The following is a 57671-nucleotide window of genomic DNA, read 5'->3' on the forward strand; positions in this document are numbered from 1 at the left end:
CAGACGTCAACAGCCACGTTCAAAAAAACTTCAAAAATCGACAACTCACTGAATTTAAACAATAATTCCAGCTGTTGATAAACTAGGTCGATTTAATGCACCGGAAAACAAGCGAATCCGCGGCGCGAATCTTTGACCAGGCGGTCAAAAACCTGATGGCCATTTCACGTGGCCCAAAACGCCCCTCTGAGCGAGCTCATCTACATGTAGACAGCATGGATCTCTCAGCCGTCAGATGTAGATATCTCCAGCAACGAAGCGCCACACGAAGCACGCTCACGGACGCGTCACGCTTGCCCTTGGGCGGGCGATTGCCGTACTTGCGAATTGTCCGCCCTGCCCGACATGACGATCCATGCGGTGGCGGACCGACAACATGGTGATGCATGAGCCGACGGATGCACCGACCGCACGCAGCGCCATCATCTCTATAGGGGGCGGAGAACCAGACGTGACGACACAGCTTCCTGCGCTTCCGGTTCGCGAGGTGCTGCCCGCACTGGCACATGCGCTCACCGCAGGCCCCTCCGTGGTGCTTTCCGCCCCACCCGGCGCCGGCAAGACGACGCTTGTTCCGCTCTTCCTGCTCGATCAGGACTGGGCAAAGGGCGGAAAGATCATTCTGCTCGAGCCGCGGCGGCTGGCAGCGCGCGCCGCAGCTGGCCGCATGGCCGAACTCCTGGGAGAGAAGGTCGGCGAAACCGTCGGCTATCGCATGCGTCTCGACAACCGCGTCTCCGGCAAGACACGCATCGAAGTGGTGACCGAGGGTGTGTTTGCCCGCATGATCCTCGACGACCCGGAACTCAAGGGCGTCGCAGCCGTGCTGTTCGACGAATTCCACGAGCGCTCGCTCGACGCGGATTTCGGCCTGGCGCTGGCGCTCGACGTACAGGCGGCGCTGCGTGACGACCTGAAGATCATCGTTATGTCGGCAACGCTCGATGTCGAGCGGGTCTCGGGCCTGCTTGGCGATGCGCCGGTCATCGAGAGCCAGGGGCGCAGCTATCCGATCGACATCCGCTACCAGGATCGCGGCGACAGCGTCGAGGACACGATGCTGCGGGCCATTGCCGAAGCGCATCGTACGGAAGATGGCTCCATCCTCGCCTTTCTGCCCGGCCAAGCTGAAATCACCCGAGTCGCCACGCGGCTCCAGGACCGCTTCGACAACAATACGGCGATCGTACCGCTTTATGGCAACCTGACCCAAAAGGAACAGGATGCAGCGATCCGGCCGGCGCCATCAGGCACCCGCAAGATCGTGCTTGCCACCTCGATCGCCGAAACCTCGATCACCATCGACGGCGTACGCATCGTCATCGACAGCGGCCTGCAGCGCCTTCCGGTGTTCGAGGCAGCGACCGGGATCACGCGGCTGGAGACGGTGCGCGTGTCGCGCGCGTCTGCCGATCAGCGCGCCGGCCGTGCGGGGCGAACCGAACCCGGCATTGCCATCCGTCTCTGGCATAGCGGCCAGACCGCAGCGCTTGCCGCCTTCACGCCGCCGCAGATTCTGGCCAGCGATCTCTCGGGCCTGCTGCTCGACTGCGCCCATTGGGGTGTCAGCGATCCGGCCACCCTTGCCTTCATCGACGCGCCGCCAGAGACGACACTCGCCGAAGCGAGGAAACTGCTGACCAGCCTTGGCGCGCTGGACGAGGCCGGCGCGCTGACCCCGACGGGCCGCAAGATCCGCGACCTGGCCTTGCCGCCGCGGCTGGCGGCAATGGCGGTCGCCGCGGCCGAAGAGGGACAGGCGGAAACCGCGTGTCTCTTGGCGGTGATGCTGACCGAACAGGGCTTGGGCGGCAACAGCGTCGATCTCGAGGAGCGGGTGCGCCGCTTCCGTCAGGAGCGTGGCGACCGCGCCGACGCCTCGCGCAATCTGGCGCGGCGCATGGCGGCCGAGCTGAAGGGCGCGCCGAAATCGAGCGAACCGATCCAGCCGGGTGCCCTGCTGATGCACGCCTTTCCCGACCGCATCGCGCTGCAGCGCGGTGGCCGCGGCCGGTTCGTCATGGCGAACGGACGGGGTGCCGAGATCCCCGAGACGGAGCGGCTGGCGGCGGCTTCCATGCTCGTCATCGCCGACCTGACCGGCCGCGCCGGCGGCCAGCGCGTGCTGGCGGCGGCAGAGCTGACGCGCGCCGAGGTCGAGGCGCATATGCCCGAGGCGATAACCCGCGAGGACCAGAGCTTTTTCGACAAGGCCAGCCGGCAGGTGCGGGCGCGTCGGGTCACGCGGCTCGGCGCCATCATCTTCGAGGAGGCGCCGCTCACACGACCGACCGGTGAATCGGCGGCGCGGGCACTGGCCGACGGCGTACGCCAGCTCGGCCTTGCCATCCTGCCCTTCTCCAAGGAGGCGATGCAGATGCGCGACCGCCTCGGCTTCCTCAACCGCTCGATCGGTGAACCCTGGCCGGATGTTTCCGACGAAGCGCTGCTCGACCGTCTCGACGACTGGTTCGTTCCCTTCCAGCACGGCATCACCGCGATTGCCGACATCAAGGCATCCAACCTCTCCGACGGTCTGCTCTCCCTCATTCCACACGAGCGGCAACGGGAACTCGGGCGGCTGGCGCCGACGCATTTCGAGGCGCCGACCGGGCAACGGCACCCGATCCACTACGACGGCGACGAGCCGCTGCTGTCGATCCGGGTACAGGAGCTTTTTGGCCTGAAGACCCATCCGGCGATCGGCGATGGGCGGCTGCCGCTGCTGCTCGAGCTGATCTCGCCCGGCCATCGGCCGATCCAGACGACGCGCGACCTGCCCGGTTTCTGGGCGGGTTCCTGGCGCGATGTGCGCGCCGACATGCGCGGGCGCTATCCGAAGCATCCCTGGCCCGAGGATCCGGCCAATGCGGCGCCGACGACACGGGCGAAGCCCCGTGGTACATGAGACGAAAGCATCGATCATTGGAATGCAGGCACGAATGACCACTGTTGCGCTCGAACACAACAACGACCAGACCAGCAACCGCAGCCTGCGCCTGCAGACGCTCGTTCGGCTGCGCTGGCTTGCCGTCGGCGGCCAGTCGATCGCCGTCCTCATCACGGCCTTCTGGCTGCAGTTTCCTCTGCCTCTGATTTCCTGCCTGGTGCTGATCGCGAGCCTCGCGCTGGTCAACGCCTATGTGACGTTGCGCTATCCGCCGACGCACCGGTTGCAGCCGCCGGCGGCCTTCGCGCTTCTCGGCCTCGATCTCGCGCAGATCACCGGATTGCTGTTCATCACAGGCGGGCTCACCAATCCCTTCGCGCCGTTGCTCTGCGTCCCGGTCATCATTTCCTCTGCGTCGCAGCCGAAGTCACACAGCATCATTCTTGCCGGTTTTGCGGTAATCGCCATCACCGCACTCGCCTTCTCACCCTTTCCGCTGCCCTGGTATCCGGGCACGGTCCTGCTGATGCCGCGGGTGCTGACCGCCGGCATCTGGTTTGCGATCGTCTCGATGACCGCCTTTGCCGCCTTCTATACCTACCGCGTGTCGCTGGAAGCGAGTGAGCTGTCGGAAGCGCTGACGGCGACCGAACTCGTGCTTCAGCGGGAAAAGCACCTGTCGCAGCTCGATGGGCTTGCGGCAGCGGCAGCCCATGAACTCGGCACGCCGCTTGCGACCATCAGCGTCGTCGCCAAGGAGATGGAACGCGAACTCGGCGACGATCCGCGCTTCGGGGAGGACGTGCATCTGCTGCGCAGCCAGAGCGAACGCTGCCGCGATATCCTGAAGCGGCTGACGACGCTGTCCTCCGAGAGCGAGGAGCACATGCGGCTCTTGCCGCTGTCGTCGCTGATCGAAGAGGTGATGGCGCCGCATCGCGAGTTCGGCATCCACATCGAGCTCATCGAAAAGGGCGACCGTGCCACGGAGCCGGTCGGCAACCGCAATGCCGGCATTCTCTATGGGCTCGGCAACCTCTTGGAAAACGCCGTCGACTACGCCAAGAAACAGGTGACCGTAACCGTCGAGCACACGGCGGATCGGGTTCGCGTCACGATCGCGGACGATGGTGACGGTTTCGCGCCCGATATCCTGCAGCGGATCGGCGAACCCTATGTGACACGCAGGCAGAAGGATGACAGCGCCGGCGGCCTCGGGCTCGGGCTCTTTATCGCAAAGACGCTGCTCGAACGCTCGGGCGCGCGCCTGCGCTTCGAGAATGGCGGGCCGGAGAGGCCGGGCGCCCGGGTCAGCGTCGAATGGCCGCGCGCCCTGATGGATACGAAACTGGCGAAATGACATTTCGCAGTTTATTGAACGAGGCAGAAACCTATAATCTCGGCGAAAGCGTTCCGTTTTTGCCCAAGGATTGCGAGAATGACCGACAAATCGACAGCTTCGCCCAGCACCACCGCACAGGACGCCGAACTGATCGGACCGGACCGCACCCTGTTGCTCGTCGATGACGACGCACCCTTTCTCAGGCGGTTGGCCCGCGCCATGGAAGCCCGTGGCTTTTCGGTCGACATCGCCGAATCGGTCGCGGAAGGCATCGCCAAGGCCAAGGGCAACCCGCCGAAATATGCGGTCATCGACCTCAGGCTCGGCGACGGCAGCGGCCTCGACGTGATCGAAGCGATCCGCGGACGGCGCGACGACACGCGCATGATCATGCTGACCGGCTACGGCAACATCGCCACCGCCGTGAACGCGGTGAAGCTCGGCGCGGTCGACTATCTCGCCAAGCCTGCCGATGCCGACGACATCTTTGCCGCGCTCGTGCAGCGCCAGGGCGAACGCGTCGAGCCGCCGGAAAACCCGATGTCGGCCGATCGCGTGCGGTGGGAACATATTCAGCGCGTCTATGAAATGTGCGAGCGCAACGTCTCGGAAACGGCGCGCCGGCTCAACATGCATCGCCGCACGCTGCAGCGCATTCTCGCCAAGCGCGCGCCGAAGTAAGCAATCAACTTCCACGACCGGCGCACAACCGCTGCTCCGGTCGCTTTTCCCCGCGGGATCAGTCGCGACCGCCGGAGAGGATGTCGCCGATCGAATCACCGAGTTCGCCGTTGCGCTCGGCCGCCCATTCGGCAAGCATCAGCCGTTGTGCTGCCGTACGGGCAAAGAGTTGCAACACCGACTTGCGTGTCGCCGGCGGCAGCCTGTGTTCGGGCGCCTCGCGAACGATGTGGCCTTCATAACCGTCAGACAGCAGCAGTCCGCAGTCCTCCGGAAAGATGTCCAGTGGCACGCCGGCATGGGTGGCGAAGAACAGCCGGTCGCAGTGCTGTCGGTAGTCCGGCCATTTGCGGTCGACACGAAAGTCCTCGATCGAGGTTTTGATCTCGACGATCCAGATCTCGCCCTTCACCGACAAGGAGATCAGATCGGCACGCCGCCCACTCGCCAAAGTCAATTCCGGCAGGACCGAATGGCGCAGCTCGGCGAAAAGCCGCTGCACGCCGCGGCGCACCATCATCGCGCGATTCGATTGGCGACCGTCGATCAAGGGGTTGTCGCCATGGATGGAGAGGATTGTCATGCGTCCGGTGTCCCTTTGAGCCGGTCATTTTGTTGCAAAAAAACAAGGGTCATGGAATTTGCACTTTTCAGCCAAATTGTGGCCGCGCAATCTCTTGCATAGCTCAAACTAATCGAAAATAACCGTACTCACTGTTGGTCGCGGCGACCCAGTTTTTACTTCGCTTCTTTTTAAGAGACTCCCATGCGCTTCCGCAATGCCTTCCTCTTGTGCAGCCTCGCGGCGACACTCGCCGTTGCCGGCTGCTCGACGACCTCGTCCAAGCCCGAAACGGCTGCGAACGAACCCGCGCCCGCAACGGTACAGGTTGCTACGAATCAGATCTTTAACGGCGATTATGGCGCAGTTGAGGATCACGGTTACGCGCTGCCGGCCATTCCGATCAGCAAGGTCGATACCCGTTTCCATCGCCAGATCGTCGATTACGCCACCAGCGAGCGCCCCGGAACGATCGTCGTCAACACGCCGAATCGCTTCCTCTACTACGTGCTGCCGGGCGGCAAGGCCGTTCGTTACGGCATCGGCGTCGGCAAGGCCGGTTTTGCATGGGAAGGCGAAGCCTATATTGCCTGGAAGCAGGAATGGCCGATGTGGCATCCGCCGAAGGAAATGGCGGAACGCAAGCCGGAAGTCGCCAAGTACGTCGAAGATGGCATGGGTCCCGGCCTCAAGAACCCGCTTGGCGCCCGTGCCCTCTACCTCTTCAATGACCAGGGCAAGGATACACTGTTCCGTCTGCACGGCACGCCGGAATGGTCCTCGATCGGTACCGCCGCTTCGTCCGGCTGCATCCGCCTGATCAACCAGGACATCATCGACCTCTATTCGCGCGTTCGCCCCGGCAAGAGCGCCCGCGTCGTCGTCCAGCAGTAATCGAATCAGATCGAGACTGACGAAGCCGCCGACTCTGTCGGCGGCTTTTTTCGTTCGCGCTCACGTCACCCAACTTCCGAGCGAAAGCCGCAAGCAGGCACACCATCGACGCAAAGTTGCCGTCCTGATTCGCGCTCAAATCAGGGTCGCGGTATTTGTCCCTGTCCGCTCGGAAAGTTCAATTTCGACTTAAATTCAGTCGCTTATTAAGTAAGCGTTATCTAAATAATCGAAACAGTGTGCCCACGAAATTCCGCTCGGGAGGGACTGGCATGCTGATCAAGACCAAGCTTATCGGCGCAATCGCGCTTCTATCATCCATCGCTATCGGCATCGCTATTCACAGCCAGAGCACGCTGTCGGAAACCAGCGACATGATGGACGCGGTCTACGCCGATCGCATTGTGCCGCTGAAGAACCTGAAGGCGACTTCCGACGCCTTTGCGGTCTCGATCGTCGATGCTGCCCACAAGGTGCGCAATGGCAACGAATCGATGGAGAGCGGGCTTGCCTCGGTCAATGCCGCACGGGAAACGATCAAGTCAAACTGGGATGCCTATGCGGCGACCTCGATGACCGACGAGGAACGGAACCTCGTCGACAATGCACGAAGCCAGATGGTCGTTGCGATGGATTCGATCACGGCACTCACGCAAATCCTCTCGGCCAAGGACCAGAAGGCTCTTGATGCCTTCGTGCGCGACAAGCTCTACGCGACGATCGATCCGCTGACGGCCACGATCTCCGAGATTTCGGACCTGCAGGTCGAACTTTCGGGTACGGCCTTCGAGGCCAAGCATCACGAGTTCGAAACCGTACAGACACTCAACATTGGGATCATCGTTCTCGTCGTGGCGCTTGCTGCCGGCACCCTCCTTGTGGTGCTGCGCGGCGTCGTCGGACCGCTCGCCCGCCAGATCGCCGCCATGCGCCGGCTGATCGACGGCCACGTTGAAGATGCCGACGAGCCGGTGCGCGGCAAGGACGAGATCGCCGAAATGGCCCGCGCCATTCAATCCTTCCGCGAGGCGGCGCGCTCGAATCTTCGGCTGCAGGCGGAGGCCGAGGAGAACCGCCGCAACGGCGAGGCCGAACGTGTCCGCGTCCAGAAGGCGGCGGAGCAGGCGGCGCAGGAAAAGCTGACGCAGGCGACCGCCGGACTTGCCGGCGGCCTGCAGCGGCTGGCCAACGGCGATCTCGCCGTTCAGCTACATGAGCCGTTCGCCGCCGAGTTCGAACAATTGCGGCACGACCTCAACAAGGCGGCCGCGCAGTTGAACGATGCGCTTCTCGCCGTTGCCGACAGCGCCCAAAACATCGGCATGGGCACGCGCGAAATCAGCCAGAGCGCCGACGACCTGTCCAAGCGCACCGAACAGCAGGCCGCGTCTCTCGAGGAAACGGCCGCGGCGCTCGATCAGATCACCGCCAATGTCAGCAATTCCTCAAGACGGACGGAGGAGGCACGCGACATCGCCGGCGAGGCGAAGACCAGCGCGGCCCAATCCGCCGTCGTCGTCGCCAACGCGGTGGAAGCCATGCGTCGGATCGAGGAATCCTCCAGCCAGATTTCCAGCATTATCGGCGTCATCGACGAGATCGCCTTCCAGACAAACCTCTTGGCGCTGAATGCCGGCGTCGAAGCAGCGCGGGCCGGCGAAGCGGGAAAGGGCTTCGCCGTCGTGGCCCAGGAGGTGCGCGAGCTCGCCCAGCGCTCGGCGAAGGCTGCGAAAGAAATCAAGGATCTCATCCGTACATCGAGCCGGGAGGTCGAGAACGGCGTGCACCTGGTGCGCGACACCGGCGAGGCGCTGCAGACGATCGAGGCGCATGTGATCACGATCAACGAACACATGGCGGCGATCGCCACCTCCGCCCGCGAACAGTCGGTGGGATTGAGCGAAGTCAACACCGCCGTCAACCAGATGGACCAGGTAACGCAGCGGAACGCAGCGATGGTCGAGGAAGCCAATGCGGCCTCCGCAACGCTGGCGCAGGAAGGCACAAACCTGCGCAACCTGATCGACCGTTTCACGCTCGCCGGCGAGGCCCAGCCAAAGGGCAGGCCGATGGCGCCTGCCCCGGCAGTCGCCGCAACCACGCGTGACCAGGGACGTCCTCAGCCGGTACGCCGACCAGCCCCCTATGCTACCCACGGCAATGCCGCACTCGCAACGGACGGCTGGGCGGAGTTTTAGAGCGGCACGGGCTGCGATCGTGCCTGGAAGCCCGGACCACCGCTGAAACGAAAAAGCCGTGCGTTCATTTGAACGCACGGCTCTTTCCAATACCCCGATTTCGGTGGCGAATCAGGCGGCGTTGCGCGCCTTCAGCTCCAGGCGGCGGCGGTGCAGGACCGGCTCGGTGTAGCCGTTCGGCTGCTCGCGGCCCTTGAGGACGAGTTCGACGGCGGCCTGGAAGGCAATCGAACGGTCGAAATTGCCGGCCATCGCGACGTAGAGCGGATCATCGGCGTTCTGACTGTCGACGACGGCCGCCATGCGCTTCATCGTCTCGACGACCTGGGCCTCGGTGACGACGCCATGATGCAGCCAGTTGGCCATGTGCTGGGCGGAGATGCGCAGCGTCGCACGGTCTTCCATCAGGCCGACATTGTTGATGTCCGGAACCTTCGAGCAGCCGACACCCTGATCGACCCAGCGCACGACGTAGCCGAGAATGCCTTGCGCGTTGTTGTCGAGTTCGCGCTGGATTTCCTCGGGCGTCCAGTTCGGGCGGACGGCGACCGGCACCGACAGGATATCGGAGAGCTTGGCGCGGGCGCGGCTCTTCAGGCTCGCCTGGACCTCGGCAACATTGACGCGGTGGTAGTGGGTCGCGTGCAGAGTGGCCGCCGTGGGCGACGGCACCCAGGCGGTGTTGGCGCCGGCCCTCGGGTGGGCGATCTTCTGTTCGAGCATCGCCGCCATCAGATCGGGCATCGCCCACATGCCCTTGCCGATCTGGGCGTGACCGGACAGGCCACATTCAAGCCCGATGTCGACGTTCCAGTTTTCATAGGCGCCGATCCAGGCTGCCTGCTTCATGTCACCCTTGCGGATCATCGGGCCGGCTTCCATCGAGGTGTGCATCTCGTCGCCGGTGCGATCGAGGAAGCCGGTGTTGATGAAGACGACGCGCTCGCGGGCCGCGCGGATGCATTCCTTGAGGTTGACCGTCGTGCGGCGCTCCTCGTCCATGATGCCCATCTTCATGGTGTTGGCGGGCATGCCGAGCGCCTTTTCGACACGGGCGAAAATTTCGCTGGCGAAGGCGACTTCCTCGGGGCCATGCATCTTCGGCTTGACGACATACATGGAACCCTCGCGCGAGTTCATGCGGCGACCGCCGTTGCCGACATCGTGGAGGGCAATCAGCGCCGTCACCATCGCGTCCATGATGCCCTCGGGCACTTCCTTGCCGTCGCGGTCAAGGATAGCCGGATTCGTCATGAGGTGGCCGACGTTGCGGACCAGCATCAGCGAGCGGCCGGGAAGGGAAAGCGTGCCGCCGGCAGTTGCCGTGTAAACGCGGTCGGCATTGAGACGACGGGTAAAGGTCTTGCCGCCCTTGGCAACCTCTTCTTCGAGGTCGCCCTTCATCAGGCCGAGCCAGTTGCGGTAGACGACGACCTTGTCTTCGGCATCGACGGCGGCGACCGAATCTTCGCAGTCCATGATCGTGGTGATCGCCGATTCGAGAATGACGTCGGCGATGCCCGCCGGATCTTCCTTGCCGATCGGCGTGGTGGCGTCGAGGACGACGATCGCATGCAGATTGTTGTGCCGGAGAACGATCTCGAAGCGCGCACCTTCAGCCCCGGAATAGCCGGCGAATTGAGCGGCGTTGCGCAGTGCAGTGCTCGAACCATCCTTGAGACCAATCGCCAGCGCACTGCCAGCAACCTTCAGGGACGTAACGTCGGCCCAGCTTCCATTCGCCAGCGGCGCACTGGCGTCGAGGAAGTTTCGCGCCCAGGCGATGACCTTGGCGCCGCGCTTCGGATTGTAGCCGCGGCCCTTCTCGGCGCCATCGGCGTCCGAAATCGCGTCCGTGCCGTAGAGCGCATCGTAGAGCGAGCCCCAGCGTGCATTGGCGGCGTTCAGCGCATAGCGCGCATTCATGACGGGAACGACGAGCTGCGGGCCGGCGATCGTCGCGATCTCCGGATCGACATTGGCGGTCGAAACGCTGAACTCGCCACCCTCGGGCAGCAGGTAGCCGATATCGCGCAGGAAGGCCTGATAGGTCTCCATATCGCTGGGCGCGCCGTTCTGCTTGTACCAGGCGTCGAGCTTGGCCTGCAGGTCGTCGCGCTTGGCGAGCAGCGCCCGGTTCTTCGGCGCCAGATCGTGCACGAGGGCGGAAAGCTCAGCAAAGAAGTGCTCTGCATCGACGCCGGTGCCCGGCATCGCCTCTTCCACCAGGAAGCGATGGAGGTCCGCATCAATCTTCAATCCATACGTCTCAATGCGGTCCATCTGCCAACTCCTTGAAATAGACGTAAGGAGCGCCACCGATCCGAACGGATGCGATGAAAACGCCCCAACATGTTGATCTTGCGCCTGAAGCGGGTCTCGGACCAGCCCATGCGCAATACGCGCGTGAAACGGCCGCAGTTTCTCACCAATTCATTCCCTGTCAATTCTGCAAGGATGCGAAGAATTGTTTCCGAAATGGAAAAGATCAGCCGTGCGCGATGCGCGGCCGGCCGCTGGCGGACGCAACGAACCGGGCCTCGATCAGCTTGGGGCTGCCCTCGACCTCCGGCGCATCGATTTCCTCGCGCAGCAACGACGCGGGATCATCGGCACCGTTGGTGCGCGCCGCCTCCAGCGCTGCGGTCTCGGCCCGTCGGCGCGCGGCACCAAAAGCCTTTTCCTGATCGAGAAAGCGTTCGCTGGCCCCGGCCCCGTTGACGACAAAAATGCCCTCCTCCGGCATCGTCACGAAAACGGTGACGGTGGCGCTTACCTGGCCGACCACGGCGCCGACGGCATTGGCGACGCCGGCCTCCTCGGGAATGGCGGCTTCGGTTCCGAGCATCTCGGCAATAGCCGGGTAATAAACCGGCGCCGAAGCGCCAAGACCGACGAGCGGACGATCGAGACCAAGCGAGAACCGGACGATGCCGGGCGTCCGGGTCAGCGCACGATCGACGGCCTGCGATACGGCGGGATCGATCGCGCCGGCGCCGTCCTCGCCGAGGCAGGCCTGCAGGATGACCTCGGAGGATTGCCGCGTCAGCCGATCGACGATCATCTGGGCCAGCGCCTGTGGAGAAGAAGCAATCGGCTGGCCGGAGCCGTCGCGGGTCCGGGCCGCAAGCTGAATGCCAAGCTCGGCCGCTTCGAGGTTCCATTGCGACTGCCGGCCGAGCACATGCATGGCGTCAGACGGCGTCAGACCGCAGATATGGACGAGCCCCCGGGCCACCAGACGATCGAGCGTCGCCTTCTGTGGCGTCGAGACGAGCAGCGTTTCAAGCGAGACGGGGACGCTACCGATGCGCTCGTAGAGCGCCTGCTCCTGTGGCTGCAGGCCGCTTGCCAGATGATCCGGCAGGCCGGTACGCACAGCAAAGCGCCCATTGTTGCGCCCGGTGTGCTGGGCGCGCATCTGTTTTTCCAGCACCGAGATGACGGCGTCGCCGTGGAGCGCTGCGGCGAGGCTGAGCGGCATCAGCCGGCGCGGACCGAGGTCGATCTTCGCCTTGAGGCCGCGATCGTTGATGCGCACTTCCGAATCACCGCCAAGGCCGTAGGTCCGCATCGCAACAGCCTCGACCATGGTGCGGAAGCCACCAACGACGGCGCCTTCGGCATCGAGACGCGGGCGGCCGCCATCGAGCACGGCCACGTCGGTGGTGGTGCCGCCGATATCCGAAACCACGGCGTTGTCGAGGCCGGTCAGATGCCTTGCGCCGACGAGGCTTGCTGCCGGACCGGAGAGGATCGTCTCGATCGGGCGCAGCCGCGCCTCCTCGGCCGAAATCAGCGCACCGTCACCGCGCACCACCATCATTGGCACGTCGATGCCGCGCGCCTTGAGGAACCCTTCGCAGGACCCGATCAGCCGGTCGATCATCGAGACGAGGCGGGCGTTGAGCAGGGTCGTCAAGGCACGGCGCGGCCCGCCGAGTTTCGAGGACAGTTCGTGGCTGCAGGTGACCGGCAGGTGCGAGACCTCGCGGATGCGGTCGCGCACGCGCTTTTCATGATCCGGATTACGAACGGCGAAGTAGCCGGCAATAGCGAAGGAGGAGACCTGACCTGCGAGAGTTGGCAGAGCGGCGTCAAGCTCGCTCATGTCCAGCGGGGTCTCACCGCCATGCACATTGTGGCCGCCCGGCAGGAAGACTACCGGATCCGAGCCGAGCGCTTCCTGCAAACCGTCGCGCTTCAGATCCTCGGGGCCGAAGCCGATCATGACGAGGCCGGCGCGGCCGCCCTGCCCTTCAACCAGCGCATTGGTGGCAAGCGTCGTCGACAGGGAGACCATGCTGATCGCCGAGACCGGCACGCTGGCCCGATCGAGCACCGCTTCGACTGCACCGGAAATGCCGACCGCGAGGTCATGGCGGGTCGTCAGCGCCTTGGCCTTGGCGACCACCCCCTTCGTCTCCGAGAAGAGGGCGGCGTCGGTGTAGGTGCCGCCGGTGTCGATGCCGAGAAGAAAATGGGAGGTCAATTCGCGCAGTCCGGAATTCGCGCGGGGCGCAGAGGCCCCGGGTTCAATGGGGATCGATGCGGTGATATGACATATTTCAAGGGAAAACCATCGTGTCGCGGACATCAGTGATCTATCGAGCGACACAAATGCAGGACGGAGACATAGCGCATGCACCAACGCCACCGTCCTCTCGCCTTTGTTTGGCTGCTTTCGGCTATCTCCCTTGCGCTTCCGATTGCGGCGGCGCGAGCACAGGACGCGGAGGAAGAGGAATACAAGCCGCAGCTGCCCGAAGTCGCGATCTACAAGGCGATGCTCGATGCCAACAAGCAGACCGGCTGGATCCAGTTTCGCGACTATGACGACCGGCAGCTGATCTATTTCACGGCACTGCAGACGATGCATTGCCGGCTATCGGAAATCCGCTACTCGATCAATTCGGATGCGCTCGACCAACGCTTCCCGCTGGCCAAGTGCAATCCGCAGCTGCCCTTCAACCTGCCCGGCGACGAGACGGCCGAATATGTCTACATCTCGCTGCCCGCCAAAACGGCGCAAACGCTGACGATCCAGGCGGTCTGGGACGATGGCGCCGGAAGCGAGATCGTGGTTTACAAGCCCTGCGACAATGTCGGCGACGCCACCTGCGCACAGATCAAGACGATCAAGAAGCCGTCGAAAATGCTACAGCAGCCGAAGCCGGCGGATTCTCCGGTGCGTTCCGTTCAGTCACCGATCCCCGGCAAGACCTTCAGCGAGCCGAAACCCTCATCGGCAACCCGCCCCGCGGTTGAGTAGTGAGCCGCTGCACCGGCCAGGGATTGGTTTCCGCGGTCGTATCGAAGCGGTAGCGGTGCATCATCACTGCCAACGCGATCACCGCTTCCTGCAGCGCGAAAGTCGCGCCGATGCAGACGCGCGGGCCGGCACCGAAGGGCAGATACTGGTAGCGGTTCAGCTTCTCTCGGTTTTCCGGCAGGAAACGCTCGGGCATGAACGCGCGCGGCTTATCCCAGTAGAGCACATGGCGATGCAGCGTCCAGGGCATGATCAGTACGGCGATCCCTTTGGGGATGCGCACCCGCTCGCCAGTCGCTGAGGTCCACGCGTCTTCCTCGATCGCCGCGCGATTGATCGACGGCGCCGGCGGATAGAGCCGCATCGCCTCCTCGAAGGCTGCGAGCACATGCGGCATCAGACCAAGCCATTCGACCGGCTCGGCACCGCTTGCCATCGCGGTATCGATCTCGGCTTCCATGATTTCGCGATAGGCCGGCGTGTTGGCAACGCAGTAGAGCGTCCAGGCGAGTGCCCGGGCGGTGGTCTCGTGCCCGGCACCGATGAAGGTCAGGATGTTGTCCTCGATCTCCGCGGTCGAAAGGCCCTGGCTGCCCTCGATCTCCAGAAGCAACGTCAGGAAATCCTGCGGCGTGCCCTTAGGGTCCTCCGCCATCTTGCGGCGGCGAAGCGCCATGGTCTCCGACACGATCGAGCGGAAGCGGTTCATCACCCTCTTGCCGCCGATGCGCGTCGGGCGCGGGATCCATTCGGGCGCCAGCAGAATGTCCATCGGATCGACGCGGCCCATGCGGTGCAGCAATTCCTCGACGCTCTGGACGAAGCCTTCGCGCTCGACGGCGACCTCACCGGAAAACAGCGTTTCGGCCAGGATGTCGAAGGTCAGTTCCGTCATGTCGTTGGCGACATTGGTGGTAAAGGGAGCTTCCTGGGCTCCGGCATAGCGCTCGACGAACTGCTCCGAACTGCGCAGCATCTGGCCGGCAAAGCCCTTGGCGTGGCGCGGCGTGAACACCGGCGCCATGGCCTTGCGCGAACGCTTCCAGACCTCGCCTTCCGCCGTCAGCAGCCCGTCGCGCAGGATGGGCCGCAGGATCAGCCGGCGCACCTTCGACATTTCGTAATTGGCGACGTTATCGACAAGGATATGGCGGATGAGGCCGGGATCGTTGACGATCAGGGTGCGCTGGGTAACGAACTTCGTCTCGATCCAGGGCAGCGTATAGGATGGCTCGCCCCACAGTTCGAGCGGATTGCGCAGCACGGTCCTGATGATCTTCAGGTAGGAAGGAATGCCGACACGGGGAACGGGAGCCGGCGGTTCGAACGGCTCCGGACGCATGTCCATGGTGATTGCCTTTCTCGATTGCCCCAGGATTTCAGGTTTTTACGGCGCAATCAAGGAAAGTGCTTCACGTGAATCACAGCAGGCTTTCGAGTTCCGACAGCTTGTCGTTGACGAGCCAGCCGTAATAGTTTTCCTCCGGCCATTGCGCCTGACCGCTCTGGATCTTGGCGGCGAGCGCTGCCGCGCGGCCATCCGGATTGCCGACATTATAGAGCGTCGCGGTTACACCGGGGTTGGTCGAAATATCGACCCCTGCGATCGACTTGTAGGCGTCGATCGAGTGACGGATCGAGGCCGCCATATAGGCAAGCGACACATCCGGATCCATGATCGCCTCATAGACGCCGGCGGCATTGTTCTCGTCGAGGCGCTCATAGCCCGAGGTCTTTGCCACGATATCGGTCAGCATCAGGGCGGTCAGCGGGTTGATCTGACCAAGGCCGAAGGTCTGGCCGGCGAAGAACGGCTGGAAGAAAACGGCGCTGAAACGGTTGTTCGGGTAGGACTTGCCGCCCACCGATTTGCCGCGGAAGTCGTTGTCCCAGACCCGCTCGCGGCAGCTCCACAATGCATAGGCGCCCTTCTTGGCGCCGCATTCGGAAAATTGCGGCCGAGCCACGAATTCCGCGACCGTCTCGCCATCGTATCCGAACTGGAAGCTGTTGCCGGCATAGGCAGCCGCCTTGACGTAATAGGACTGCAGCCGATCGTAGGCGTCGACATTGTAGGTGTGTTCGCCGACGATCGCGCCGACCATGTGGATCGGTGCGATGCCATAGGCGCGCGACACGGACTTGATCTTGCTGATCAGCTGCTTGTCGGTGGCTAGCAGATCGCGGACCTTCTCGAACTTGGCATCGAAGGACGTGCGGCCGGCCTTGGTGCGGCGCACGGATGCGCCGGGGATCGCCGGTTGCTCGACGTTGCGGTTGCCCCGCGGAACGTCGGTCGCGGCGAATGACTGGCTTGCGCTCAGGCAAAACGTGGCGATAGCGAGCATGCAGGCGGTGAAACGCACGATCTCTTCTTCCTGTGACTGGTGGAGGCTGCCTCGGTCGGCGGGCCGCTCCTACGCCAAGATCATGTCGGAAAAATGCCCGGACCACGATCGATAACCGCGTCCGTGTTAGAAAAAATGCGGCCGCCTGTCGAGAGACAGGCGGCCTGCGTATTCAGGGTTGCGGGCGTTTGCATGGCCCTACGACCGAAATGTCACAGGATATAGCGCGACAGGTCGGTGTTGGCGGCGAGATCGCCGACATGCTTGCGCACATATTCAGCGTCGATCGTCACCTCGTGGCCGGCGCGGTCCGGCGCATTGAACGAGATCTCGTCCAGCACACGCTCCATCACGGTCTGCAGCCGGCGGGCGCCGATGTTCTCGACCGTGGCGTTCAACTGCACCGCCACGTCTGCAAGCGCATCAATTGCGTCATCCGTGAAGTCGAGCTTGACCTCTTCTGTGTCCAGAAGCGCCTTGTACTGGCGGATGAGGCTCGCCTCGGTTTCCGTCAGGATGCGGCGGAAGTCTTCCTTCGTCAGCGCGCGCAGCTCGACGCGGATCGGCAGGCGGCCCTGCAACTCCGGCAGCAGGTCCGAGGGCTTGGCCACGTGGAAGGCGCCGGACGCGATGAAGAGGATGTGGTCGGTCTTGACTGGCCCATACTTCGTCGCAACGGTCGTGCCTTCGACGAGCGGCAAGAGGTCCCGCTGTACGCCTTCACGCGATACGCCAGCACCCATGCCGCCTTCCCGCGAGGCGATCTTGTCGATCTCATCGAGGAAAACGATGCCGTCGTCTTCGACTGCTTTCACGGCCTCGCGCTGGATCTGCTCGTTGTCGAGCAGCTTGTCGGACTCGTCGTCGATCAGCATGCCATAGGAGGCCTTGACGGTCGTCTTGACCTTCTTGGTGCGGCCGCCGAGCGCCTTGCCGAACATCTCCGAGAGATTGAGCACGCCGATATTGGCGCCCGGCATGCCCGGGATCTCGAAGCCGCCGCCCGGCGCGCCGGTCTCGGCGATGTCGATCTCGATTTCCTTGTCGTCGAGCTCGTTGGCCCGCAGCTTCTTGCGGAAGCTGTCGCGCGTTGCCGGCGACGCGGTGGCGCCGACCAGTGCATCGAGCACGCGCTCCTCGGCATTCTGGTGCGCCTTTGCCTTGACTTCGGCGCGGCGCTTTTCGCGCACGAGACCGATGCCGACTTCGACGAGGTCACGGATGATCTGCTCGACGTCGCGGCCGACATAGCCGACCTCGGTGAACTTGGTCGCCTCGACCTTGACGAAGGGCGCGCCGGCGAGCTTGGCGAGCCTCCTGGAAATCTCGGTCTTGCCGACGCCGGTCGGTCCGATCATCAGGATGTTCTTCGGCATCACCTCGTCGCGCAGCTCGTCCCCGAGCTGCTGGCGGCGCCAGCGGTTGCGGAGCGCGATCGCCACGGCGCGCTTGGCGTCGTTCTGGCCGATGATGAAACGGTCGAGTTCCGACACGATTTCTCTGGGTGAAAACGTACTCATGTAGTCCTCTCAAACTCGGTCCGCGTCAGCTCCATCAGGAGTGTGCGGCCGGACGTATCAATCCATTCTGCGTAAGGCACGAAGCCGGCCTTGGTGTAGGCGCTGACGGCCCTTCGGTTGCCGGCGTCAGGGTCGATCACGACGCGGGGGGCGCCGGCGGCAAAGAGCCGCCCGGCAAAGGCCCGGACCGCGAGCGATGCGACGCCCCTGCCCGTCAGTTCCGCCGGGCCGATGAAGATGTCGATACCGGGCACATCGGCCGGCATGTCCTTCGCCCAGGGCTCGTCGTCCGGGTACTGGGCCGGCACCCAGGACTGGATGTAGCCCGCCGGCTCGCCGGCCACGTGGAAGATGAAGCCTTCCACTTCTCCTGACGCGCAGCCTTCGCGGATCAGCTCCACTTCCTTGTCCGGGTCGCCCCACCATTGCCGCACATGCGGCTCGCTCAGCCAGGCATGCAGCAGCGGCAGGTGGCTATCGGCCACCGGCACGAAACTGACATGCGCGGGCTCATTGGGCATCCAGTGTCTCCACGACGATATTGTGGTTGGTGTAGACGCAGATGTCGCCGGCGATCTGCAGCGCCCTGCGGGCAATATCCTCGGCCGATTTGTCGCTGTCCATCAGCGCGCGGGCCGCGGCAAAGGCGTAGTTGCCGCCCGATCCGATGGCAATCGTGCCGTGCTCGGGTTCGAGAACGTCGCCGTTGCCGGTGATCGCCAGCGTGATCGACTTGTCGGCCACCAGCATCATCGCTTCGAGATTGCGCAGATACTTGTTGGTGCGCCAGTCCTTGGCGAGCTCGACGGCTGCCCGCATCAGCTGGTCGGGATACTGTTCGAGCTTTGCTTCGAGCCGTTCCAGCAGTGTGAAGGCATCGGCAGTGGCGCCGGCAAAGCCGGCGATCACGTCGCCCTTGGCAAGCCGCCGCACCTTGCGCGCGTTGCTCTTCATCACGGTCTGGCCGAGGCTCACCTGGCCGTCGCCGGCCATCACCACCTTGCCATCCTTGCGTACCGTGATGATGGTCGTCGCATGCATCGTTCCGTAGGGATTGTGTTCGCTCATGAAATTACCCGTAGGCCCCTGATACGCGGGGCATTGCGGCTCGTGACTCGAGCCTGGTTGCTTGAGGCCTATGTAAGTACGGCAGACGGGTTTGCAAATGGCAACAGGCCGCCGGGGCAATCTTCGTTCGGCGACTGTCACCGGATGATTCGAATCGACCGCTCAAGTTCTGGATATTTCAGCTTTTGCCTGATAAGGAGCCGCGTCAGCGTATACAGGAGAGCCCGATGGCAGAAGCCACGTCCAGCCGCACCGCAGAGGTTTCGCGAAAGACCAACGAAACCGCGGTATCCGTATCGGTCAACATCGACGGCACCGGAATCGCCAAGATTTCGACCGGCGTCGGTTTCTTCGACCATATGCTGGACCAGCTCGCCCGACATTCGCTGATCGACATGGAGATCAAGACTGACGGCGACCTGCATGTCGACGACCACCATACGGTCGAGGACACGGGCATTGCCATCGGCCAGGCGATTGCCAAGGCGCTTGGCGACCGGCGCGGCATCACCCGCTATGCCTCGCTCGATCTTGCGATGGACGAAACGATGACCCGCGCGGCAGTGGACGTTTCCGGCCGGCCGTTCCTCGTCTGGAACGTGACCTTCACGTCGCCGAAAATCGGCACCTTCGACACGGAACTCGTGCGCGAATTCTTCCAGGCGCTCGCCCAGCATGCCGGGATCACGCTGCATATCCAGAACATCTACGGCGCCAACAACCATCATATCGCCGAAACCTGCTTCAAGTCCGTCGCCCGCGTGCTCCGCACCGCAACCGAAATCGACCCGCGCCAGGCCGGCCGCGTTCCCTCGACCAAGGGGACCCTTGCCTAAGCGGCCAGTCACTGGCTTTGACTCATGGCTTCTTACATGATCCTCACCCCGCCGGGTGCGCGCGCCAACGACGAGCGGGCGCGCTTCGTCGCCGACGGCTTTTCCTGGTGGGCCTTCCTTTTCCCGGCGCTCTGGCTTCTCGCCAAGCGTCAATGGGCAATCGGAATCGCAGTTGCTGTTCTGCAGATCTCGTTAATATTCCTGTCGAACCACGAGAGCGGCTTCTTGCCATCTCTCCTGGCGCAGCTCGCGCTTCGGCTGGTGGTGGCGCTCGAAGGGCCGGTTCTGCTGGCACGCAGCCTGACGGCCCGTGACTGGACGCTGCGTTCCATCGTTCCGGCGCCCAATCTCGAAGCGGCCGAAGAGATCTATTTCACGAGCCTGGCTTCGAACGAGACCAAGCCCGCCGCCCCCTCCCCGGCCGACTGGACCGTGCGCAAGCCCTCAAGTGGCGGCCCCGGCCTCGGCCTTTTTGATTCCTACGGAGAACGCTGATGCGCGTCGCCATCATCGATTACGGCTCGGGCAATCTGCGCTCGGCCACCAAGGCCTTTGAACGGGCCGCCCACGAAGCCGGCATTGCAGCCGAGATCGACCTTACCGACAAGCCGGAACGGGTGGCGAGCGCCGACCGCATCGTGCTTCCGGGCGTCGGCGCCTATGCCGATTGCCGCCGCGGCCTTGCTGCCGTCGACGGCATGGAGCAAGCGTTGACCGAGGCGGTCGAACAGGCTGGGCGACCCTTCCTCGGCATCTGCGTCGGCATGCAGCTGATGTCGTCGCGCGGACTTGAAAAGACCATCACCCACGGTTTTGGCTGGATCCCCGGCGATGTCGTCGAGATGACGCCCGCCGACACCACGCTGAAGATCCCGCAGATCGGCTGGAATACGCTGAAGCTCAAGCGCGAGCACCCGCTGTTTGACGGCATCCGTGTTGGCGAAGCCGGCCTGCATGCCTATTTTGTGCATTCGTACCACCTGGCCGCTGAGGACGCCGCCGACGTGGTCGCCGAGGCCGACTATGGCGGGCCGGTCACGGCCTTCGTCGCCAACGGCAACAAGGCGGGCTCGCAGTTCCACCCGGAAAAGAGCCAGGCGCTTGGCCTTGCCCTCATCTCGAATTTCCTGCGCTGGAAGCCCTGAGCTTTCGCACGACTGATTGGACAGACCCATGATCCTTTTTCCCGCGATCGACCTGAAAGACGGGCAATGCGTGCGCCTGAAGCTTGGCGACATGGACCAGGCGACGGTTTACAACCCCGACCCGGCGGCCCAGGCCCGCGCCTTTGAAGACCAGGGCTTCGAATGGCTGCACGTGGTCGACCTCAACGGCGCGTTTGCCGGTGAGACGGTCAACGGTACCGCCGTTGACGCCATTCTCAAGGCGACCAAAAACCCGGTGCAGCTCGGCGGCGGCATCCGCACGCTCGACCATATCGAAAACTGGCTGTCGCGCGGGCTTGCCCGCGTCATCCTCGGCACCGTGGCTGTCCGTGATCCGGCGCTCGTGATCGAGGCCTGCCGCAAATTCCCCGGCAAGGTCGCCGTCGGCATCGACGCCAAGGGCGGCAAGGTTGCCGTCGAAGGCTGGGCCGAGGCTTCCGAACTCGGCGTGATCGAGCTTGCCAAGAAGTTCGAGGGCGCCGGCGTTTCGGCGATCATCTATACCGACATCGACCGCGACGGCATCCTGACCGGTATCAACTGGGCTTCGACGCTGGAACTGGCGGACGCGGTTTCCATTCCTGTCATCGCATCGGGCGGTCTCGCCTCGATGGACGATATCCGCCGCATGGTCGAGCCGGACGCGCGCAAGCTCGAAGGCGCCATCTCCGGCCGCGCGCTCTATGACGGCCGCATCGACCCGCAGGAGGCGCTGGAGCTGATCCGCGCTGCGAGAAAGGCTTGAACCATGACGCTTAAAGCCCGCGTTATCCCCTGCCTCGACGTCAAGGACGGCCGTGTCGTCAAGGGCGTCAACTTCGTCGACCTGATCGACGCCGGTGACCCCGTGGAAGCGGCCCGCGCCTATGACGCTGCCGGCGCCGACGAGCTCTGCTTCCTCGACATCACCGCGTCCTCGGACAATCGCGAGACGATCTTCGACGTCATCGCCCGTACGGCCGAACAGTGCTTCATGCCGCTGACCGTCGGCGGCGGCGTGCGCCAGGTTTCCGACATCCGCAAGCTGCTTCTGGCCGGCGCCGACAAGGTGTCAATCAACACGGCTGCGGTAAAGAACCCGGAATTCGTCGCCGAAGCCGCCGACAAGTTCGGCAACCAGTGCATCGTCGTCGCGATCGACGCCAAGAAGGTCTCGACGGATGGCGAAGCGGATCGCTGGGAGATCTTCACCCATGGCGGACGCCAGCCGACCGGCATCGACGCGATCGATTTTGCCCGTCGGGTGGTCGATCTCGGCGCCGGCGAGATCCTTTTGACCTCGATGGACCGTGACGGCACCAAGAGCGGCTATGACATCGCACTTACCCGCGCCGTCGCCGACGCGGTCCGCGCGCCCGTTATCGCGTCGGGTGGCGTCGGCACACTCGACCACATGGTCGCCGGCATCAAGGACGGTCACGCGACCGCGGTCCTTGCCGCCTCCATCTTCCACTTCGGCACCTATAGCATTGGCGAAACCAAGCGCTATATGGCGGAGCATGGCATCGCCATGCGCCTCGACTGAGCTTCAGGATCTCCCATGGGCGACTTCACACTTTCCGACCTCGAAGCCATCGTCGCGATACGCGCGATAGCGGCGCCGGACGAATCCTGGACGGCAAAACTGGTGGCAAGCGGCCAGCCGAAGGCGGCGAAGAAACTCGGCGAGGAAGCGGTTGAAACCGTGATCGCGGCCATCAGCAATGACCGCGCAAATCTCGTCGCCGAAAGCGCCGATCTCCTCTATCATCTAATGGTCGTATTGAAGATCGCCGACGTTCCGTTGCAGGATGTGCTCAACGAACTTCAGCGACGGACCAACCAATCCGGCCTGCAGGAAAAGGCAAATCGGCAGACCCCATGACGATCGCGGCGAAAGACATCGAAGCAGCCGACCTGCCCGACAACCTCCAGAAGCGGGACTACTCGCCCTATCATTTCTTCACCGCCGAGGAATGGTCGCGCTTTCGCGCCGATACGCCGATGACGCTGACGGCCGACGAGGTCCAGCGGCTGCGCTCGTTGAACGACCCCGTCGATCTCGGCGAGGTCCGGCAGATCTACCTGTCGCTGTCACGCCTGCTTTCGACCCATGTGGAATCGTCGCAAATGCTCTTCGAGCAGCGCAAGCGCTTCCTCAGCATGTCCGAGACGAAGACCCCCTTCGTCATCGGCATTGCCGGATCGGTCGCCGTCGGCAAGTCGACGACGGCCCGTATCCTGGCGCAGCTTCTGGCGCGTTGGCCGTCGAGCCCGAAGGTCGACCTGGTGACAACAGACGGTTTTCTCTATCCGAACGCCGTGCTCCAGCGCGAAAACATGATGGACCGCAAGGGCTTTCCGGAGAGCTACGACGTCGGCGCGCTCCTGCGCTTCCTGTCGGCGATCAAGGCCGGCCAGCCGAACGTCAAGGCGCCCAGCTATTCGCACCTGACCTATGACGTGCTGCCCGACCAGTTCACGGTCATCGACCGGCCAGATATCCTGATCTTCGAAGGCATCAACGTTCTGCAGTCGCGCAACCTGCCGGCCGACGGCAAGATCGTGCCGATGGTCTCGGATTTCTTCGACTTCTCGATCTATATCGATGCCGAGGAAAGCCTGATCCACAGCTGGTATGTCAACCGCTTCATGCGGTTGCGCGAAACCGCCTTCAAGAATCCGGAATCCTATTTCCACCGCTACGCCACCATCAGCGAGGATGCAGCCCGGGCCATTGCCGAGGGATTGTGGCACAACATCAACCTGAAGAACCTGCACCAGAACATCCTGCCGACGCGCCCGCGCGCCGACCTGATCCTGCAAAAGGGCCCGAACCATCTGACCGAAAAGGTGGCGCTCAGAAAGCTCTAAGCTTTCGGTGCATCCTCAGGGATTGACGCGGCGGAGTGTCAGATTGACCCGCCCGCCATTCTTCAGCAGCGTCGACGTGCTTGGATAGATCCGGTCGACGCCATGGAAGGCGAGACGCCCTTCCCCACCCAGCACCACGACATCGCCGCTTTCCAGCCGGAAGGACATGGTCTGGCCGCCGCGCGTATTGCCACCCACGCGGAAGAGGCAGCTGTCACCAAGCGAGATCGAGACGACGGCGGTTTCAAGATCGCGCTCGTCGCGATCCTGGTGCAGCCCCATACGGGCCTCTTCGGAATAGAAGTTTACCAGGCAGGCCTCGGGCGTCTTGCTGCTTGCGGAAACCGCATCCCAGATATCGAGCAGGATCTCCGGCATGACCGGCCAGGGGCGGCCGGTCACCGGATGCTGAGACTGGTAACGATAGCCGCGATCGCGATCCGTGACCCAGCCGAGCGCGCCGCAATTGGTCATGCGCACCGACATGGGTTTGCCAGTCTTCGGCATTTCCGGCACGAACAGCGGCGCTTCGGCAACGACTGACCGAATGGCCTCGACCAGTTGCTCTTGCCGGGCACGATCGAGATAACCCGGAATATGTCTGATCCCTTTCGGGAGCACCTGCATGAGAAGCAGTCCTTATTGTTCCAGGCCGAGAAGTGCCGCCGGCACACCGTAGCGAAGCGGCCAGCCGGCATAGGCCACATCCGTCGGCCCAACGACGTGATCGACCAGGTTCCAGCGGCCATTCTGGAAGCTGACGAGCGCGAACACCGTCAGACCATCCATCATGTCGGCTTCGTCGCGCAACCCGGTTTGCGGCAGGTCGATGGATCCGCCACCCGGCCGTTGCGGCTCGACCTGCATGAAGGCCCAGTTGGGTGCGGCACGCATGGTGGTGACGACGAATTCGACGGGACCACGCATCTCGGCTTCGACCGCGGGGCGGATCGCGTCGAGGATGGCGGCACGCTCCGTACTGCCCTTGGCGGGTTCACGGAAAGGCTGCGCCAAAGAACCGCTGGCAAGCCAGAGGCTTGCCAGCGCGGCAACGACGAGAGAACGCCTGAAGGACACGCTCAGGCCGCATCCAGATCCGGAATGCGCAGAACCTGGCCGGGATAGATCTTGTCCGGATGGGTCAGCATCGGCTTGTTGGCTTCGAAGATCACCGTGTGCTTGGCGCCCTTGCCCTTGCCGTACTGCGCCTCGGCAATCTTCCAGAGGTTATCGCCCTTCTTGACCGTATAGAAGACGGGCTCCTTTGCCGGAGCAGGTGCTGCGCCGGCATCGGCGACCTTGAGTTCGGAGGCCTCGACTGCGGACACGCCGAGCGTGTTGCCGACGGCGACGACGGCCTTTTCGAAGACGCTCTGGTCCTTCACGACACCCTTCAGCACGACCTTGTCACCGGCCACTTCGACCTGCACGTCCTTGGTGCCGAGATCGTGGGATGCAAGTTCCTTCTGAACGCTTTCGGCATCCGGAGCATCGTCGTCGCCGCCGATGCCAAGCTTCTTGCCGGCGTTCTTGATAAAGCTGAAAAGACCCATGAATATCTCCTTTTGCGAAAACACTGCTCGATAAGAGAGGGCGCTGCCCGCCAAAAGGCAAGGGAGCCGCAAAAAGAATCAATCGCCTCCAGGCCGGCCCCTGAGCTTCTTGATCTCCCCGCGACCCGACTTCTCCTTGAGACGCCGCTCGACGGAGCCGCGCGTCGGCTTGGTCTTCTTGCGCGGCGGCGGCGGGGGTTCGGCAGCCTTCAGGATCAACTCCTTCAGCCGCTCGCGCGCATCCTCGCGGTTGCGCTCCTGGCTGCGAAAGCGGCTCGCCTCGATCATCAGCACGCCCTCTTTCGAGGCGCGCTTGCCGGCGATCTTCAGGGCGTTGGCCTTGATGCGATCGGAAAGCGCCGGAGACGCCTGGACGTTGAAGAACAGCTGAACGGCGGTCGACACCTTGTTGACGTTCTGCCCGCCCGGGCCACCGGCCAGCACGAATTGCTCCGTCAGCTCCCAGCCGGCAAGGACGATATTGTCGTTTATGTAGAGCGGGTCGCTGGCCATGGTTCACCTCGGCCCGATCTATGGCACAGAGCGAACCCGTTGAAAACACTGCGGCGCCGCGCGTCTCATCAGAGGCGCAAAGGTCGCCGTAGCACTTTGGCTCGCCTTAGATCGAAGAGGATTTAAAGGGACACAGAGCGGGCGCGAAAGCGAAAAACCCGGCCACAAGGACCGGGTTTCACGTGAATCATAGCCGACAATGTTTATTCGGCGGCGATCTTCGTACCGGGAGCCGCGTCGCGAACGCTGCCGTCCACATGGCTCTCGAACTTGGCGAAGTTCGTGATGAACATGTCGACCAGGCGGCGGGCCTGTGCGTCATAGGCTGCACCATCGGCCCAGGTCGAGCGTGGGTCGAGGATGCCGTCGTCGACGCCCGGGACCGAGACCGGAACGGCAAAGCCGAAGTTGGCATCGGTGCGCAGTTCCGCAGCGTTCAGCGAACCGTCAAGCGCGGCCGCGAGCAGAGCGCGCGTCACCTTGATCGGCATGCGGCTGCCGGTGCCGTAGGCGCCGCCGGTCCAGCCCGTGTTCACCAGCCAGCAGGTGACGCCGTTCTTGGCGATCAGGTCCTTCAGCAGGTTGCCGTATTCCGACGGGTGACGCGGCATGAACGGTGCGCCGAAGCAGGTCGAGAAGGTGGCTTCCGGCTCGGTAACGCCCTTTTCCGTGCCGGCGACCTTGGCGGTGTAGCCGGAAAGGAAGTGGTACATCGCCTGTTCCGGCGTCAGCTTGGCAATCGGCGGCATCACGCCGAAGGCATCGGCGGTCAGCATGATGATGGTGCGCGGCTGCGGTGCGGTGCCGGTGGCGCTGGCATTCGGGATGAAGTCGAGCGGATAGGCGCAACGGGTGTTTTCCGTCAGCGAACCGTCGTCGAAATCCGGAACGCGGCGCTCGTCAAGCACGACGTTTTCCATGACGGTGCCGAAGCGGCGGGTCGTGGCGTAGATTTCCGGCTCGGCGGCTTCCGACAGGCGGATCGCCTTGGCGTAGCAGCCGCCTTCGAAGTTGAAGACGCCCTGCTCGCCCCAGCCGTGCTCGTCGTCGCCGATCAGCGTGCGGGTCGGGTCGGCCGAAAGCGTCGTCTTGCCAGTGCCGGAGAGGCCGAAGAAGATCGCGGTGTCGCCGGCCGCGCCCACGTTTGCCGAGCAGTGCATCGGCATGACGCCCTTCTTCGGCAGCAGGTAGTTGAGAACGGTGAAGACCGACTTCTTCATTTCGCCGGCATAGGACGTGCCGCCGATGAGGATCAGGCCGTTGGTGAAGTCGCAGGCGATGACCGTCTCGGTGCGGCAGCCGTAGCGCTCCGGATCCGCCTTGAAGCTGGGCAGATCGATGATCGTCAGCTTCGGCAGGAAGGATCCGAGCGCTTCGCGGGCTGGGCGAATCAGCAGATTGCGGATGAACAGCGAATGCCAGGCGTACTCGGTAACGACGCGCGTCGGCAGGGCGTTGTCGGCATCGGCGCCGCCAACCAGGTCCTGCACGTAGAGCGACATGCCCTTGGCGTGCTCAAGCATATCCTTGCGCAGCAGGGCAAAATGCTCCGGAGACATCGGCTTGTTGTTGTCCCACCAGATCTGATCGTCGGTGTTCGCATCGCGAACGACGAACTTGTCCTTCGGCGAGCGACCGGTGTGCTGGCCGGTACGGGCGACGAGCGCACCGTGTGCCGTCAGCTCAGCCTCGCCGCGGCGAAGAGCTTCCTCATAAAGCTCTGCGGCTTCGAGGTTGTACCGAACCGTTTCCAGGTCGATAAAGCCGAGTTTTTCCAAGCCGTTCGCGAGATTGCGAGTGCCGAGTTGCTCCATGGTCAAGCTTCCTTCGTGTTTGGCCATTGGCGTTGAATTTCGCCGGACCTTACTTGCATGCTCGCTCAAAAACAAGGCGACGTCAAAAAAAGAATAATGATTTCAGTATATTAATCGATTTAAAGAAAATTATCGTTTTTTTAATCGGTTGAAATCGGCCTCCCGAACACCGATCTGACAGGACCTATCCTATCGTCACGACAGGTGCTTTTTGGGCTTCGCCACAATTTGTTCCACCTTTATACTCACTAACGCACCCGTGACTCGCGAATGCCGGAGTTTTCGGGGACGGGACCGGCACCTCAAAAGACGGAGTTGAACACGATGCAGACCATCGCGCTTGTCGATGATGACCGGAATATTCTGACGTCCGTATCCATCGCCCTGGAGGCAGAAGGCTACAAAGTCGAGACCTATACCGACGGCGCTTCCGCGCTCGAAGGCCTGCTCGCCCGGCCGCCGCAGCTTGCGATCTTCGACATCAAGATGCCGCGTATGGACGGCATGGAATTACTGCGCCGCCTGAGGCAGAAGTCGGACCTGCCGGTGATCTTCCTCACCTCCAAGGATGAAGAGATCGACGAACTCTTCGGCCTGAAGATGGGCGCCGACGACTTCATCACCAAGCCGTTTTCGCAGCGCCTTCTGGTCGAACGCGTCAAGGCGATCCTGCGCCGCGCCGCCAACCGCGAAGCCGCGGCCGCCAATCCGAACAATGCCGTCAAGGCAACCGACGCGCCGTCGCGCTCGCTCGAGCGTGGGCAGTTGGTGATGGACCAGGAGCGCCACACCTGCACCTGGAAGAGCGAGCCGGTGACCCTGACGGTGACGGAATTCCTCATTCTTCATTCGCTGGCGCAGCGCCCGGGCGTGGTGAAGAGCCGCGACGCACTGATGGACGCGGCCTATGACGAACAGGTCTATGTCGACGACCGCACCATCGACAGCCACATCAAGCGGCTGCGCAAGAAGTTCAAGATGGTCGACAACGACTTCGACATGATCGAGACGCTTTACGGTGTCGGCTATCGTTTCCGGGAGAGTGCCTGAGCCTCGGGGCTTGCCATCGAGCCCAGAGTGGCGCATTTGAAGCGGCGCGATGGTGATGGCCTCATCTGAGGCTCGACACGATCTCCGCCGTCTTCGGATCAACACCATGGAAGGCGGCGCAACCGGCCGGCAGCGCCGCCGCTATCGAACGATTATGAAGGACAGTCCGCGCGGGAGCGGGACATTTGGTAGAAGTCTTGCACGGCGACATTGAAGACACTGACGGGCGTGCCCAGGCACTGAAGGGCCAGCGCCGCTGGGCGCATCCCTTTACGCTCATTCGTCGTCTCTTCGGCAATGCCGTCTTCTCGAGCCTCACCCGCCGTATCGTCTTCTTTAACCTGGTGGCGCTCGTCGTTCTGGTCGGCGGCATCATGTACCTAAACCAGTTCCGCGAGGGGCTGATCGACGCGCGCGTCGAAAGCCTTTTGACCCAGGGCGAAATCATTGCGGGCGCGATCTCGGCCTCCGCTTCGGTCGATACCAATTCGATCACCATCGATCCCGAAAAGCTGCTGGAACTGCAGGCCGGCCAGAGCATCACGCCGCTGCCGAGCGACGAGGATCTCGACTTCCCGATCATCCAGGAGCGTGTCGCGCCGGTTCTGCGCCGGCTGATCTCGCCGACGCGCACCCGCGCCCGGCTGTTCGACGCGGACGCCGACTTGCTGCTCGATTCGCGCCATCTCTATAGCGGCGGCCAGGTGCTGCGCTTCGACCTGCCGCCGATCGAGCCGGAGGCGACGGGCATCGGCGAAAAGCTCAACAGCTGGCTGAACAAGCTTTTGCAGCCGGGCAATCTGCCGCTCTATAAAGAACCGCCGGGTGGCAACGGCTCGATCTACCCTGAGGTGACCAATGCTCTGACGGGCGTGCGCGGCTATGTCGAGCGCGTTACCGAGAAGGGCGAGCTTATCGTTTCCGTGGCGGTGCCCGTCCAGCGCTTCCGCGCCGTTCTCGGCGTGCTCCTGCTTTCGACCCAGGCCGGCGACATCGACAAGATCGTCCAGGCCGAGCGCCTCGCCATCATCCGCGTCTTCGGCGTCGCGGCGCTCGTCAACATCATCCTGTCGCTGCTTCTGTCGTCGACGATCGCCAATCCGCTGCGCAGGCTTGCGGCAGCAGCGGTGCGCGTGCGCCGCGGCGGCGCCAAGGAGCGCGAGGAAATTCCCGACTTCTCCTCGCGCCAGGACGAGATCGGCAACCTATCGGTCGCGCTGCGTGAGATGACGACTGCGCTCTATGACCGGATCGCCGCGATCGAAAACTTTGCCGCCGACGTCAGCCACGAGCTGAAAAACCCCCTCACCTCACTGCGTAGCGCCGTCGAGACGCTGCCTTTGGCGCGGACCGACGAATCGAAGAAGCGGCTGATGGACGTCATCCAGCATGACGTCCGCCGCCTCGATCGCCTGATCAGCGATATCTCGGACGCCTCGCGTCTCGACGCGGAACTTGCCCGCAGCGACGCCAAGACGATCGATCTCGAAAAACTCCTCGGCGACCTCGTCGATATCTCGCGCCAGGTCCGAAGCAAGAAGAAGGCGGTGCTGCTCGATTTCGTCATCGACCGCAAGGACAGCCCCAAGGCGCGCTTTGCCGTCAGCGGCTACGACCTGCGCATCGGCCAGATCATCACCAACCTGATCGAAAACGCCCGTTCCTTCGTTCCCGAGGACGGCGGGCGGATCGTCGTGCGCCTCACCCGCTCGCGCTCGCGCTGCCTCGTCTATGTCGAGGACAACGGCCCGGGCATCCAGGCAGAAGACATCGACCGCATTTTCGAGCGCTTCTATACCGACCGGCCGGAAGGCGAGGATTTTGGACAGAACTCCGGCCTCGGGCTGTCGATCTCCAGGCAGATCGCTGAAGCCCATGGCGGCACGCTCAAGGCCGAGAACATCGCCGGACCGGATGGCCATATCACCGGCGCGCGCTTCGTCCTGTCCCTGCCCGCCGAGCCGCACGCGTGACAACGGCCCGCGCCAATGTCCACGGCACCGCAATCGTGCTCGGGACGCGCGGCTTCCTGCTTACCGGCCCGTCCGGCAGCGGCAAATCCAGACTGGCGCTCGCCTGCATCACGGCCGCCCGGCAGACCGGACATTTCGCGGCGCTCGTCGCCGACGACCGGGTGAATCTTGCGCTCGAACACGACCGGATCGTGGCGCGCTGCCCGCCCTCCATTCACGGCCTCATCGAAATCCGCGGCGCCGGCATCGGCACGATCGAAACCGTGCCTGCCGCCGTGATGGACTGGGCCATTCTGCCCGTCGCCGCCCCATTCGACCCGCGGCTACCGCCCGAAGACGAGACATTGCCCCTGCCACTCGGGCGCGTATTGCCGATTGTTCGCGTTCCCGTTGAAGAGGGCGCCCAGGTTCTCAATATTTTGCAGGCGCTCATCGCTGAAAAAATAGGTTTCTAGCCCGATTTACCGTCAGCGCGACCGGAATTTCGGCATTTTTGGCTTGCACTTCCCCTTTTCCTTGCCAAGATGCCCTCCCCAACAGGTGGACGAAATTGCTGCATTGCGATATCTGGCCATCAGTGAATTGCGTGTGCAGTTGGAGCGAAGATACCCATGATCGGACTTGTGCTTGTCACCCATGGCAAGCTGGCTGAGGAATTTCGACATGCGCTTGAGCATGTTGTCGGTCCGCAAAAAGCTATAGAGACCGTCTGCATCGGCCCCGAGGACGACATGGACCAGCGTCGGCAGGATATCCTCGACGCGGTCACCAATGTCGACGAAGGCAACGGCGTCATCATTCTCACCGACATGTTCGGCGGGACCCCCTCCAACCTCGCCATCTCGGTGATGCGCAGCGGCACCGTCGAAGTGATCGCCGGCGTCAACCTGCCGATGCTGATCAAGCTTGCGGGCGTGCGCGGCGAGAGCGACATGGACAAGGCACTTGTCGAGGCCTCCGAGGCCGGGCGGAAATACATCAACGTCGCCAGCCGCGTCCTGAGTGGAAAGTAATGGATCACCGCCCCGACATGTCGCTGACGCGCGAACTGCTGATCATCAACAAGCGGGGCCTGCATGCGCGGGCGTCAGCAAAGTTCGTGCAGACGGTCGAGGCCTATGACGCCGAGATCACCGTTTCGAAGGACGGCATGACCGTTGGCGGAACCTCGATCATGGGGCTGATGATGCTGGCCGCCAGCACCGGCTGCAGCGTTTGCGTGACCGCCAGCGGCGCGCAGGCCGAACAAGCCCTGAACGCGCTCGACGCTCTGGTCGCCGACAAGTTCGGCGAAGAAATCTGACGGCAATATAAAGATATAAAGACTTCTTTATATCGAGGTTGCTCTCCACCCTGAATCCTGATAGATCGGTCGCACTCTCACCGCGTCGTATAGGCGTGGGAGGCATAATCGCGCCGCGGAGATGGCCAAGGCCGCGCGGCTTGAAGAGATCAGCCCGGAGAACTCCATGACCACCACTCAGGACTACATCGTCGCCGACATCGGACTTGCCGATTTCGGGCGCAAGGAAATTGCGATCGCCGAAACGGAAATGCCGGGCCTGATGGCCTGCCGCGAAGAGTTCGGCGCTTCGAAGCCGCTGAAGGGCGCGCGCATCACCGGCTCTCTGCACATGACCATCCAGACCGCCGTCCTCATCGAGACGCTGGTCGCGCTCGGCGCCGACGTACGCTGGGCTTCGTGCAACATCTTCTCGACCCAGGACCACGCCGCAGCCGCGATCGCCGCCAGCGGCGTTCCGGTCTTCGCCGTCAAGGGTGAGACGCTCGAAGAATACTGGACCTACACGGACAAGATCTTCCAGTGGGCCGACGGTGGCGTCTCGAACATGATCCTCGACGATGGTGGCGACGCCACCATGTACATCCTGCTCGGCGCCCGCGCCGAAGCCGGCGAGGACGTGCTCTCCAACCCGGGCTCCGAGGAAGAAGAAATCCTCGTCGCGCAGATCAAGAAGCGGCTTGCCGCTTCGCCGGGCTGGTTCACCAAGCAGCGCGACGCCATCAAGGGCGTGACCGAGGAAACCACCACCGGCGTCAACCGCCTCTACCAGCTCCAGGCCAAGGGCCTGCTGCCCTTCCCGGCGATCAACGTCAACGACAGCGTCACCAAGTCGAAGTTCGACAACAAGTACGGCTGCAAGGAATCGCTGGTCGACGGCATCCGCCGCGGCACCGACGTGATGATGGCCGGCAAGGTCGCCGTCGTCTGCGGTTACGGCGACGTCGGCAAGGGTTCGGCCGCCTCGCTTTCCGGCGCCGGCGCCCGCGTCAAGGTCACTGAAATCGACCCGATCTGCGCGCTCCAGGCCGCCATGGACGGCTTCGAAGTCGTCCAGCTCGAAGACGTCGTCTCCTCGGCCGACATCTTCATCACGACGACCGGCAACAAGGACGTCATCCGCATGGACCACATGCGCGAGATGAAGGACATGGCGATCGTCGGCAACATCGGCCACTTCGACAACGAGATCCAGGTCTCGGCTCTGCGTAACCTGAAGTGGACGAACATCAAGCCGCAGGTCGACATGATCGAGTTCCCGAAGGGCAATCGCATGATCCTGCTTTCGGAAGGTCGCCTGCTCAACCTCGGCAACGCCACCGGTCACCCGTCCTTCGTGATGTCGGCCTCGTTCTCCAACCAGGTCCTGGCCCAGATCGAGCTCTTCACCAAGGGTGAGAAGTACAAGAACGAAGTCTACGTCCTGCCCAAGGCGCTCGACGAGAAGGTCGCTCGGCTGCACCTCAAGAAGCTCGGCGCCAAGCTTTCGGAACTTTCCGAAGAGCAGGCCGACTACATCGGCGTGAAGACGCAGGGTCCGTTCAAGGCTGAGCACTACCGGTACTAATCCTTACCCGGGCAATCCACAACATCTTGTGGCCGCGTTCTTGACAAGAGAGCGCGGCCGCTTTTTTGGGCCTCTCCCTTCCCGACGATTCGACTAGGAAGTATGCTCTAACCCATTGATTCGTGATGCCGGTGCGGACCTTGGGCATCGCGGATGGGATGTCTTGTCGAATTAGCGGCAAACAGACGGAGACAGACCGGGGATGCAATCGGAACTGACGCGGACCCTTGAACAGGGCCCCGGTGGAACTGTGCAAGGCGCAGCAAGGCCGGCAGCACCCTTCGGACAGACGGGGATGGCAGCGCCATGAACAAAGACCACACAGATTTTCCGGCCATCCGCCGCAAGGGTCCGAAATTCCTGCGCCGCCTTTTGGCCGGCACCGCCCTTTTCACCGCCACGGATGCTCTCGCCCAGGTTGTCCCGCAAAAGGCCGGCATCTTCGGCTCGTCGGAGGTCGTCACCTTTTCCGTGCTGATCGGCGTCATTTCCGCTGCGATGATCTCGGCGATCTGGCTGATCCGCCAGCGCGGCAACATCGAGGCGGAAAACCGCGAGCTTAGGTCCGACCTTTCCGACGCCAACCAGCGCCTCTCGCGCTACCAAGCGCTGGTCGCCGACAAGAACCGCCGGATCGTCATCTGGGACGGGCTTCTCGAACGCGCCGAACTGCTCGGCCAGCTGCCGGCGGAAACCGGCGCGCCTTCCGACGACCGCGACTTCCTGGCCTTCGGCCGCTGGGTCAAGGCGCAGTCTGCAGGCGAGCTCGAAAAATCGATCGAGGCGCTTCGCACCCAGGCGCGCAGCTTCGATCTCGTCATCGAAACGCAGCGCAATGAAGTGCTGGAAGCCCAGGGACGCGTTTCCGGCGGCCGCGCCTTTGTGCGCTTCATCGCGCTCAACAACATGCGGGCGGAGCTCGCCGAACTGAAGCTCGAACACGACCGGCTCAATATCGCTCTTCGCTCCTTCCATACACTCCTCGACGCAATCGACCTGCCCGTCTGGCAGCGCGGCACCGACGGCGCGCTCGTCTGGGTCAACGAAGCCTATGCCGACGCCGTCGAGGCACCCGATGTCGCCACCGCCGTCGCGGAAAAGCGCGAGTTGCTTGCGACCGTTGCGCGTGAAAAGATCCGGTCGGTCTCGACGTTCGATACGCCTTTCCACGACAAGGTCTCGACCGTCGTGCGCGGCAACCGCACCTTCTTCGACGTTGTCGACGCCCGCAGCGCCGCCGGTTCGGCCGGTATCGCAGTCGATATTTCGGGGATCGAGGCCGTGCGCGAAGAGCTCAACCGCACGCTCAAGAGCCATGCGGAAACGCTCGACCATCTGGCGACGCCCGTCGCGATCTTCGACGGCAACCAGCGTCTGCAGTTCTACAACCAGGCCTTCCAGCGCCTGTGGAACCTCGATATCGGCTTCCTGGAGCGCAAGCCGGACAATGGCGAAGTGCTCGATCGGCTGCGCGCCGGCGGCCAGCTGCCGGAACAGCTCAACTGGAAACAGTGGAAGGCGAACGCACTATCGGTCTACCAGGCGCTCGATACACAGAGCGACCTTTGGCACCTGCCGAACGGACAGACATTGCGCGTCTTTGCCACCGCCCGCCCGCAGGGCGGCGTTACCTGGGTGTTCGAGAACCTGACCGAGAAGGTCGACCTCGAAACGCGCTACAACACCCTCGTCCAGGTCCAGGGCGAAACCATCGATCACCTGGCCGAAGGCGTAGCGGTGTTCGGCCCGGACGGCCGCATCCGCCTGTCGAACCCGGCGTTTCGCGCGATCTGGGGCATCAGCGAGGCTGAAGCCAAACCCGGTACGCATATCAAGGCGATCGAGCAGGCCTGCCTGATCTCCTACGACCAGCCCGACGGCTGGAAGCGTTTCACCCACATCATCACCAGCTTCGACGACGAGCGGCCCTCCAGCCGCGGCATTCTCGAACTCAGGACCGGGCTGATTCTCGACTACGCGGTCATCCCGCTGCCGAACGCCCAGACGATGCTGACCTTCGTCAACATTACCGACAGCGTCCGGGTCGAGCGCGCGCTCACCGAAAAGAATGAGGCGCTGCGCAAGGCCGATGCGTTGAAGAACGACTTCGTCCACCACGTCTCCTACGAGCTGCGCTCGCCGCTCACCAACATCATCGGTTTCGCCGATCTCTTGAAGACGCCTGCGTTCGGCGACCTCAACGAGCGCCAGGCAGAGTATGTCGACCATATCGCCACGTCGTCGTCGCTGCTTCTGACGATCGTCAACGACATCCTCGATCTTGCGACCGTCGACGCCGGCATCGTCCAGCTCGACCTTGCCGACATCAGCCTCACCGATTTCCTCGACGACATCGCGTATCAGATGGCCGACCGTCTGACCGAAAGCGGAGTGACGCTCCGGATCGCCGCACCTGATAATCTCGGCCGGATGGTCGCCGATCAGCAGCGCCTGAAGCAGATCTTCGTCAAGCTGCTCACCAATGCCGCGAACTTCGCCCCCGATGGCAGCGTCATCGAACTGGCGTGCCGCCGCGAGGGCAGCGACTTCATCTTCTCGGTCTCCGACAGCGGCCCCGGCATTCCGCAGGACGTGCTCGACACGGTCTTCAACCGCTTTGAAAGCCACGGTCAGCGCGGCGGCGCCGGCCTCGGGCTTTCGATCGTCGAGAGCTTCGTCAGCCTGCATCACGGCACGGTCTCGATCCGCAGCAAGGAAGGCGAAGGCACGGAAGTGACCTGCCGCATCCCTTCGGCCGACGTGCCGTCCACCGTCGCGGCCGAATGATGCCGGCGATCGAGCGCCATCTTGCAAACGAGGCGGCAACGATCGAGCTTGGTGAGGACCTGGCGCTCGCCCTGAAGCCTGGCGACTGCGTCGCTCTTTCGGGCGATCTCGGCGCCGGCAAATCCACACTGGCGCGCGCCTTTCTGAGAGCCGTCGCCGATGACGACGGCCTGGAAGTGCCGAGCCCGACCTTCACGCTGGTCCAGAGCTACGACTTGCGCATACCCGTCGCGCATTTCGACCTTTACCGGCTGGCCGATTCCAGCGAACTCGACGAACTGGGCTTCGATGAAGCCCTGTCGCAGGGCATCTGCCTGGTCGAATGGCCGGAACGGGCGGACGACGCCCTCCCCTCACGTCGCATCACGCTTGCGATCACCCACGAGAAGGACGGGCGACGCGTCGGGATTTCGGCGCCTGATGACACGCTGCAGCGCATCGCCCGAACGCTTTCGATCCGCGAGTTTCTCGATACGAACGGACATTCCAAGGCGCGGCGGCGGCACCTGAGCGGCGACGCCTCGATCCGGGCCTATGAGCGCATTTACCCGGCGGACGGCTCCGTTAGCCGGATTCTGATGGATTCGCCGCGGCACAAGCCGGGCCCGATCCTTCAGGACGGAAAGTACTATCAGCAGCTGGCGCATATCGCCGAAGATGTCGTTCCCTTCGTCGCCGTCGACCAGATGCTCATTGCCCGCGGCTTCGCGGCACCTGAAATCTACGCCCGCGACATCGACCAGGGCGTCCTCTTGATCGAAGATCTGGGCTCGGACGGCGTTCTCGATGCGGACGGAGAGCCGATCGACGAACGCTACATCGAGAGCGCGCGGCTGCTTGCTCGCCTGCACGCGGAACCGGCCGAGGCCGAGATCAAGGTCGAGCCGACTGTGATCCACCGCATTCCGGATTTCGACCGGACGGCGATGAAGATCGAGACGCGGCTTTTGACCGACTGGTATCTGCCCTGGAAACGCGGCGCGCCGGCAAGCGACGACGAGAAGCGCGAATATGGAGAGATCTGGGACGGCCTGATCGACCTCCTGCAGACATCCGAAACGAACCTGCTGCTGCGCGATTTTCACTCGCCGAACATCATCTGGCGCGGGGAACGCGAAGGTCTGAACCGGATCGGCCTCATCGATTTCCAGGACGCAATGATCGGTCCGACTGCCTATGACGTCGCGTCCTTGGTTCAAGATGCCCGCGTCACCATCCCGCCTTCGCTCGCAAGCCGGATGATGGACGCCTATCTCGCCGAACGGCGCGCGGGTGGTAGCTTCGACGAGGCTATGTTCCTTCGCGACTGGCACCTGATGTCAGCGCAGCGCAACTGCAAGCTCGTCGGCATCTGGGTGCGGCTGATGCAGCGCGACGGCAAGTCCGGCTACATGAAGCACATGCCGCGCACTTTCGCCTATCTTCAGGCGGCGCTTTCACATGAATCGCTGAAACCCTTGCACGACTGGTGTATGAAGACCGGAATCCTCGTTTCCGAATCAGCGAACTGACAGAGAATCAATGTCGATCAGCAATGCGATGGTGCTCGCCGCGGGCCTCGGCACCCGTCTTCGTCCGATCACCAACACCATGCCAAAGCCGCTCGTCGAGATCGCCGGCAAGCCGATGATCGACTACGTGCTGGACCTCCTGGTGGAGGCCGGCGTCAGCACGGCCGCGGTCAACGTGCATCATTTCGCCGACCTGATGGAAGGCCATCTCAGCCAACGCAGCGCCCCGGAGATCGTGATTTCGGACGAGCGCGAGGCGCTGATGAATTCCGGCGGCGGTCTCGCCAAGGGGCTGAAACTGCTGCCGGAGGGGCCGGTTCTGGTGATGAATGCCGATCTCTTCTGGGTCGGCGAGCCCAAGGGCAAGCCCAGCAACCTGACGCGCCTGGCCGCCGCCTTCGACGCGGAGCGCATGGACATGCTGCTCCTTTGCGTGCGCGACGAGGATACGACCGGCCACAACGGCAAGCGGGATTTCTCGCTGGGTGACGACGGCAAGCTCACGCGCTACGCCGAAGGCCTGCCGAACCCGGTGGTCTATGCCGGCGCGATCGCGCTTCACTCCCGGCTTTTTGCCGACGCGCCCGACGACGCCTTCAATCTCAACATCTACTTCGATCGCGCCGCCGAAGAAGGCCGTCTTTACGGCCTGCTGCTCGACGGTCACTGGATGACGGTCGGAACGCCCGAGGCGATCGGCGAAGCGGAGGCGGCGATCCGCCGCCTCCAGCCGGAGGGATGAGCGTGCGTGGCCGCCGGTCCAACGTCTTCACGATCCCGCCCGGCCTCCCCTTCCTGAAGACGCTCGCCGAAAAGCTTTGCGACGGTAGCCTGACGCCGGACTTCCGCTACGACCCGGCCGATCCCCTGCCGCTTGCCGGCGTGACGATCTTCGTGCCAACGCGGCGCTCGGCCCGTGTGCTCCGGTCCGAGTTCGTCGACCTGCTCGGCGGCCGCTCCACCATCCTGCCCACGATCAAGGCGCTCGGCGAGACCGATGACGACAGCGGCTTCTTCGATGCCGAGGTGCCGGCGATCCTCGATCTCGCCCCGCCCCTGCCCGGGACCGCACGCCTGATCGAGCTTGGCCGGCTTATCCTCGCCTGGCGCAACCGGCTGCCGAAGGTGGTGCTCGACATCCATGCGGAGAGCCCGCTGATTGCGCCGGCAAGCCCTGCCGATGCGATCTGGCTCGCGCGCAATCTTGCCGACCTCATCGACGCGATGGAGACGGAAGAGCTCGACTGGGACAAGCTCGACAAGCTCGATGCCGGCGAGCACGCCCTCTGGTGGCAGCTGACGCTCGAATTCCTGAAGATTGCCCGCAGCTACTGGCCGGAACGGCTGGAGGAACTGAAACAATCCTCGCCCGCGCGCCACCGCAACGCGATCCTGCAGGCCGAGACGCAGCGCATCGCCGCCGGCAAGATCGAGGGCCCGATCATCATTGCCGGTTCGACCGGCTCCATTCCCGCAACGGCCGCGCTGATTGCCGCCGTGCAGAAGCTGCCCAACGGTACGATCGTGCTGCCTGGCCTCGACCAGACGATGAGCGAGGCCGAATGGGACATGATCGTCGCCGACGCCGCCCTTGACGGCAGGCCGGACCCGGCAAGCCGCAGCCACCCGCAATACGGCTTTTACAGGCTTTTGAAACGCATGGGCGTTCTGCGGCCCGACGTGACCGCCCTGGCTGTCGCCGAGGTCGACCTCGACGTCCGTGCCGAGATCCTGTCGCACGCTCTTCTGCCGGCCAAGGCGACCAATGCATGGACCGCCATGCGCAGCGAGCTGGATCCGGCGTTGCTGCAGCAAGCCTTCCAGGATGCAGCCCTCATCGAAACCGCCAACGAACGCGAGGAAGCGGCCGCGATCGCGGTCGCCTTGCGGCTCGCGCTCGAAGGCAGCGACGAGAGCCAGGCAGCGCTGATCACGCCGGACCGCAATCTCGCACGGCGGGTCGGCGCCGAGCTTGCCCGCTTCGGCATCGAGGCCGACGATTCCGCCGGTACGCCTCTCATCGCGACGCCGCAGGGCAGCCTGCTACGGCTGCTGCTAGAAGCATGCCTGCGCCCCGGCGATCCCGTGCCGTTCGTCGCGCTGCTCAAGCATCCGCTGGCGCGCTTCGGGCTTTCCCGCGACAGGATGCGCGAAGGGGCCGACGCGCTGGAACGCATGGCACTGCGTGGCAGCACCGCGACGGTCGATCTGCTGGCCCTCGGATCCGTGCTCGACGCGGCGATCGTCCGGCACAAGACCGATCGCCATCCACCGGAATGGCGCATCGGCATCGGGGATGACGCGCTTGAGGCGGCCCGCGACGTGGCGGCGAAGATCGGTCTCGCGGTGGCACCGCTCGCCTCCGCGCTGACGCGCAGCCGGGACGGCAGCCGCGTGTTCTCGGACGAATTTACCTTTGCCGACTGGGCGATGCGCACCGGCGAGGCCCTGGAAGCAGCCTCAGCCGACGAGCGTGGCGACCTCGGTGGGCTTTGGTCCGGAGAGGCCGCCGATACGCTCGCAACTCTCCTTCGCGGCATCATCGAAACCGACGGCCAGATGACCGCGAACGGGCCGCAATGGTGCGATGTCGTCGAAGCCCTGTCGGCCAGCGCCGCGGTCAAGCCTCGCTCCATGCGCCATCCGCGGGTGTTCATCTTCGGCGCGCTGGAATCGCGCCTGCAGAGCATGGACCTGGTGGTTCTCGGCGGCCTGAACGAAGGCAATTGGCCGGGCCAGACGGCCAACGATCCGTTCCTGTCGCGCACCATGAAGACGGGGATCGGTCTTGAGCCGCCTGAACGACGCATCGGCCAGCTTGCGCACGACTTCCAGATGGCCTGCGGCACAAGGCGGCTGATCTTCACCCGCTCGATGCGCCAGGGCGCAGCACCCACCGTCGCCTCGCGCTGGCTGCAGCGGCTGCTGGCGCTCGGCGGCGAACGGCTGACGCGAGCGCTGCACGCCAATGGCGCCGACTATCTCGCCTGGGCCCGCATGCTTGACGACGGCGGCCGCCAGCCGCTGGCCGAGCGCCCCGCCCCCAAGCCACCGGCGGACCTGCAGCCGCGCAAGTACTCTTTCAGCGAAGTGTCGCGGCTACGGCGCGACCCCTACGCGATCTATGCGCGACGCATCCTTCGGCTGGATCCGCTGCTGCCGTTCAACAGCGACCCCGGCCCGGCCGAGCGCGGCACGCTTTACCACCAGATCGTCGAGCGTTTCGTACGCGCCGGCGTCGATCTGATGTTGCCGGCGGCGGAAGAGGTCATGCACCGGCTGCTGAACGAGGCTTTCGACGAGGCGCGACTGCCCACCCATATCGACACGATCTGGCGGCCGCGCTTTGCCGCCGTCGGCTTGGCCTTCATCAAATGGGAACGGGACCGCGCCCGCTTCATCCGCCGGTCGCGCACCGAAGTGGCGGCATCGATGGAGCTCGGCGTCGCCGACATGCGGCTGACCGGCATTGCCGACCGGCTCGATACGCTGACCGACGGGAGCGTCGAGATCGTCGACTACAAGACCGGCTCCAGCCCATCGACCAAGGAAGCGCGCGTCCTGCTCGACCCGCAGCTCGCGCTGGAAGCCGCGGCCCTCAAGGCCGGCGCCTTTAAGGACGTGCCGCCCAGCCACCCACAGTCGCTGCTCTATGTCCGGCTCAAACCGGGCGCGCGCTTCAAACCGGAAGCGGTCAACAACGAAGGCAGCAAGTCGAAGGAGACGAAGTCGGCCGATCAGCTTGCGGACGAGTCGCTTGCCGAACTCAGGAAGCTGCTAAGCGCGCTTCTCTCGGGCAAGCATGGCTTTGCCTCGCGCGTGATTGTTCAGAAAGAGCGCGATTATGGCGGCGAATACGACCATCTGGCACGCGTAGCCGAATGGTCGACGGCCGACAGCGAAGAGGAGGATGGCGATGAGGGATGACAACCTCGGCCCCGAACAGGCGACGCCTCAAAGCTGGCTCGACTGGACCTCGCGCCGGCAGTCGCTGGCTTCGGACCCGGACCGCTCCGCCTGGGTGTCGGCCAATGCCGGCTCCGGCAAGACCCACGTGCTGACCCAGCGGGTGATTCGGCTGCTGCTTGCCGGCTGCCGCCCCTCGGCGATCCTCTGCCTCACCTATACCAAGGCGGCGGCCTCCGAAATGTCGAATCGCGTCTTCGAACGGCTGGCCGAATGGGTAACGCTCGACGACGCGACGCTCGAAAAGCGGATCGAGGCGATTGAGGGCGAGCGGCCCGGGCGCTTGAAGCTGCAGGAGGCGCGGCGCCTGTTCGCCCGCGCGCTGGAGACCCCGGGCGGCCTGAAGATCCAGACGATCCATGCCTTTTGCGAGGCGCTGCTGCACCAGTTTCCGCTGGAGGCCAATGTCGCCGGCCATTTCTCGGTTCTCGATGATCGCGCGGCTGCGGTTCTGCTTGCCGATGCGCGCCGACTGCTGCTGACCGCGACCGCGGCCAAGGACGATCCGGCTCTTGCCCACGCCTTTGCCACCGTGCTCGACATCGCCGACGATACCGGCCTGGAAAAGCTGCTGGCCGCAATCGTCGAAAACCGAACCGCGATCCAGGTCTTCCTCGAACATGCCGACGGGCTCGGCGGCACCGAGGCCGAGCTGCGCCGGGCGCTGAAGCTTTCGCCGGAGGAAAGCGTCGACGGCGCCATGGCGACGATCTGGCCCTTGGCGGGCTTGAACGGCGCGGCGCTCGAACGGTACTTCTCGCTCGCCACCAGCGTCGGCGGCACGAAGGTGCTCGACTTTGCGGAGGGGCTGAGGACCGTTTCGAAGATGACGGATCTCAGCGCGCGCTATGACGGGCTCAGGCATCTGTTCTTCACCGGCACGGGCAAGCCGCGGGCGCAATCCGCCTTCCTCAACAAGGCGATGCAGCAGGCTGCCCCCGATCTCATTGACCTCGTGGACGAGGCCTATCGCCATGTCGTCGCCTGCATCGATCACATCAGCATCCTCCGGATGTTCGAGGCGACGCTGGCGGCGCTGACGCTCGCCGAGCGGCTGAATGCCGACTACGAGGAACTGAAGCGACGCCGCAGCCAGCTCGATTTCGAGGACCTGATCAACCGCACGGCGGCGCTCTTTGCCCGCGGCGACGTCAGCGCCTGGGTACACTACAAGCTCGACCAAGGTATCGATCATATCCTCGTCGACGAGGCGCAGGACACCAGCCCGGCCCAATGGACGATCATCCAGGCGCTCGCTTCCGACTTCTTCTCGGGCGAGAGCGCACGCGGTACTGCCCGCACGATGTTTGCTGTCGGTGACGAGAAACAGTCGATCTACTCCTTCCAGGGCGCCCGTCCGGAGCGGTTTTCGCGCGAGAGCCAGGAGACCGAACGGCGGGTGCGCGACGGCGGCAAGGCTTTCGAGCCCATCCGCCTGCAGCTCTCCTTCCGCTCGACCGTCGACGTGCTTTCGGCCGTTGACGCCGTCTTTGCCAATCCGGCGCATGCGCGGGGCCTCAGCGCCCGCAACGAGCCCGTGGTGCATGCTTCGAACCGCATCGGCCATCCCGGCGCCGTCGACATCTGGGACGTGATTGCCGCCGAACCGGTGGATACAGACGAGGAATGGACCGCCGCCTTCGACGCAACGCCGGAGAGTGCGCCGGTCAATATCCTCGCCCGCCGGATCGCAGCCACGCTGGAAAGCTGGATCGGCAAGGAGACGATCGTCGAGAAGGGCGTTCGCCGGTACCGATGCGCCCGGGCGACGTGATCGTACTGGTCCGCAAGCGCGACGCCTTCGTCAATGCTCTGACGAGAGCACTCAAGCGCCGCAACAACATTCCGGTCGCCGGCGCCGACCGGTTGGTGCTCACCAAGCATATTGCCGTCCAGGACCTGCTCGCCCTCGGGCGGTTCGTGCTGTTGCCGCAGGACGACCTGTCGCTGGCCGCGCTGATGAAAAGCCCGCTGTTCAACCTCGGCGAGGACGCGCTGTTCGAACTCGCGGCGCGGCGCGGCGAAGGCGAAAGCCTCTGGGAGAGGCTGCAGCATGAAGCCGATGACGGCATCCTGTTTCACCAGACGGCGCGAACGCTGAAATCCTACATGGTGCTCGCAAGCCAGCTGGCGCCGCATGACTTCTATGCCCGCGTCCTCGGCGTGCATGGCGGCCGCGCCGCCTTTCTCGCGCGCCTCGGCACCGAGGTCAGCGACATTCTCGACGAGTTCCTGACCTTCGCGCTCGACCAGGAAAGAAGCGGCCTGCCCGGCCTGCAGGCCTTCGTCTCGACGCTGGAAATGGAAGCGCCGACGGTCAAGCGCGAGCAGGACAAGGAACGCGATGAAGTTCGGATCATGACCGTGCACGCGGCCAAGGGCCTGGAAGCGCCAGTCGTCTTCCTCGCCGATGGCGGCGGGGCGGCGTTCAGCAACCAGCATGTGCCCTCTCTTCGCTTCCTGGAGCTTGCCCAGACAGACGGCACCGTCCTGCCGCTTCCGGTGTGGCGCGCGCCGGGCGCGGAATCGAACTCGCTCATCACCGCCGACGGCGAGCGGCTGAAGACGCTGGCTGAGGAAGAATATCGTCGCCTGCTCTATGTCGGCATGACCCGCGCCGCCGACCGCCTGATCGTCTGCGGTTATCGCGGCCAGCGGGCCGTTGCCGATACATGGCACGCTATGGTTCAGGCGAGCCTTGCCGGAGACGAGAGCGGCCGCGGCCACCCGACCAGTTTTCACGCCGGCGGCGAGGAATGGTCCGGCCATGCCTGGCGCGAGAAGCAGCTCGAACGCGATCTGCCCTCCGGCGATGCGCGCCCGGCCGATTCTGGCCGTCCCGCCACCGCCCTGCCAAAGGCGCTTTCGACGCCGCTGCCGCCGCAAAAGCGGCTGCCGCGGCCGCTCAGTCCTTCCGGCGTCGGCATCGCGGTTGACGAGGACGATGGCGATGCGCTCGTCGGCTCGGCTCTTTTCTCAGAAAAGGCCCCGGCAAACCTCTCGATGCTGCGCGGCGCCATCCTGCACCGCCTGCTGCAGGTTCTGCCCTCGATGGCGGGAGACGATCGCCGGGCCGCGGCCGAACGCTATCTCGAGCGATCCGTGCCCAGTTGGCCCTCAGAACAACGCGCCGCACTGATCGCCAGCATCGAAGCCGTGCTCGACCATCCGGACCTCGGCGCAGTTTTCTCGGTGAGCAGCCGGGCCGAGGTTTCGGTCATGGGTACGCTGACGCTCGGCAAGCGCGAGCACGCGGTTTCAGGCCGGATCGACCGGCTGGCCGTTCGCGACGGCGTCGTCACGATTGCGGACTTCAAGACCAACAGGCAGGTGCCGGCATCTCCTAACGACATTCCCTTCGCCTACACGGCGCAGCTTGCGATCTACCGCGCGCTCCTGCAGCCGCTTTATCCGGCACACGCGTTTCGATGTGTGCTGATCTTCACCGAGGGGCCGGCAATCCACGTCGTTCCCGACCAGGCACTCGACAGGAGCCTTGAAGACCTCGCGACAAAGTGAGATACCCGATATTGAAAATCCAGCGGTGCCTTCTCACATGAGACACAACATCTGGATACTGCCATTCCGAACGCAAGGAGCAGCCTATGGCTACTGTAAAGGTCGATACGTCCAATTTTCAGCAGGAAGTGCTGAACTCCGCCGAGCCGGTGGTTGTCGATTTCTGGGCTGAATGGTGCGGCCCGTGCAAGATGATCGCCCCGAGCCTCGAGGAAATCTCGAACGAACTCGCCGGCAAGGTCAAGGTTGCCAAGCTCAACATCGACGAAAACCCGGAACTGGCCGCCCAGTACGGCGTTCGCTCGATCCCGACGCTCGCCATGTTCAAGGCCGGCGAAGTGGCTGACATCAAGGTTGGCGCCGCCCCGAAGACGGCCCTGTCCTCGTGGATCTCCACGGCGGTCGCTTAAAGCAAGTTCACTGCTGAAAACGTTGAAAGCCCGGCATGCCGGGCTTTTTTCTTGTCTTAAATCTGAGAGCGGGATGACGGTCCCAGCTGCCGATCACTTCGGCGGCGTGCCGTTGTCGGCAAGCACATCGCCCACCAGATAGAGCGAGCCACCAATTAGGATGCGCGGCGGCGCCGGATCTTCGTCGACCAGATTGGCGATGACCGTCAGCGCCTCGGCAACGGACGAGACCGCCGAAGCCTCGAAGCCGACCGATGCGGCATCACTGGCAAGCGCCACAGGATCAAGCCCAGCATCGGAACCGCGGATCGGAACGGTGAAGACCTGTTCGGCGAGATCGAGGAAGGCGCGGAAGTAGCCGATCGGCTCCTTCGTGTTGATCATGCCGATGATCAGGAACAGGGGGCGCGATTCGCGCTCCTCGAAGGTCGCCATTGCCTCGGCGATCACCTGACCGGCGCCGGGATTGTGGCCGCCGTCGACCCAGATCTCCGCGCCATTGGGCCCGTAATGCGTGAGCTTACCGCTGGTCAAGCGCTGCAGGCGTCCGGGCCATTCGACGCCCGCGAGGCCCCTCTCGATCGCCGCTTCGGAAACATCGAAACCGGCGGCCCGCACCGCGCGGATGGCGGCCGCGGCATTGGCATACTGGTGGCGCCCCGGCAGCTTCGGCAGCGGCAGATCGGCGAGCCCGCCTTCGTCCTGATAGACGAGGCGACCGAACTCCTCATGCGCCATGAAATCCTGGCCATAGACAAACATCGGGCAACCGAGGCGTTCCGCCGTCGAGACGAGCACGTCACGGGCGGCCTCTTCCTCCTGCTGGCCGATTACCACGGGGCAGCCACGCTTCATGATGCCGGCCTTTTCGGCGGCTATCAGCTCCACCCGATCACCGAGATAGGCCTGATGGTCGAGCGAGATCGGCATGACGACCGAGACGGCCGGCCGGGCAATAACGTTAGTCGCGTCGAAGCGGCCGCCGAGACCAACCTCGATGATCGCCACGTCGGCCGGGTGCTCGGCAAAGAGCAGGAAGGTGACCGCGGTCAGGATTTCGAAGACGGTGATCTTCTCGCCGCCATTGGCTTCGGCGACGCGACGCACGGCATCGGCGAGAACGGGATCGCTGACGAGCCTGCCCTTGCCACCCTTGACGCCCAGGCGATAGCGCTCGTGCCAGTTGACGAGATGCGGCGACGTGTGGACGTGAACGCTGAGGCCGGCTGCTTCGAGGATCGCCCGCGAAAACGCGGTCGCCGAGCCCTTGCCGTTGGTACCGGCGACATGGATCACCGGCGGAAGACGATCCTGGGGATTGCCGAGAGCGGCGAGAAGCCGGGTGATCCTGTCCAGCGACAGGTCGAAGCCCTTGGGGTGAAGGGCGAGAAGTTTTTCGATCTCGTAGCCCGCTTCGCTGGCTTCCACCGCTGCCATAACTTAACCCCGCCCCGACACGCTCGGCTGCTACAGCGCGCGCCTTATAGGCCGTCTACCGATCGCTGTAACGCCTTGAGTTGCAGCATCCCCACACACAAGAAATCGCGGAGATGCATTATTTTGTTCTACGCAGTTCGACCAGCCCAGCGCATATTCAAGCGCTGGCAGCGACCGGCAAGGCGGCCGGCTGCGTGCCGCCATTGAGCTTCGAGGCTTCCGCCGGCTTCTTCATCAGGATTTTCAGGACCCGGGCGAGCGTCGACGGCAGATCATGGCGCTTGACGACCATGTCGACCATGCCGTGCTCCAGCAGGTATTCCGACGTCTGGAAACCTTCCGGCAGTTTCTCGCGCAGCGTCTGCTCGATCACGCGCTTCCCGGCAAAGCCGATTTCCGCGCCGGGCTCGGCCATGTGGATGTCGCCGAGCATCGCGTAGGATGCGGTGACGCCGCCGGTGGTCGGGTTGGTGAGCACGACGATATAAGGGAGGCCCGCTTCCTTCAGCATGTTGACGGCAACCGTGGTGCGCGGCAGCTGCATCAGCGACAGGATGCCTTCCTGCATGCGGGCGCCACCCGAAGCCGGGAAGATGACCAGCGGGCACTTCTCGGCGATCGCCCGTTCGAAGGCCTTGATGATCGCCTCGCCGGCAGCCATGCCGAGCGAGCCGCCAATGAAGTTGAACTCGTGCACGACGGCGACGAGCTTGACGCCCTGGACGCGGCCGAGACCGGCGACGATCGTGTCTTCGAGTTCAGTCTTGGCGCGGCTGTCGCGCAGACGATCGACGTATTTCTTGGAATCGCGGAACTTCAGCGGGTCCTGAGCGACCTTCGGCTGCGGAAACGCTTCAAAGATGCCGCCGTCGAACAGGTCCTTCAACCGCGCCTTGGCCGGCATCTTCATGTGGAAGCCGGACTGCGGGATGACCCACTTGTTTTCCTCGAGATCGCGGTGGAACACCATCTCGCCGGTTTCCGGGCACTTGATCCAGAGATTTTCCGGAACTTCCCGGCGGCCCAGCATCGAGTTGATCTTCGGCCGAACGTAGTTTGTGATCCAGTTCACTTAGTAACTCCTGAAGATTTCCTTCGGGTTGTGCGCGCTAATATAGGCAATTATTCGGCTGCTGCGAGACGTGCGGACCGCACGCCTGCCGAGAGCCCTCTCACCAGCGCTTCGACACCCGGAACCGTCGCATCGGTCGCCTTGCCCTCTTCGGTCAGGCTCGACGCGATCTGGTTGACGATCGCCGTACCGACGACCACGCCATCGGCAGATGCTCCGATGGCCCTTGCATGTTCCGCCGTCTTAACGCCGAAACCGACGCAAACGGGCAGATTGGTGTGTGCCTTGATACGCCCGACGGCGCCGGCGATCAACGACGGATCGGGCAGAGCCGAACCGGTGATGCCGTTCATCGACACGTAATAGACGAAACCGGAGGTGTTTTCGAGGACCTTCGGCAGGCGACGGTCGTCCGTGGTCGGCGTCGCCAGGCGAATGAAGTTGATGCCCTTCTCCAGCGCCGGGATGCAGAGTTCGTCGTCCATCTCCGGCGGCAGGTCGACGACGATCAGTCCGTCAATGCCGGCGGCCAGCGCATCCGTCAGGAAGCGGTCGACGCCGTAGATATAGATCGGGTTGTAATAGCCCATCAGCACGATCGGCGTGCGCTGGTCGTCCTCACGGAAACGGCGGGCGATCTCAAGCGTCTTTGAGAGCGTCTGTCCGCTCTTCAGCGAGCGTTGACCGGCCAGCTGGATCGCCGGGCCATCGGCCATCGGGTCCGAGAAAGGCATGCCGAGTTCGATGACGTCGGCGCCGGCCTTCGGCAGCGCCTTCATGATCGAGACCGACGTCTCAAAATCCGGATCGCCGCCCATGAAATAGGTGACGAGGACCGGACGTCCTTCGGCCGCGACATCGGCAAATCGCTTGTCCATGCGTGCGGTCATGATCTTACTGCCCCATTCCCAGTAACTTGCCGACGGTGAAGATGTCCTTGTCGCCGCGGCCGGAGAGGTTCATCAGGATGATCTCGTCCTTGCCCATTTTTGGCGCGCGCTTGATGACTTCGGCAAGCGCATGCGACGGCTCGAGCGCCGGAATGATGCCTTCGAGGCGGGTCAGCGTCTGGAACGCCTCAAGCGCTTCGTGGTCCATGATCGGCACGTATTCGACGCGGCCGACATCGTTCAGCCAGGCGTGCTCCGGGCCGATGCCGGGATAGTCGAGACCGGCCGAAATCGAATGGCCTTCCTTGATCTGGCCGTCGCCGTCCTGCAGCAGATAGGTGCGGTTGCCATGCAGCACGCCGGGCGAACCGGCTGTGATCGAGGCGCAATGCTCGTCGCCTTCGATGCCCTTGCCGCCAGCTTCAACGCCGACGATCTTGACGCTCTCGTCATCGAGGAACGGATGGAAGATGCCGATTGCGTTGGAGCCACCGCCAACGGCGGCAATGACGAGATCCGGCAGCCGGCCTTCGGCGGCGAGCATCTGCTCCTTGGCTTCCTGGCCGATCACCGCCTGGAAATCGCGGACCATCTCCGGATAGGGATGCGGGCCGGCAGCCGTGCCGATCAGGTAGTAGGTGTTGTCGACATTGGTGACCCAGTCACGCAGCGCCTCGTTCATGGCGTCCTTGAGCGTGCCGCTGCCGGCCGTCACCGGCTTTACCTCGGCACCCAAGAGCTTCATGCGGAAGACGTTCGGCGCCTGGCGCTCGACGTCGGTCGCGCCCATGTAGACGACGCAGGGCAGGCCGAAGCGGGCAGCGACGGTTGCCGAAGCCACGCCATGCTGGCCGGCACCGGTCTCAGCGATGATGCGCGTCTTGCCCATGCGCTTGGCAAGCAGGATCTGGCCAATGCAGTTGTTGATCTTGTGCGAGCCGGTGTGGTTCAGCTCTTCGCGCTTGAAGTAGATCTTGGCGCCGCCAAGCTCCGCCGTCAGCCGTTCAGCAAAATAGAGCGGGCTCGGGCGGCCGATATAATGCGCGCCGAGATGCTCCAGCTCCGCCTTGAAGGTCGGATCGTTCTTCGCGTTGTCCCACTCGTTCTGGAGATCGAGGATCAGCGGCATCAGGGTTTCGGCCACGAAGCGGCCACCGAAGATACCGAAACGGCCGTCCTCGTCCGGGCCACCCCGGAAGGAATTCAACTTTGGCGCCTGGTTCACGTCCTGCTCCCTGACCGTGGCATGCCCGCCTCCGCCTGGCGAACGGCATTGAAAAACGATTCCATGAGCTTCAGATCCTTGACGCCCGGCGCGCTCTCGACGCCGGAGGAGATATCGATGGCATGCGCGCTGGTCTGCGCCATGGCCTCGCCAATGTTGTCGGCGTTAAGACCACCGGAAAGCATGTAATCGACGCTTCCGTCAAGCGCATCGAGCAGCTTCCAGTCAAAGGAAACGCCGTTGCCACCGGGCAAATCGGACCCTTTTGGCGGCTTGGCATCGAAGAGGAAGCGATCGGCAATGCCGATATAGGCATCGATCTTTTCAAGGTCAGATGCTTCGCGCACCGAAAGGGCCTTCATGACAGGAAGGCCATACATCGCCTTGACCGTCAGCAGTCGCTCCGCGTCCTCGCTGCCGTGAAGCTGCAGGATATCCGGATTGAGGGCCGAGACGATCTCGTCAAGCTCGTCATTGTCGGCATTGACCGTGACGGCGACGATCTTCGCCTGGCCGCGAATCCTGTCGGCGATGCGGCCGGCATCGTCGGGCTCGATGTTCCTGGGGCTCTTCGGGAAAAAGATGAAGCCGCCATGGGATGCGCCGAGCGCGACGGCGCGTTCGGCCGCTTCCGCGGTCTTCAGCCCGCATATCTTCACTTGGGTTTTCATGAGAAGCGACCTTGCATGAAATGCCGCGCGAGTCGAGCCAAAAACCGACGCAAAAGCGGTCACTCAGCGCCCCTGCACCCGTCCTTTGGCGGGTGCGCGCCCCTTGCGCGGCAGGCGCGCTTTCACCATATGCATTTTACCACAACGGAGAGACTGATGCGCCTGTTGCTCGCGCTTATCCTGCCCTGGCTGCAGTTTTTTACCATCGGCCGCCCCTTTGCTGGCCTCATTTGCCTGATCCTGCAGTTGACCCTGATCGGCTGGGTTCCGGCGGCGATCTGGTCGGTCTATGCGCTCAGCCAATACAAGACCGACGAGAAGATCCGTGAAGCGCTGCGCCATCGCGCATAACGCGCCGCTCATCGCCCTCCAAGATTCAATCGAAGTCGATCGCGTGAAGCATCGTGCCGTTGCGGCGGAGCCATCGCTTGGCATCGTCCGTATCCGGACACAGCCTCCCACACAGCGCCCAGAAGTCGGGCCCGTGGTTCATTTCCTGCAGATGTGCCACTTCATGCGCAGCGAGATAGGCGATGACCTTTGGCGGCGCCATGACGATGCGCCAGGAAAAACTCAGCGCCCCGTCGGCTGAGCATGATCCCCAGCGGCTGCGCGTGTCCTTGAGCGAAAGCGACTTTGCCCTCCGGCCGATACGGCCGGTATAGATCGCCACCAACCGGTCGAGATCCTGGCGCGCTTCCTTCTTCAGGAAATCGACGATGCGCCGGGTGAGATGTTCCTCGCCACCGCTGACGCGCAGCACCGGTTCGTCATCGATCACGATCGCTTCCGTGAGCCCACGGATCTTGCCGGTGCGCTCGATGCGGTGGGCAACGCCGCGGATGAGGATGGAACCGCCCTCCTCGATCTGGCTTTCGCCGGAGAAGCGGGCGAGCTTGGTCATCAGCCAGCCCTGGTGCCGTGTCAGGAAGGCATTCACCTCGCGCTCGGGGAGGCCCTGCGGCACCGTCATCTTCAGGGCCCGCCCGCCTGGCTCGATGCGCAGCGTCATGCGCGTCGCGCGCGCGTTTTGCTTGATCGTCAGCGGCAGGGACTTGCCGGCGACCTCGATCTGCCGCGTTGTTGCGGGTGGTGCAGGTTGAATGCGCCGCTTGAAGGAAGGGAACATGCAGGCTTTCTAACCGATTCGCGGGGCTTTCGCCTACTGTTCGCTGGTTGGATGCGTGCCGAGAGTGATCCGGCGTTTCATGTGAAACGCCGGAAGCGGTTTCGTCAGGTTAATGGGCTTCGACAATCGGACCCGAGCCACCATTCTTGCGATCGCGCATGAAGCGGTCGAACTCTTCCTGGTCCTTGGCGCGGCGAAGCTCGCGCACGTAGGTGTCGAATTCTTCGCGCATCTCGTCGAGCTTGCGGCGCTCCTCTTCGAGGCGAGCCAGTTCAGCTTCGCGCCAGTCGTCGAAAGCGACGTTGCCGGTACGATGCGTCCAGTTGGAACGGCGGCCGCCGCGCTTGAAAGCCGAGCACATGCCATCCACCGTATCGTTTGCGTCTTTCTTGAACGTCTTGAGCTTTTCGCCAAAGAGAATGTACGCGAGCATGGCCAGGCCCAGCGGCCAGAAGACCACAAAGCCAAGCACCATCAGAGCGATGGTCGCGGGCGTCCAATCCGGACGGATCATTGCAGATTGGTTCATCTTCAGGATTCCTCGCAATCATCCGGGCCGCCCATGCGACCCGATGAAAACGATGTGGGAAGGCGCCCTTGGCTCTGCAAGACGCCTCCCTCCGGAATCCGACAAACCCTTGACTCTACGCGGTCAAAACGACCCAAGAGCCGGGATCAGGCCGACTTTCCGCCCTTGATCAGCTGCTTTACCGGTTTTGCGTGGCGCGCATGCTCGCGGTGGAACGCGACGATGCGCGGCGCGATTTCGCGGCGGAAGCGAGAGCCGTTGAAGACGCCGTAGTGACCGACATCCGGCTGCATGTAGTGCATGCGCATATGATCCGGGATGTTGGTGCAGATGGTCTGCGCCGCCTTCGTCTGGCCAACGCCCGAGATATCGTCGTTCTCGCCTTCGACCGTCAAGAGCGCGACCTTCTTGATCGCGGTCGTGTCGACGCGCTTGCCGCGATGCATCATCTCGCCCTTCGGCAGCGCGTGCTGCATGAACACCACCTGCACGGTCTGCAGGTAGAATTCGGCCGTCAGGTCCATGACCGCGAGATATTCATCATAGAAGTCACGGTGCTTCTCGGCGGCATCGCCGTCGTTTTTCACCAAATGGGCGAAGAACTCCTTGTGGGCGATCAGGTGCCGGTCGAGGTTCATCGACATGAAGCCGGAAAGCTGCAGGAAGCCCGGATAGACCATGCGCATGAAGCCTGGCTGCGGCCACGGCACCGGCATGATGACATTGTCACGGAACCATTCGATCGAACGTTCTTCGGCCAGTTGGTTGACGCCGGTCGGGTTGATGCGGGTGTCGATCGGGCCGCCCATCAGCGTCATCGTCGCCGGCGACAGCGGATCGTCGGCAGCTTCCATCAGCGCGACGGCGGCGAGCACCGGCACCGCGGGCTGACAAACGCCGATCACATGCGTGTCGGGCCCGAGGAAATGCAGCATCTGGATGACGTAGTCGATGTAATCATCGAGATCGAAGGTGCCTTCGCTGAGCGGCACCATGCGGGCATCGATCCAGTCGGTGATGTAGATATCGGAATGCGGAAGCAGCGCCTCGACCGTGCCGCGCAACAGCGTCGCATAGTGGCCGGACATCGGCGCGACGATGAGCACCTTCGGATCGGGCGCGCGGCCCTTGGGAAGCGCACGCTCGAAATGAATGAGGTTGCAGAATGGCGCCCGCCAGACGATGCGTTCGTAGATCGAAACCGATTGACCATCGACCACAGTCTCGGGAAGACCGAACTCCGGCTTGCCATAACGGCGGGTGGAGCGCTCGAACACTTCGAGACCGGCGGCGGCGGCGCGACCGAAATAAGTGTGCGAGACGGGGTTCATCGGATTGCTGAACGCGAGCCGCATGGCGTCGGCTGCCGTGCGCCACGGCGCCATCATTGCGTGGTTCAGTTCATAGAGCTGGTAGAACATGGGAAGCGTACCCCTTGGTTCAATCAACGACAACGCCGCTCCCGGTCGGACGCAAGCTTGCGATTGTTTGTCTTGGTGTCCGCAATCGCTGCCAGACTACCATTTTTCTTGTGCAGTGCAACAAATATACCCGTCTCGCCTCGATACAAGGCCTGAAGCCAGAATGAATCTGGATTCCTGACGATTTGCAAACGAGCTTGCTCGAAACTGGCCGTTTTCCGCTGTTTTCGTGCATTGAGGCACGCTGCCTGACGTTTTCAGAAAAATCTGGCGCCTCGCCGCAGGAAAATATGGGTACGCTCCCCTGTGGCGATGCAGCAAAGCCGCCATCACTCAGGTGGCCGCCACTTGGATGACTGCCTTCACCAGACCCGTCTTTTCCTCCGCCCATCGCGGCAGATCGGCAACCGCGCCATCGAGCGTGGTGCGGTGGGTGATCAGCGCGTCGATAGGCACAAGGCCGGACGCGATCGACGCGACGACGTGGTCGAAATCCTGCCGGGTCGCGTTGCGGCTGCCGATCAAGGTCATCTCGCGCTTGTGGAACTCCGGATCGGAGAAGCGGATCTCGTCCTTGACGACACTGACGAAGACCAGGGTACCGCCATGGGCGACGTGGGCGAAGGCCGCCTGCATGGAACCACCGTGCCCGGTGGCGTCGAAGACGACATCGAAACCGTCGCCATCCGTCGCAGCGGCAATGCGCGCCGCCGCATCAACATCCACGACGATGCCCTTGGCAAAGCCGAGCTTGCGAACTGCAAAGTCCAGCCGCTCGGTACTGGTGTCGGCGAGCACCACGTCATGGCCGGCGATGCGCGAGAAGATCGCCGTGCCAAGTCCGATTGGCCCGGCACCGATAACCAGCGCCCGTGACCCGGCATCCGTCGATGCCCGGCGGACCGCATGGGCACCGATCGCCAGGAACTCAACGGTGGCGGCCGCCTCCGGCGACAGACCCTCCGCCGGATAAAGATTACCCTCCGGCACGACGATCTCCTCGCAGAACGCACCGTCGGTATGGACGCCGAGAACCTTGATGGCCGTGCAGCAGTTCGGTTTGCCCTTTCGGCAGGCGATACAAGCGCCACAGGAGAGATAGGGGTTGACCACGACCGGCGTGCCGGGCGCTATCGTCGTCCCTCGCCCGCCAGAAATCACCGTCGCCGAGATCTCGTGGCCCATGACCCGCGGATATTCGAGGAACGGATGTTTGCCGGCGAAGATATGGTAGTCCGTGCCGCAGATGCCGACATGGCTGACGGCAAGGCGGACCCAACCGTCCGGCACGGTTTCGATTGGCGTGCGATCGACGACCTCCAGCCGACCGGGTTGTGGGCAGAGCACGGCTTTCATGGCAATTCTCTCGAGTACGGCAGCGCCTAGCGGGCGCTGCGGCGACGCAATTGGTCGAAATAGACGATGACGATGATCAGCGCGCCGGTGATGATGCGCTGCCAGAACGAGTTGACGTTCAACAGGTTGGCGCCGTTGTTGATCGTTGCGAGGATGAAGGCGCCGAGCAGCGGCCCGTGCACCGAGCCGACGGCCCCAAAGAGGCTGGTGCCGCCGATGACCGACGAAGCGATCGCCTGCAGTTCCCAACCCTCGGCCTGGGTGGCGTTGCCGATGCCGATGCGCGAGGCAAGCAGCAGGCCAACGAAGGCGGCGCAGGTCGACGACAGGATGTAGGCCAGATAGATCGTGCGGTGGACGTTGACGCCGGAGAGACGGGCGGCCTCACTGTTGGAGCCGACGGCGAAGAGATAGCGGCCGAAGCGGCTCAAATGCAGGAAGACATAGGCCGGGATCGCCACCACGATCACCATCCAGAACAGGCTGGGAACGCCCAGGAAATCCGCCCGCGAAAAATTGGTGAAGGCCTCATTGGTGATCGAAATGGTCGAGCCATTGGTGATCAAGAGGCCGATACCGCGGAGCGAGGTCAGGGTCGCCAGCGTGATGATGAAGGGCGGTAGGCCCATGCGCACGATGCCGAAGGCGTGGAACGCGCCGATCAGGACACCGAAGGCGAGCGTGAGGATGATGGCGATCCAGAGCGGCACGCCGGCGGCCAGCAGCCAGGCGACGATAACGCTGGTGAAGCCGACCACGGCACCGACCGAAAGGTCGATGCCGGCGGTGATGATGACGAAGGTCTGGCCAACCGCAAGGATCGCCGTCATCGCCCCCTGGCGCAGCAGGTTGCTGATGTTGTTGGGCGTCCAGAAACTGTTGGTCGCGAAGCCCAACAGCAGCCAGAGGAACAGAAGCAACCCCAGGAGGGTAAGGCCGAACAGAATGCTCACGCCCTTGCGTGGTGCCGCGCTGGCGCCGCTCTCCACCGTTTCCGCACTCATCGTCTTCCTCCCTGCATCCTCAAGTTTGTTTTTATCGGTTCAAACGCCAATTGCCTGCGTCAGCACTTCCTCATGGCTCGCGGCGCGATAGTCGTGGCTGGCGACCAGCCGCCCGCGCCGGAACACGTGCAGCCGGTCCGCCAGTTCGTAGACCTCGGGCAGATAGGACGAGATCAGGATGATGCCCGCCCCGTTCTCCAGAAGCCGCGCGAACAGGCGATAGATTTCCGCCTTGGTTCCGACATCGACGCCGACCGTCGGCTCGTCGAAGATGAAAAGCTTGGCGCCGTGGCTCAGCCACTTGCCGATGACGATCTTCTGCTGGTTGCCGCCGGACATGGCGGAGGCCAGCACCCGGCGTGACGGCGTCTTGATCTTCAGGTCGCGAATCTGGCGGTCGGCGTTTTCCCGTTCCTGCTGGGCATTGATCGTCAGACCGCGTGTCAGCCGGTTGAAAACCGGCAGATTGATATTGAGGCCGATCGGCAGGTTGAGGCAGAGGCCCTGGTCGCGCCGGCTTTCCGGCGCAAGCGCAATGCCGAGGTCCATGGCCTTACGCTCGCTGGCGATCTCAACCTTGCGGCCCTGCCAGTAGATCTCTCCAGCCGTTGGTCGGTGCCGGCCATAGAGGCCGAGCGCAAACTCGCTGCGTCCCGCGCCGATCAGCCCATAGAGGCCGACGATCTCGCCGGCGCGCACGGTCAGCGACACATCCTGAAAGCCGGGACCGCTCAGGTTCCGCGTCTCGACGATCATCTCGCCGGGCGGAAAATGCTCCTTGTGATAGATCTGCTCGATCGTGCGGTTGATCATCAGCGCGATCAGTTCCGCCTCATTGGTCTCGCCGATCTTGCGGGTGCCGACATGGGTGCCGTCACGCAGCACCGAGACACGGTCGGCAAGCTCGAACACTTCCTCCATGCGATGGCTGATATAGACGATCGTCACGCCTTCGGCCTGCAGCCTTCGGATCAGCCGGAAGAGCTGTGCCGATTCCTGGCGGGTGAGATAGGCGGTCGGCTCATCGAAGATCAGAAACTGCGTGCCGCGCATGGCCGCGCGTGCCGTGGCGACAAGCTGCTGCTGGCCGATCGTCAGGCTACCAAGCACGGCACCGGCCGGCAGGTTAAAGCCGAGATCATCCAGCACGCTTTGTGCCGCATCGGTCATGGCGCGCTTGCGCATCAGGCCGTTGCGATTGATCTCGTCGCCGAGAAACATATTGGCCGCGACCGACAGGTGCGCGCAAAGTACGACCTCCTGGTGCACGGCATTGATACCGCGCTCAATCGCCTCCTGCGGCGTGCCAAGCTGAACGGGTTTTCCGCACCAGAAGATTTC

Annotated in this window: 49 protein-coding genes and 1 pseudogene (1 of these 50 only partly in view); 26 read left to right on the forward strand and 24 right to left on the reverse strand. The window is 63.5% G+C overall.

Annotation, left to right across the window (positions count from 1 at the left end):
• Positions 1 to 451: 451 nt before the first annotated feature.
• The 3 genes from hrpB to OVA00_RS19115 all read left to right on the forward strand — a co-directional run bounded on the left by hrpB (position 452) and on the right by OVA00_RS19115 (position 4913).
• Entirely contained in the window at positions 452 to 2908 is a 2457-nt protein-coding gene (gene hrpB, locus OVA00_RS19105) for an ATP-dependent helicase HrpB (RefSeq protein WP_268089465.1), read from the forward strand.
• A gap of 34 nt (positions 2909 to 2942) precedes the next feature.
• Positions 2943 to 4250 carry an ActS/PrrB/RegB family redox-sensitive histidine kinase gene (locus tag OVA00_RS19110; RefSeq protein ID WP_034802125.1) on the forward strand — a complete coding sequence of 436 codons (1308 nt, stop codon included), beginning with the start codon at positions 2943 to 2945 and terminating at the stop codon, positions 4248 to 4250.
• Between the two features lie 78 nt (positions 4251 to 4328).
• Positions 4329 to 4913, forward strand: coding sequence for an ActR/PrrA/RegA family redox response regulator transcription factor (locus OVA00_RS19115; protein WP_034802128.1), 585 nt, complete (start codon positions 4329 to 4331; stop codon positions 4911 to 4913).
• A gap of 58 nt (positions 4914 to 4971) precedes the next feature.
• Here OVA00_RS19115 and OVA00_RS19120 read toward each other — a convergent pair whose 3' ends face one another.
• Entirely contained in the window at positions 4972 to 5496 is a 525-nt protein-coding gene (locus OVA00_RS19120) for an MmcB family DNA repair protein (RefSeq protein ID WP_112977275.1), read from the reverse strand.
• A 183-nt stretch (positions 5497 to 5679) separates the two neighbouring features.
• Here OVA00_RS19120 and OVA00_RS19125 point away from each other — a divergent pair, with 183 nt between their 5' ends.
• The gene (locus OVA00_RS19125; protein WP_034802133.1) at positions 5680 to 6369 is read left to right on the forward strand and encodes a L,D-transpeptidase; all 690 of its coding nucleotides are present in this window, start codon (positions 5680 to 5682) and stop codon (positions 6367 to 6369) included.
• A 272-nt stretch (positions 6370 to 6641) separates the two neighbouring features.
• The gene (locus OVA00_RS19130; RefSeq protein WP_060521560.1) at positions 6642 to 8567 is read left to right on the forward strand and encodes a HAMP domain-containing methyl-accepting chemotaxis protein; all 1926 of its coding nucleotides are present in this window, start codon (positions 6642 to 6644) and stop codon (positions 8565 to 8567) included.
• Between the two features lie 111 nt (positions 8568 to 8678).
• Here the strand turns inward: OVA00_RS19130 and OVA00_RS19135 are convergent, their stop codons facing one another.
• Positions 8679 to 10850 (reverse strand): malate synthase G, encoded by a 2172-nt coding sequence (locus OVA00_RS19135; protein WP_268089466.1) that lies wholly within the window; start codon positions 10848 to 10850, stop codon positions 8679 to 8681.
• Positions 10851 to 11055: 205 nt separating this feature from the next.
• Positions 11056 to 13059: a hydantoinase/oxoprolinase family protein gene (locus OVA00_RS19140; RefSeq protein ID WP_268089467.1), complete on the reverse strand. Its 2004-nt coding sequence runs from the start codon at positions 13057 to 13059 to the stop codon at positions 11056 to 11058.
• 150 nt (positions 13060 to 13209) lie between these two features.
• On the opposite strand from OVA00_RS19140, the gene OVA00_RS19145 reads away from it, so the two are divergent.
• Positions 13210 to 13839 (forward strand): hypothetical protein, encoded by a 630-nt coding sequence (locus OVA00_RS19145; protein ID WP_268089468.1) that lies wholly within the window; start codon positions 13210 to 13212, stop codon positions 13837 to 13839.
• On the opposite strand, the gene OVA00_RS19150 is transcribed toward OVA00_RS19145, so the two are convergent.
• The 5 genes from OVA00_RS19150 to hslV form a co-directional block, all read right to left on the reverse strand.
• Entirely contained in the window at positions 13793 to 15187 is a 1395-nt protein-coding gene (locus tag OVA00_RS19150; protein ID WP_268089469.1) for a cytochrome P450, read from the reverse strand. The genes OVA00_RS19145 and OVA00_RS19150 overlap by 47 nt on opposite strands.
• Before the next feature lie 73 nt (positions 15188 to 15260).
• Entirely contained in the window at positions 15261 to 16205 is a 945-nt protein-coding gene (locus tag OVA00_RS19155) for a DUF1402 family protein (RefSeq protein ID WP_268089470.1), read from the reverse strand.
• A gap of 194 nt (positions 16206 to 16399) precedes the next feature.
• Entirely contained in the window at positions 16400 to 17707 is a 1308-nt protein-coding gene (hslU, locus tag OVA00_RS19160) for an ATP-dependent protease ATPase subunit HslU (RefSeq protein WP_034802146.1), read from the reverse strand.
• The gene (locus OVA00_RS19165; RefSeq protein WP_060608910.1) at positions 17704 to 18228 is read right to left on the reverse strand and encodes a GNAT family N-acetyltransferase; all 525 of its coding nucleotides are present in this window, start codon (positions 18226 to 18228) and stop codon (positions 17704 to 17706) included. Before OVA00_RS19165 ends, hslU begins: the two co-directional genes overlap by 4 nt.
• On the reverse strand, positions 18218 to 18775 hold the full coding sequence (gene hslV, locus OVA00_RS19170; protein WP_051659613.1) for an ATP-dependent protease subunit HslV: 558 nt from the start codon (positions 18773 to 18775) through the stop codon (positions 18218 to 18220). Before hslV ends, OVA00_RS19165 begins: the two co-directional genes overlap by 11 nt.
• A 227-nt stretch (positions 18776 to 19002) precedes the next feature.
• On the opposite strand from hslV, the gene hisB reads away from it, so the two are divergent.
• Genes hisB through coaA form a run of 7 tightly spaced genes read left to right on the forward strand, consistent with a single transcriptional unit; the run spans position 19003 to position 23630 of the window.
• Positions 19003 to 19611 (forward strand): imidazoleglycerol-phosphate dehydratase HisB, encoded by a 609-nt coding sequence (hisB, locus tag OVA00_RS19175; RefSeq protein ID WP_034802151.1) that lies wholly within the window; start codon positions 19003 to 19005, stop codon positions 19609 to 19611.
• Between the two features lie 24 nt (positions 19612 to 19635).
• Entirely contained in the window at positions 19636 to 20106 is a 471-nt protein-coding gene (locus OVA00_RS19180; protein WP_268089471.1) for a DUF2628 domain-containing protein, read from the forward strand.
• Positions 20106 to 20756, forward strand: a complete 651-nt coding sequence (hisH, locus tag OVA00_RS19185) for an imidazole glycerol phosphate synthase subunit HisH (RefSeq protein WP_112977270.1) — start codon at positions 20106 to 20108, stop codon at positions 20754 to 20756. Before OVA00_RS19180 ends, hisH begins: the two co-directional genes overlap by 1 nt.
• A gap of 28 nt (positions 20757 to 20784) precedes the next feature.
• Positions 20785 to 21522 (forward strand): 1-(5-phosphoribosyl)-5-[(5-phosphoribosylamino)methylideneamino]imidazole-4-carboxamide isomerase, encoded by a 738-nt coding sequence (hisA, locus tag OVA00_RS19190; protein WP_060521552.1) that lies wholly within the window; start codon positions 20785 to 20787, stop codon positions 21520 to 21522.
• Positions 21523 to 21525: 3 nt separating this feature from the next.
• Positions 21526 to 22302: an imidazole glycerol phosphate synthase subunit HisF gene (hisF, locus tag OVA00_RS19195; RefSeq protein ID WP_034802161.1), complete on the forward strand. Its 777-nt coding sequence runs from the start codon at positions 21526 to 21528 to the stop codon at positions 22300 to 22302.
• Positions 22303 to 22317: 15 nt separating this feature from the next.
• Positions 22318 to 22641 (forward strand): phosphoribosyl-ATP diphosphatase, encoded by a 324-nt coding sequence (locus tag OVA00_RS19200; protein ID WP_192438712.1) that lies wholly within the window; start codon positions 22318 to 22320, stop codon positions 22639 to 22641.
• Positions 22638 to 23630: a type I pantothenate kinase gene (gene coaA / locus OVA00_RS19205; protein ID WP_060521550.1), complete on the forward strand. Its 993-nt coding sequence runs from the start codon at positions 22638 to 22640 to the stop codon at positions 23628 to 23630. The genes OVA00_RS19200 and coaA overlap by 4 nt, the downstream gene beginning before the upstream one ends.
• Before the next feature lie 15 nt (positions 23631 to 23645).
• On the opposite strand, the gene OVA00_RS19210 is transcribed toward coaA, so the two are convergent.
• The 5 genes from OVA00_RS19210 to OVA00_RS19230 form a co-directional block, all read right to left on the reverse strand.
• Positions 23646 to 24257 carry an alpha-ketoglutarate-dependent dioxygenase AlkB gene (locus OVA00_RS19210; protein ID WP_060521549.1) on the reverse strand — a complete coding sequence of 204 codons (612 nt, stop codon included), beginning with the start codon at positions 24255 to 24257 and terminating at the stop codon, positions 23646 to 23648.
• Positions 24258 to 24269: 12 nt separating this feature from the next.
• The gene (locus OVA00_RS19215; protein WP_234852608.1) at positions 24270 to 24707 is read right to left on the reverse strand and encodes a hypothetical protein; all 438 of its coding nucleotides are present in this window, start codon (positions 24705 to 24707) and stop codon (positions 24270 to 24272) included.
• Between the two features lie 2 nt (positions 24708 to 24709).
• The gene (gene lysM, locus OVA00_RS19220; protein ID WP_034802175.1) at positions 24710 to 25183 is read right to left on the reverse strand and encodes a peptidoglycan-binding protein LysM; all 474 of its coding nucleotides are present in this window, start codon (positions 25181 to 25183) and stop codon (positions 24710 to 24712) included.
• Positions 25184 to 25261: 78 nt separating this feature from the next.
• On the reverse strand, positions 25262 to 25696 hold the full coding sequence (gene arfB, locus OVA00_RS19225) for an alternative ribosome rescue aminoacyl-tRNA hydrolase ArfB (protein ID WP_034801693.1): 435 nt from the start codon (positions 25694 to 25696) through the stop codon (positions 25262 to 25264).
• A gap of 203 nt (positions 25697 to 25899) precedes the next feature.
• Positions 25900 to 27510, reverse strand: coding sequence for a phosphoenolpyruvate carboxykinase (locus OVA00_RS19230; RefSeq protein WP_060608919.1), 1611 nt, complete (start codon positions 27508 to 27510; stop codon positions 25900 to 25902).
• Between the two features lie 324 nt (positions 27511 to 27834).
• Here OVA00_RS19230 and chvI point away from each other — a divergent pair, with 324 nt between their 5' ends.
• From chvI to trxA, 12 genes and pseudogenes are all read left to right on the forward strand, one after another.
• Positions 27835 to 28560 carry a two-component system response regulator ChvI gene (gene chvI / locus OVA00_RS19235; protein WP_060521546.1) on the forward strand — a complete coding sequence of 242 codons (726 nt, stop codon included), beginning with the start codon at positions 27835 to 27837 and terminating at the stop codon, positions 28558 to 28560.
• A gap of 239 nt (positions 28561 to 28799) precedes the next feature.
• On the forward strand, positions 28800 to 30533 hold the full coding sequence (locus tag OVA00_RS19240; protein WP_218685636.1) for a sensor histidine kinase: 1734 nt from the start codon (positions 28800 to 28802) through the stop codon (positions 30531 to 30533).
• Positions 30530 to 30988 carry an HPr kinase/phosphorylase gene (locus OVA00_RS19245; protein WP_060521544.1) on the forward strand — a complete coding sequence of 153 codons (459 nt, stop codon included), beginning with the start codon at positions 30530 to 30532 and terminating at the stop codon, positions 30986 to 30988. The genes OVA00_RS19240 and OVA00_RS19245 overlap by 4 nt, the downstream gene beginning before the upstream one ends.
• A 156-nt stretch (positions 30989 to 31144) precedes the next feature.
• Entirely contained in the window at positions 31145 to 31546 is a 402-nt protein-coding gene (locus OVA00_RS19250) for a PTS sugar transporter subunit IIA (protein WP_034801684.1), read from the forward strand.
• Positions 31546 to 31836 carry an HPr family phosphocarrier protein gene (locus tag OVA00_RS19255; RefSeq protein ID WP_034801682.1) on the forward strand — a complete coding sequence of 97 codons (291 nt, stop codon included), beginning with the start codon at positions 31546 to 31548 and terminating at the stop codon, positions 31834 to 31836. The genes OVA00_RS19250 and OVA00_RS19255 overlap by 1 nt, the downstream gene beginning before the upstream one ends.
• Positions 31837 to 32002: 166 nt before the next feature.
• Complete coding sequence (ahcY, locus tag OVA00_RS19260) at positions 32003 to 33403, forward strand: adenosylhomocysteinase (protein WP_034801698.1); 1401 nt, start codon at positions 32003 to 32005, stop codon at positions 33401 to 33403.
• A gap of 306 nt (positions 33404 to 33709) precedes the next feature.
• On the forward strand, positions 33710 to 36190 hold the full coding sequence (locus tag OVA00_RS19265) for a sensor histidine kinase (RefSeq protein WP_051659589.1): 2481 nt from the start codon (positions 33710 to 33712) through the stop codon (positions 36188 to 36190).
• The gene (gene tsaE, locus OVA00_RS19270; protein WP_082572943.1) at positions 36190 to 37701 is read left to right on the forward strand and encodes a tRNA (adenosine(37)-N6)-threonylcarbamoyltransferase complex ATPase subunit type 1 TsaE; all 1512 of its coding nucleotides are present in this window, start codon (positions 36190 to 36192) and stop codon (positions 37699 to 37701) included. Before OVA00_RS19265 ends, tsaE begins: the two co-directional genes overlap by 1 nt.
• Before the next feature lie 10 nt (positions 37702 to 37711).
• Positions 37712 to 38443, forward strand: a complete 732-nt coding sequence (locus OVA00_RS19275) for a nucleotidyltransferase family protein (RefSeq protein WP_034801678.1) — start codon at positions 37712 to 37714, stop codon at positions 38441 to 38443.
• The gene (gene addB, locus OVA00_RS19280) at positions 38440 to 41628 is read left to right on the forward strand and encodes a double-strand break repair protein AddB (RefSeq protein ID WP_442780531.1); all 3189 of its coding nucleotides are present in this window, start codon (positions 38440 to 38442) and stop codon (positions 41626 to 41628) included. The genes OVA00_RS19275 and addB overlap by 4 nt, the downstream gene beginning before the upstream one ends.
• Positions 41618 to 45186: pseudogene (gene addA, locus OVA00_RS19285) on the forward strand (double-strand break repair helicase AddA). Before addB ends, addA begins: the two are co-directional and overlap by 11 nt.
• 86 nt (positions 45187 to 45272) lie before the next feature.
• Entirely contained in the window at positions 45273 to 45596 is a 324-nt protein-coding gene (trxA, locus tag OVA00_RS19290) for a thioredoxin (RefSeq protein ID WP_034801674.1), read from the forward strand.
• Positions 45597 to 45689: 93 nt separating this feature from the next.
• Here the strand turns inward: trxA and OVA00_RS19295 are convergent, their stop codons facing one another.
• The 5 genes from OVA00_RS19295 to OVA00_RS19315 form a co-directional block, all read right to left on the reverse strand.
• Positions 45690 to 47033, reverse strand: a complete 1344-nt coding sequence (locus OVA00_RS19295; protein WP_034801672.1) for a bifunctional folylpolyglutamate synthase/dihydrofolate synthase — start codon at positions 47031 to 47033, stop codon at positions 45690 to 45692.
• Between the two features lie 157 nt (positions 47034 to 47190).
• Positions 47191 to 48105, reverse strand: a complete 915-nt coding sequence (gene accD, locus OVA00_RS19300; RefSeq protein WP_034801670.1) for an acetyl-CoA carboxylase, carboxyltransferase subunit beta — start codon at positions 48103 to 48105, stop codon at positions 47191 to 47193.
• A 50-nt stretch (positions 48106 to 48155) separates the two neighbouring features.
• Positions 48156 to 48995 carry a tryptophan synthase subunit alpha gene (gene trpA / locus OVA00_RS19305; protein WP_112985716.1) on the reverse strand — a complete coding sequence of 280 codons (840 nt, stop codon included), beginning with the start codon at positions 48993 to 48995 and terminating at the stop codon, positions 48156 to 48158.
• A gap of 4 nt (positions 48996 to 48999) precedes the next feature.
• Positions 49000 to 50220, reverse strand: a complete 1221-nt coding sequence (trpB, locus tag OVA00_RS19310) for a tryptophan synthase subunit beta (protein ID WP_268089473.1) — start codon at positions 50218 to 50220, stop codon at positions 49000 to 49002.
• Positions 50217 to 50891, reverse strand: coding sequence for a phosphoribosylanthranilate isomerase (locus OVA00_RS19315; protein ID WP_268089474.1), 675 nt, complete (start codon positions 50889 to 50891; stop codon positions 50217 to 50219). The genes trpB and OVA00_RS19315 overlap by 4 nt, the downstream gene beginning before the upstream one ends.
• A gap of 156 nt (positions 50892 to 51047) precedes the next feature.
• Between OVA00_RS19315 and OVA00_RS19320 the strand changes: the two genes are divergently transcribed.
• Positions 51048 to 51242, forward strand: coding sequence for a YqaE/Pmp3 family membrane protein (locus OVA00_RS19320; protein ID WP_034801662.1), 195 nt, complete (start codon positions 51048 to 51050; stop codon positions 51240 to 51242).
• Between the two features lie 25 nt (positions 51243 to 51267).
• On the opposite strand, the gene OVA00_RS19325 is transcribed toward OVA00_RS19320, so the two are convergent.
• The 6 genes from OVA00_RS19325 to OVA00_RS19350 form a co-directional block, all read right to left on the reverse strand.
• Positions 51268 to 52020, reverse strand: a complete 753-nt coding sequence (locus tag OVA00_RS19325) for a M48 family metallopeptidase (RefSeq protein ID WP_034801660.1) — start codon at positions 52018 to 52020, stop codon at positions 51268 to 51270.
• A gap of 109 nt (positions 52021 to 52129) precedes the next feature.
• Positions 52130 to 52549, reverse strand: a complete 420-nt coding sequence (locus OVA00_RS19330) for a DUF2852 domain-containing protein (RefSeq protein WP_034801651.1) — start codon at positions 52547 to 52549, stop codon at positions 52130 to 52132.
• A 146-nt stretch (positions 52550 to 52695) separates the two neighbouring features.
• The gene (gene phaZ, locus OVA00_RS19335) at positions 52696 to 53970 is read right to left on the reverse strand and encodes a polyhydroxyalkanoate depolymerase (RefSeq protein WP_034801648.1); all 1275 of its coding nucleotides are present in this window, start codon (positions 53968 to 53970) and stop codon (positions 52696 to 52698) included.
• A gap of 333 nt (positions 53971 to 54303) precedes the next feature.
• A complete protein-coding gene (locus OVA00_RS19340; protein ID WP_112977260.1) occupies positions 54304 to 55326 on the reverse strand; it encodes a zinc-binding alcohol dehydrogenase family protein in 1023 nt (340 codons plus the stop codon).
• Between the two features lie 26 nt (positions 55327 to 55352).
• Positions 55353 to 56330 (reverse strand): ABC transporter permease, encoded by a 978-nt coding sequence (locus OVA00_RS19345; RefSeq protein ID WP_034801644.1) that lies wholly within the window; start codon positions 56328 to 56330, stop codon positions 55353 to 55355.
• A gap of 39 nt (positions 56331 to 56369) precedes the next feature.
• Positions 56370 to 57671, reverse strand: partial view of a sugar ABC transporter ATP-binding protein gene (locus OVA00_RS19350; protein WP_268089475.1) — the 3' portion only. It continues 252 nt past the right edge of the window; only the last 1302 of its 1554 coding nucleotides appear in the window; its start codon lies beyond the right edge, outside the window — the gene reads right to left on this strand; the stop codon is at positions 56370 to 56372.

Source organism: Ensifer sp. SL37 (assembly GCF_026672675.1).
Lineage (GTDB): Bacteria > Pseudomonadota > Alphaproteobacteria > Rhizobiales > Rhizobiaceae > Ensifer > Ensifer adhaerens.

What these genes read in the sequence shown, in the direction of transcription:
- phaZ (WP_034801648.1), bottom strand. Translation starts at nt 53,970, where the DNA reads ATGTTCTACCAGCTCTATGAACTGAACCACGCAATGATGGCGCCGTGG.
- OVA00_RS19255 (WP_034801682.1), top strand. Translation starts at nt 31,546, where the DNA reads ATGGATCACCGCCCCGACATGTCGCTGACGCGCGAACTGCTGATCATC.
- OVA00_RS19340 (WP_112977260.1), bottom strand. Translation starts at nt 55,326, where the DNA reads ATGAAAGCCGTGCTCTGCCCACAACCCGGTCGGCTGGAGGTCGTCGAT.
- arfB (WP_034801693.1), bottom strand. Translation starts at nt 25,696, where the DNA reads ATGGCCAGCGACCCGCTCTACATAAACGACAATATCGTCCTTGCCGGC.
- chvI (WP_060521546.1), top strand. Translation starts at nt 27,835, where the DNA reads ATGCAGACCATCGCGCTTGTCGATGATGACCGGAATATTCTGACGTCC.
- trpA (WP_112985716.1), bottom strand. Translation starts at nt 48,995, where the DNA reads ATGACCGCACGCATGGACAAGCGATTTGCCGATGTCGCGGCCGAAGGA.
- hslV (WP_051659613.1), bottom strand. Translation starts at nt 18,775, where the DNA reads ATGAGCGAACACAATCCCTACGGAACGATGCATGCGACGACCATCATC.
- OVA00_RS19125 (WP_034802133.1), top strand. Translation starts at nt 5,680, where the DNA reads ATGCGCTTCCGCAATGCCTTCCTCTTGTGCAGCCTCGCGGCGACACTC.
- addB (WP_442780531.1), top strand. Translation starts at nt 38,440, where the DNA reads ATGAGCGTGCGTGGCCGCCGGTCCAACGTCTTCACGATCCCGCCCGGC.
- OVA00_RS19295 (WP_034801672.1), bottom strand. Translation starts at nt 47,033, where the DNA reads ATGGCAGCGGTGGAAGCCAGCGAAGCGGGCTACGAGATCGAAAAACTT.
- OVA00_RS19230 (WP_060608919.1), bottom strand. Translation starts at nt 27,510, where the DNA reads ATGGAGCAACTCGGCACTCGCAATCTCGCGAACGGCTTGGAAAAACTC.
- OVA00_RS19210 (WP_060521549.1), bottom strand. Translation starts at nt 24,257, where the DNA reads ATGCAGGTGCTCCCGAAAGGGATCAGACATATTCCGGGTTATCTCGAT.
- hisB (WP_034802151.1), top strand. Translation starts at nt 19,003, where the DNA reads ATGGCAGAAGCCACGTCCAGCCGCACCGCAGAGGTTTCGCGAAAGACC.
- hisA (WP_060521552.1), top strand. Translation starts at nt 20,785, where the DNA reads ATGATCCTTTTTCCCGCGATCGACCTGAAAGACGGGCAATGCGTGCGC.
- ahcY (WP_034801698.1), top strand. Translation starts at nt 32,003, where the DNA reads ATGACCACCACTCAGGACTACATCGTCGCCGACATCGGACTTGCCGAT.
- OVA00_RS19330 (WP_034801651.1), bottom strand. Translation starts at nt 52,549, where the DNA reads ATGAACCAATCTGCAATGATCCGTCCGGATTGGACGCCCGCGACCATC.
- OVA00_RS19145 (WP_268089468.1), top strand. Translation starts at nt 13,210, where the DNA reads ATGCACCAACGCCACCGTCCTCTCGCCTTTGTTTGGCTGCTTTCGGCT.
- OVA00_RS19135 (WP_268089466.1), bottom strand. Translation starts at nt 10,850, where the DNA reads ATGGACCGCATTGAGACGTATGGATTGAAGATTGATGCGGACCTCCAT.
- OVA00_RS19120 (WP_112977275.1), bottom strand. Translation starts at nt 5,496, where the DNA reads ATGACAATCCTCTCCATCCATGGCGACAACCCCTTGATCGACGGTCGC.
- hisF (WP_034802161.1), top strand. Translation starts at nt 21,526, where the DNA reads ATGACGCTTAAAGCCCGCGTTATCCCCTGCCTCGACGTCAAGGACGGC.
- OVA00_RS19250 (WP_034801684.1), top strand. Translation starts at nt 31,145, where the DNA reads ATGATCGGACTTGTGCTTGTCACCCATGGCAAGCTGGCTGAGGAATTT.
- OVA00_RS19315 (WP_268089474.1), bottom strand. Translation starts at nt 50,891, where the DNA reads ATGAAAACCCAAGTGAAGATATGCGGGCTGAAGACCGCGGAAGCGGCC.
- OVA00_RS19110 (WP_034802125.1), top strand. Translation starts at nt 2,943, where the DNA reads ATGACCACTGTTGCGCTCGAACACAACAACGACCAGACCAGCAACCGC.
- OVA00_RS19345 (WP_034801644.1), bottom strand. Translation starts at nt 56,330, where the DNA reads ATGAGTGCGGAAACGGTGGAGAGCGGCGCCAGCGCGGCACCACGCAAG.
- OVA00_RS19265 (WP_051659589.1), top strand. Translation starts at nt 33,710, where the DNA reads ATGAACAAAGACCACACAGATTTTCCGGCCATCCGCCGCAAGGGTCCG.
- coaA (WP_060521550.1), top strand. Translation starts at nt 22,638, where the DNA reads ATGACGATCGCGGCGAAAGACATCGAAGCAGCCGACCTGCCCGACAAC.
- tsaE (WP_082572943.1), top strand. Translation starts at nt 36,190, where the DNA reads ATGCCGGCGATCGAGCGCCATCTTGCAAACGAGGCGGCAACGATCGAG.
- OVA00_RS19115 (WP_034802128.1), top strand. Translation starts at nt 4,329, where the DNA reads ATGACCGACAAATCGACAGCTTCGCCCAGCACCACCGCACAGGACGCC.
- OVA00_RS19165 (WP_060608910.1), bottom strand. Translation starts at nt 18,228, where the DNA reads ATGCCCAATGAGCCCGCGCATGTCAGTTTCGTGCCGGTGGCCGATAGC.
- OVA00_RS19200 (WP_192438712.1), top strand. Translation starts at nt 22,318, where the DNA reads ATGGGCGACTTCACACTTTCCGACCTCGAAGCCATCGTCGCGATACGC.
- OVA00_RS19320 (WP_034801662.1), top strand. Translation starts at nt 51,048, where the DNA reads ATGCGCCTGTTGCTCGCGCTTATCCTGCCCTGGCTGCAGTTTTTTACC.
- OVA00_RS19150 (WP_268089469.1), bottom strand. Translation starts at nt 15,187, where the DNA reads ATGGACATGCGTCCGGAGCCGTTCGAACCGCCGGCTCCCGTTCCCCGT.
- hisH (WP_112977270.1), top strand. Translation starts at nt 20,106, where the DNA reads ATGCGCGTCGCCATCATCGATTACGGCTCGGGCAATCTGCGCTCGGCC.
- trxA (WP_034801674.1), top strand. Translation starts at nt 45,273, where the DNA reads ATGGCTACTGTAAAGGTCGATACGTCCAATTTTCAGCAGGAAGTGCTG.
- OVA00_RS19180 (WP_268089471.1), top strand. Translation starts at nt 19,636, where the DNA reads ATGGCTTCTTACATGATCCTCACCCCGCCGGGTGCGCGCGCCAACGAC.
- OVA00_RS19130 (WP_060521560.1), top strand. Translation starts at nt 6,642, where the DNA reads ATGCTGATCAAGACCAAGCTTATCGGCGCAATCGCGCTTCTATCATCC.
- OVA00_RS19275 (WP_034801678.1), top strand. Translation starts at nt 37,712, where the DNA reads ATGTCGATCAGCAATGCGATGGTGCTCGCCGCGGGCCTCGGCACCCGT.
- lysM (WP_034802175.1), bottom strand. Translation starts at nt 25,183, where the DNA reads ATGGGTCTTTTCAGCTTTATCAAGAACGCCGGCAAGAAGCTTGGCATC.
- OVA00_RS19325 (WP_034801660.1), bottom strand. Translation starts at nt 52,020, where the DNA reads ATGTTCCCTTCCTTCAAGCGGCGCATTCAACCTGCACCACCCGCAACA.
- hslU (WP_034802146.1), bottom strand. Translation starts at nt 17,707, where the DNA reads ATGAGTACGTTTTCACCCAGAGAAATCGTGTCGGAACTCGACCGTTTC.